Source organism: Vibrio sp. 1151_11, from assembly GCF_029478525.1.
Taxonomy (GTDB): Bacteria; Pseudomonadota; Gammaproteobacteria; order Enterobacterales; family Vibrionaceae; genus Vibrio; species Vibrio anguillarum.
In genome coordinates this window covers 1-51,907 of the sequence record NZ_SHMN01000026.1, presented here as the reverse complement: position 1 = coordinate 51,907, position 51,907 = coordinate 1, and the positions used below count along the sequence as shown (strand labels likewise).

General features: G+C 45.7%; 39 protein-coding genes. 20 read left to right on the top strand and 19 right to left on the bottom strand.

Features of this window, described 5'->3' with window-relative positions:
- The 7 genes from EXZ60_RS16050 to purF form a co-directional block, all read left to right on the top strand.
- The coding region (locus EXZ60_RS16050; protein ID WP_277435953.1) for a FimV/HubP family polar landmark protein at positions 1 to 856 on the top strand (856 nt) is incomplete at its 5' end.
- A 170-nt stretch (positions 857 to 1,026) separates the two neighbouring features.
- Positions 1,027 to 1,821 (top strand): tRNA pseudouridine(38-40) synthase TruA, encoded by a 795-nt coding sequence (gene truA, locus EXZ60_RS16045; protein WP_277435955.1) that lies wholly within the window; start codon positions 1,027 to 1,029, stop codon positions 1,819 to 1,821.
- A 175-nt stretch (positions 1,822 to 1,996) separates the two neighbouring features.
- Entirely contained in the window at positions 1,997 to 2,923 is a 927-nt protein-coding gene (accD, locus tag EXZ60_RS16040) for an acetyl-CoA carboxylase, carboxyltransferase subunit beta (protein WP_017043471.1), read from the top strand.
- Positions 2,924 to 2,967: 44 nt separating this feature from the next.
- Positions 2,968 to 4,233 carry a bifunctional tetrahydrofolate synthase/dihydrofolate synthase gene (gene folC, locus EXZ60_RS16035; protein ID WP_019282276.1) on the top strand — a complete coding sequence of 422 codons (1,266 nt, stop codon included), beginning with the start codon at positions 2,968 to 2,970 and terminating at the stop codon, positions 4,231 to 4,233.
- A complete protein-coding gene (locus tag EXZ60_RS16030) occupies positions 4,234 to 4,779 on the top strand; it encodes an SPOR domain-containing protein (RefSeq protein WP_013857291.1) in 546 nt (181 codons plus the stop codon). It abuts the gene before it with no gap.
- Positions 4,780 to 4,840: 61 nt separating this feature from the next.
- Positions 4,841 to 5,332, top strand: a complete 492-nt coding sequence (locus EXZ60_RS16025; RefSeq protein WP_019282275.1) for a CvpA family protein — start codon at positions 4,841 to 4,843, stop codon at positions 5,330 to 5,332.
- Between the two features lie 33 nt (positions 5,333 to 5,365).
- On the top strand, positions 5,366 to 6,880 hold the full coding sequence (gene purF / locus EXZ60_RS16020; RefSeq protein ID WP_013857289.1) for an amidophosphoribosyltransferase: 1,515 nt from the start codon (positions 5,366 to 5,368) through the stop codon (positions 6,878 to 6,880).
- 82 nt (positions 6,881 to 6,962) lie between these two features.
- Here the strand turns inward: purF and EXZ60_RS16015 are convergent, their stop codons facing one another.
- Complete coding sequence (locus EXZ60_RS16015) at positions 6,963 to 8,288, bottom strand: Na+/H+ antiporter family protein (RefSeq protein ID WP_194567596.1); 1,326 nt, start codon at positions 8,286 to 8,288, stop codon at positions 6,963 to 6,965.
- Positions 8,289 to 8,309: 21 nt separating this feature from the next.
- Positions 8,310 to 8,969: a ribonuclease T gene (rnt, locus tag EXZ60_RS16010; RefSeq protein ID WP_088732095.1), complete on the bottom strand. Its 660-nt coding sequence runs from the start codon at positions 8,967 to 8,969 to the stop codon at positions 8,310 to 8,312.
- Positions 8,970 to 9,171: 202 nt separating this feature from the next.
- Here rnt and EXZ60_RS16005 point away from each other — a divergent pair, with 202 nt between their 5' ends.
- Positions 9,172 to 10,053, top strand: coding sequence for an OmpA family protein (locus tag EXZ60_RS16005; protein ID WP_013857286.1), 882 nt, complete (start codon positions 9,172 to 9,174; stop codon positions 10,051 to 10,053).
- A 107-nt stretch (positions 10,054 to 10,160) separates the two neighbouring features.
- Here EXZ60_RS16005 and gloA read toward each other — a convergent pair whose 3' ends face one another.
- From gloA to fvtA, 10 genes are all read right to left on the bottom strand, one after another.
- The gene (gloA, locus tag EXZ60_RS16000) at positions 10,161 to 10,577 is read right to left on the bottom strand and encodes a lactoylglutathione lyase (protein ID WP_194575347.1); all 417 of its coding nucleotides are present in this window, start codon (positions 10,575 to 10,577) and stop codon (positions 10,161 to 10,163) included.
- A 168-nt stretch (positions 10,578 to 10,745) separates the two neighbouring features.
- Positions 10,746 to 11,381 carry an endonuclease III gene (nth, locus tag EXZ60_RS15995; protein ID WP_010318469.1) on the bottom strand — a complete coding sequence of 212 codons (636 nt, stop codon included), beginning with the start codon at positions 11,379 to 11,381 and terminating at the stop codon, positions 10,746 to 10,748.
- A 27-nt stretch (positions 11,382 to 11,408) separates the two neighbouring features.
- Positions 11,409 to 12,101: an electron transport complex subunit E gene (locus tag EXZ60_RS15990; RefSeq protein ID WP_277435952.1), complete on the bottom strand. Its 693-nt coding sequence runs from the start codon at positions 12,099 to 12,101 to the stop codon at positions 11,409 to 11,411.
- Entirely contained in the window at positions 12,094 to 12,732 is a 639-nt protein-coding gene (gene rsxG / locus EXZ60_RS15985; RefSeq protein WP_013857283.1) for an electron transport complex subunit RsxG, read from the bottom strand. Before rsxG ends, EXZ60_RS15990 begins: the two co-directional genes overlap by 8 nt.
- 8 nt (positions 12,733 to 12,740) lie before the next feature.
- A complete protein-coding gene (rsxD, locus tag EXZ60_RS15980; RefSeq protein ID WP_013857282.1) occupies positions 12,741 to 13,787 on the bottom strand; it encodes an electron transport complex subunit RsxD in 1,047 nt (348 codons plus the stop codon).
- Complete coding sequence (gene rsxC, locus EXZ60_RS15975; RefSeq protein ID WP_277435951.1) at positions 13,787 to 15,997, bottom strand: electron transport complex subunit RsxC; 2,211 nt, start codon at positions 15,995 to 15,997, stop codon at positions 13,787 to 13,789. The genes rsxD and rsxC overlap by 1 nt, the downstream gene beginning before the upstream one ends.
- Before the next feature lie 8 nt (positions 15,998 to 16,005).
- Entirely contained in the window at positions 16,006 to 16,593 is a 588-nt protein-coding gene (gene rsxB, locus EXZ60_RS15970) for an electron transport complex subunit RsxB (RefSeq protein WP_013857280.1), read from the bottom strand.
- 1 nt (position 16,594) lies between these two features.
- Positions 16,595 to 17,176, bottom strand: coding sequence for an electron transport complex subunit RsxA (gene rsxA, locus EXZ60_RS15965; protein ID WP_010318463.1), 582 nt, complete (start codon positions 17,174 to 17,176; stop codon positions 16,595 to 16,597).
- Between the two features lie 157 nt (positions 17,177 to 17,333).
- Positions 17,334 to 18,125, bottom strand: coding sequence for a 4'-phosphopantetheinyl transferase superfamily protein (locus EXZ60_RS15960; protein ID WP_241809098.1), 792 nt, complete (start codon positions 18,123 to 18,125; stop codon positions 17,334 to 17,336).
- Positions 18,126 to 18,180: 55 nt separating this feature from the next.
- Complete coding sequence (fvtA, locus tag EXZ60_RS15955; protein ID WP_277435950.1) at positions 18,181 to 20,262, bottom strand: TonB-dependent siderophore vanchrobactin receptor FvtA; 2,082 nt, start codon at positions 20,260 to 20,262, stop codon at positions 18,181 to 18,183.
- A gap of 164 nt (positions 20,263 to 20,426) precedes the next feature.
- Between fvtA and vabH the strand changes: the two genes are divergently transcribed.
- The 5 genes from vabH (at position 20,427) to EXZ60_RS15930 (ending at position 33,162) form a co-directional block, all read left to right on the top strand.
- On the top strand, positions 20,427 to 21,767 hold the full coding sequence (gene vabH / locus EXZ60_RS15950) for a vanchrobactin esterase VabH (RefSeq protein WP_277435949.1): 1,341 nt from the start codon (positions 20,427 to 20,429) through the stop codon (positions 21,765 to 21,767).
- Between the two features lie 21 nt (positions 21,768 to 21,788).
- Complete coding sequence (locus tag EXZ60_RS15945; protein WP_013857274.1) at positions 21,789 to 21,983, top strand: MbtH family protein; 195 nt, start codon at positions 21,789 to 21,791, stop codon at positions 21,981 to 21,983.
- A 105-nt stretch (positions 21,984 to 22,088) separates the two neighbouring features.
- The gene (gene vabF, locus EXZ60_RS15940; protein WP_277435954.1) at positions 22,089 to 30,575 is read left to right on the top strand and encodes a vanchrobactin non-ribosomal peptide synthetase VabF; all 8,487 of its coding nucleotides are present in this window, start codon (positions 22,089 to 22,091) and stop codon (positions 30,573 to 30,575) included.
- Positions 30,576 to 30,677: 102 nt separating this feature from the next.
- Positions 30,678 to 31,991, top strand: a complete 1,314-nt coding sequence (gene vabS, locus EXZ60_RS15935) for a vanchrobactin export MFS transporter VabS (protein WP_277435948.1) — start codon at positions 30,678 to 30,680, stop codon at positions 31,989 to 31,991.
- Positions 31,992 to 32,238: 247 nt separating this feature from the next.
- The gene (locus EXZ60_RS15930; RefSeq protein WP_277435947.1) at positions 32,239 to 33,162 is read left to right on the top strand and encodes an isochorismatase; all 924 of its coding nucleotides are present in this window, start codon (positions 32,239 to 32,241) and stop codon (positions 33,160 to 33,162) included.
- Between the two features lie 112 nt (positions 33,163 to 33,274).
- Here the strand turns inward: EXZ60_RS15930 and vabE are convergent, their stop codons facing one another.
- Both vabE and EXZ60_RS15920 read right to left on the bottom strand, forming a co-directional pair.
- Positions 33,275 to 34,906: a 2,3-dihydroxybenzoate-AMP ligase VabE gene (gene vabE / locus EXZ60_RS15925; RefSeq protein WP_277435946.1), complete on the bottom strand. Its 1,632-nt coding sequence runs from the start codon at positions 34,904 to 34,906 to the stop codon at positions 33,275 to 33,277.
- Between the two features lie 3 nt (positions 34,907 to 34,909).
- Entirely contained in the window at positions 34,910 to 36,097 is a 1,188-nt protein-coding gene (locus tag EXZ60_RS15920; RefSeq protein ID WP_019281787.1) for an isochorismate synthase, read from the bottom strand.
- 176 nt (positions 36,098 to 36,273) lie between these two features.
- On the opposite strand from EXZ60_RS15920, the gene EXZ60_RS15915 reads away from it, so the two are divergent.
- Positions 36,274 to 37,050: a 2,3-dihydro-2,3-dihydroxybenzoate dehydrogenase gene (locus EXZ60_RS15915; RefSeq protein WP_069212073.1), complete on the top strand. Its 777-nt coding sequence runs from the start codon at positions 36,274 to 36,276 to the stop codon at positions 37,048 to 37,050.
- A gap of 59 nt (positions 37,051 to 37,109) precedes the next feature.
- On the opposite strand, the gene EXZ60_RS15910 is transcribed toward EXZ60_RS15915, so the two are convergent.
- Positions 37,110 to 38,186 (bottom strand): 3-deoxy-7-phosphoheptulonate synthase, encoded by a 1,077-nt coding sequence (locus EXZ60_RS15910; RefSeq protein WP_019281786.1) that lies wholly within the window; start codon positions 38,184 to 38,186, stop codon positions 37,110 to 37,112.
- Positions 38,187 to 38,427: 241 nt separating this feature from the next.
- On the opposite strand from EXZ60_RS15910, the gene EXZ60_RS15905 reads away from it, so the two are divergent.
- The 4 genes from EXZ60_RS15905 (at position 38,428) to EXZ60_RS15890 (ending at position 43,279) form a co-directional block, all read left to right on the top strand.
- Positions 38,428 to 39,378 (top strand): LysR family transcriptional regulator, encoded by a 951-nt coding sequence (locus EXZ60_RS15905; protein ID WP_064626121.1) that lies wholly within the window; start codon positions 38,428 to 38,430, stop codon positions 39,376 to 39,378.
- 74 nt (positions 39,379 to 39,452) lie between these two features.
- On the top strand, positions 39,453 to 41,315 hold the full coding sequence (locus EXZ60_RS15900; protein WP_064626122.1) for a TonB-dependent receptor: 1,863 nt from the start codon (positions 39,453 to 39,455) through the stop codon (positions 41,313 to 41,315).
- A gap of 62 nt (positions 41,316 to 41,377) precedes the next feature.
- Positions 41,378 to 42,259, top strand: a complete 882-nt coding sequence (locus EXZ60_RS15895) for an alpha/beta hydrolase (protein ID WP_019281783.1) — start codon at positions 41,378 to 41,380, stop codon at positions 42,257 to 42,259.
- A 117-nt stretch (positions 42,260 to 42,376) separates the two neighbouring features.
- Positions 42,377 to 43,279 (top strand): alpha/beta hydrolase, encoded by a 903-nt coding sequence (locus EXZ60_RS15890; protein WP_019281782.1) that lies wholly within the window; start codon positions 42,377 to 42,379, stop codon positions 43,277 to 43,279.
- 124 nt (positions 43,280 to 43,403) lie between these two features.
- Here EXZ60_RS15890 and EXZ60_RS15885 read toward each other — a convergent pair whose 3' ends face one another.
- On the bottom strand, positions 43,404 to 44,297 hold the full coding sequence (locus tag EXZ60_RS15885; protein WP_064624841.1) for a LysR family transcriptional regulator: 894 nt from the start codon (positions 44,295 to 44,297) through the stop codon (positions 43,404 to 43,406).
- A 116-nt stretch (positions 44,298 to 44,413) separates the two neighbouring features.
- Here EXZ60_RS15885 and EXZ60_RS15880 point away from each other — a divergent pair, with 116 nt between their 5' ends.
- Both EXZ60_RS15880 and EXZ60_RS15875 read left to right on the top strand, forming a co-directional pair.
- On the top strand, positions 44,414 to 45,532 hold the full coding sequence (locus tag EXZ60_RS15880; protein WP_019282884.1) for an efflux RND transporter periplasmic adaptor subunit: 1,119 nt from the start codon (positions 44,414 to 44,416) through the stop codon (positions 45,530 to 45,532).
- A 2-nt stretch (positions 45,533 to 45,534) separates the two neighbouring features.
- The gene (locus EXZ60_RS15875; RefSeq protein ID WP_277435945.1) at positions 45,535 to 48,606 is read left to right on the top strand and encodes an efflux RND transporter permease subunit; all 3,072 of its coding nucleotides are present in this window, start codon (positions 45,535 to 45,537) and stop codon (positions 48,604 to 48,606) included.
- Positions 48,607 to 48,886: 280 nt separating this feature from the next.
- On the opposite strand, the gene EXZ60_RS15870 is transcribed toward EXZ60_RS15875, so the two are convergent.
- From EXZ60_RS15870 to EXZ60_RS15860, 3 genes are all read right to left on the bottom strand, one after another.
- Positions 48,887 to 49,978 (bottom strand): alkene reductase, encoded by a 1,092-nt coding sequence (locus EXZ60_RS15870; RefSeq protein ID WP_017044376.1) that lies wholly within the window; start codon positions 49,976 to 49,978, stop codon positions 48,887 to 48,889.
- A 10-nt stretch (positions 49,979 to 49,988) separates the two neighbouring features.
- Entirely contained in the window at positions 49,989 to 50,618 is a 630-nt protein-coding gene (locus EXZ60_RS15865) for a GrxB family glutaredoxin (protein ID WP_277435944.1), read from the bottom strand.
- A gap of 81 nt (positions 50,619 to 50,699) precedes the next feature.
- A complete protein-coding gene (locus EXZ60_RS15860) occupies positions 50,700 to 51,887 on the bottom strand; it encodes an MFS transporter (protein WP_019282886.1) in 1,188 nt (395 codons plus the stop codon).
- Between the last annotated feature and the right edge of the window lie 20 nt (positions 51,888 to 51,907).

Genomic DNA, 51,907 nt, shown 5'->3' with positions numbered 1-51,907 from the left:
TGAGCTGCCAGAGTACACAGAAGAAGACGCGCTAGCGGATGCGATAGCCGAGCCTCAAGAAGCGGCGTCAGAGCCTGTTGCTCAAGAAAGTTTTGAAGCGATTGACGAGCAATCCTTACCTGAATTCGGTGAAGAAGATGCACTTGCTTCAATTAACGAACCAGCACTAGAAACAGATCAACAGCCGCTTTTAGAAGATGATGACGCAGACCAATTGCAGAGTGTTTCAAAACAGGAGTTTGATGAGAAAGCCTTAAAAGATTGGCTAGATGAGGAAAGTGTATCTTCTGCGCCATTCTCTTTTGATCGACCATTAGATGCTCGTACCATTGATAGTGCTGGTATGAATATTGATGCAATGTTAGAGGTAGGCGGTGAAGATTGGAACGGTTTTAATTTAACGCCAGATCAACAAGCTTCCATCCCAGATGACGTGCCTGAAGAAGAGCTTGCCGTTTGGAACGATGAGATCCAAACCGACGAGCCTCAAATTCTTGATGAAAACTGGGGAATTCAAGATGAACTCGATGATTTTGAAGCCCAAAAGAGCCAGTACATGACCATCGATGAGCTAATGGCTCAAGTTGAGGGTGAAGAGGGGATCAGCCCTGAAGATGAAGAACTCAAGTTAGATGTTGGTTTAAGTGAATTTCCGGATGTGATTGGTGACATTGGTGATATCGATGTAGACAATAACTCTGAGGCGGCGGGTAAGCTTGACCTCGCCAAAATTTACATCGAGATGAACGATGATAAAGGGGCGATAAAACTGTTAGAGGAAGCCATTGTTGATGGTAGTGATGATATTCGACGAGAAGCGAAATCCTTGATTGACAGCATTAATCGCCGAGCTTAAAAACAAACGAGGCCGTGAATATACGGCCTCGTTGTTATTGAATAGCCTTTTCTGACTTGCAGATGACCTGAACTTCACATTGAAAGTTGTCGGGGTAGATGGCTTGTCGATTAGAATTTTTTTTTGATTGCGATTATACTGCCCGACCCATTTTCAAAGAGAATCAGATGATGAGAATCGCTTTAGGTATTGAGTACAATGGTTCTCAATACTATGGTTGGCAGCGACAACGTGACGTTAAAAGTGTCCAAGAAGAATTAGAAAAAGCACTCACAGTTGTGGCGAACCATCCGGTTGAAGTATTGTGTGCGGGGCGCACCGATGCAGGGGTTCACGGCACAGGGCAGGTGATACATTTTGATACTACGGCTTGCCGAAAAATGGTCGCTTGGACAATGGGTGTCAATGCTCATTTACCAAAAGATATCGCTGTTCGTTGGGCAACTGAGGTTTCAAGCGATTTTCACGCTCGCTTTTCGGCTACAGCACGCCGTTATCGCTACATCATTTATAATCATGCTTATCGCCCTGGCATATTATCTTCAGGTGTCAGTCATTATCATGGCGATTTAGACGTTGAGAAAATGCAGCAAGCAGGGCAGCTTTTATTGGGCGAAAATGATTTCACCTCTTTTCGCGCTGTGCATTGTCAATCTAATAGTCCTTGGCGAAACGTCATGCATTTGAATGTGACTCGCCATGGCCACTATGTCGTCATCGACATTAAAGCCAACGCCTTTGTCCATCATATGGTGAGAAATATCACTGGTAGCCTCATTGTCGTCGGCCGGGGTGAGCAGCCTCCCGAATGGATAAAATGGCTGCTTGAAGCCAAAGATAGAAAACTGGCGGGTGCAACAGCCAAAGCGGAAGGATTATATTTAGTTGCTGTTGATTATCCAGAAGAATTTTCTTTACCAAAAGAGTCGCTTGGGCCGCTATTTTTAGCTGATAATTTGAACTAATAACGCGTAAAGTGTCCAAAACAGAGTCGTGACGTGTGTGGAAATGACAGCCAGAAAATAGGTACAACCAGTTTTTTGTCTACACTAAGCATTTTATATGTTTTAATCCTCACGCATAAATCCCAAATTTGTATCTCTCGCAATCACGCGAGAGAGTTAAGAGTAAAGGTCTTCCATGAGTTGGCTTGAAAAGATTTTAGAAAAAAGCAATATCGTAACTTCGCGTAAAGCATCCATCCCTGAAGGGGTTTGGACTAAATGTACTTCTTGTGAGCAAGTGTTATATCACGCTGAGCTTGAGCGTAACTTGGAAGTGTGTCCTAAATGTGATCATCACATGCGCATGAAAGCACGTCGCCGCTTAGAGACTTTTCTTGATGAACAGAATCGTGTCGAGATTGGTGACGAGTTAGAGCCGCAAGATAAACTCAAGTTTAAAGACTCAAAACGTTATAAAGAACGCCTTTCAGCCGCTCAAAAAAGCAGTGGTGAGAAAGACGCTCTTGTGGTGATGCAAGGCGAACTATTGGGTATGCCTTTGGTTGCTTGTGCTTTTGAGTTTTCTTTCATGGGTGGTTCAATGGGGTCTGTAGTTGGTGCGCGTTTCGTACGAGCTGTTGATGCCGCTATAGAAAACAACTGTGGTTTGGTTTGCTTTTCTGCCAGCGGCGGCGCGCGTATGCAAGAAGCGTTAATGTCATTGATGCAGATGGCAAAAACCAGTGCGGCGCTTGAACGTTTATCAAGCAAAGGCTTACCTTATATCTCAGTGATGACGGACCCTACCATGGGTGGCGTATCGGCAAGTTTAGCGATGCTTGGTGACATCAATATTGGTGAACCTAAAGCACTGATTGGTTTTGCAGGTCGTCGAGTTATCGAACAAACGGTACGTGAAGATCTACCTGAAGGTTTCCAACGCAGCGAATTCCTAATTGAGCATGGTGCGATTGATATGATTGTCGATCGCCGTGAAATGCGTCAACGCGTAGGTGGATTGATCGCTAAATTGACCAATCACAGCTCACCATTGGTCGTTTCTGTTGACGATTCACCGACTGAACCTGATTACGCTGTACCAGAAGCGCACGAAAAAGGGTAAAGTAGGCACTAACACACTAACTGCTTAATGGTTATAAACGTTAGATGACTCAAAACCTTATCCCACAAGCCACATCCTCTCTTGCGATGTGGCTTGATTATTTAGCGAATATTCATACCTCCGCTATCGACCTTGGCTTGGATCGTGTTCAAGCTGTGGCTCAAAAAGCGAATCTTATTAAACCTGCACCTACCGTAATTACCGTGGCTGGAACGAATGGCAAAGGCTCGACCTGTGCATTAATGGAAGCCATTTTATTGGATGCAGGTTATCGCGTGGGCGTTTATAGCTCACCTCATCTTATCCGTTATAACGAACGCGTGCGTATTAATGCGCTTGAGCTCAGCGATGAGCTGCATACGCAAGCCTTCGCTTTTGTTGAAGCGCAACGGGGTGACATCAGTTTAAGCCTATTTGAGTTCGGTACATTGGCGGCGCTGCGTTTATTTCAAACGCAAGCGGTGGATGTCATTTTATTGGAAGTTGGGCTAGGTGGCCGACTTGATGCGACCAATATCGTGGATCACGATGTTTCTGTGATCACCAGCTTGGCGATTGATCACGTGGATTGGCTCGGCGATGACATCAATGTTATTGGCTATGAGAAAGCGGGGATTTATCGCGCAGGTAAACCCGCCATTTGCGGCCAGCCTAAGCCACCACCAACGGTTGCAGCGCATGCCGATGATATTGGTGCGGAGATGTACCAAGTCGGTATTCAGTTTTCCTATGAACTGACCTCTGAAACAACGTGGAATTGGCGAAGTGGTCCATTTGAGTTATCTGATTTACCGCTCCCTCGCTTGCCTTTGCCTAATGCGGCTACGGCATTAATGGCACTCGGCTGCTCCGGTTTGGCTGTGAGTGATGTCAATATCGTCAATGGGCTGAGCAACGCAACACTTGCTGGGCGGATGCAAAAAATCAGTGATAGCCCAGAAATCATTCTTGATGTTGCACATAATCCCCATTCGGCTGAATATTTGGTGGCGCAGCTCAAACAGCGTTACGCACACAAAAAGGTCCATGTAGTGATTGGCATGCTGCATGATAAAGATGTGAAGGCCACGCTTCATCAACTGAAATCAATCGCTAACCTTTGGTATCCTGCTTCATTAAGTGGCCCTAGAGCCGCGCAAGCGAGTGAACTGTGTCAGTACCTTGAGCCTGGCGTTAAACCTTTTGCTAACCCAGTCAGCGCTTTTGAAGCCGCGATGACACAAGCCGATAGCAATGATGTCATTATCGTGGTTGGGTCGTTTCATACTGTGGGTGAAGTATTAGAGCACTGGCAGAACAAAGGAGTATAAATGGCAAGTAAGTTTCAGAGCCGCTTGGTAGGAACAATTATATTGGTGGCGATAGGGGTGATAGTGTTGCCTGATGTATTAGATGGCAAAAAGACTCACTACAAAGAAGATATTGCCAGCATCCCAATTAAGCCTGAATTAGACAGCGACGTAGAGAAGTTTGAAATTCTCGACCCCGTTGAAGATCAAGTCGCGTTGCCCGATTCGCCTGTTGAAGTGATCGCACAAACTAACCAGAGCGACGCAGCAACGCAGAGCAAGCCACTCACTGTGAAAGTGAAAGAAACGGCGGAAAGAAATGATTACCAAGATAGTGCTTGGCTCATTCAGTTGATGGCATTAAAGAATGCCGAAAACGCAAAAACCGTGGTTAAAGATCTGCAAAAACGGGGTTATCAAGCTCATACTAAGCAAGAAAATGGCTTCACTCGGATCATTATTGGCCCAGATGTTTCCAAAACCAAGCTTGAGCGTCAACTCTTAGAACTGGAAAAAATTACCGGTGCAAAAGGTCAATTGCTCAAATTTAAACCACTAAACCCATAAGAAAACGTTTGCGTCGCGTTTTTTTCTGTTAAAATGCGCGCCAACTTAAGATGTAGAACTCATGAATTGGTTAGATATTGTCATTTTAAGTGTGATCGGCCTATCGGCATTGATCAGTTTAGTCCGTGGCTTTGCTAAAGAAGCGTTGTCATTAGTGATATGGTTCGGTGCATTTTTTATTGCCAGCCAATACTACGCAAAACTTGCGGTGTATTTTTCAAATATCAAAGATGACATGTTTCGTAATGGCGCGGCCATCGCAGTACTGTTTGTTGCAACACTCATTGTCGGAGCGATCATTAACTATGTGATTGCTCAATTGGTACAAAAAACGGGCCTATCTGGAACTGATCGGGTACTGGGCATTGTTTTTGGAGCATTGCGTGGTGTGTTGATTGTTTCAGCTGCCTTGTTTTTTATGGATGCGTTTACCGCATTTCCAAATTCAGAGTGGTGGAAGAGCTCGCAATTGGTACCGGAATTTAGCCGTATCATTGCGCCGTTCTTTGAGCACTTACAAGCAACATCAAGTTTTCTCTCTGGCGCGATTTAGCGCCAGTTACTGTCGCAAATCGAGGATCAGGACATGTGTGGTATTGTTGGAATCGTGGGTACAACGCTGGTAAACCAGTCAATTTATGACGCGTTAACGGTATTGCAGCATCGTGGCCAAGATGCCGCTGGTATTTGTACCATAGAAAGCAATCGTTTCCGTCTGCGTAAGGCGAACGGTTTAGTGAAAGATGTCTTTGAAGCAAAACACATGCAGCGTCTTCAAGGAACGGTGGGTATTGGACATGTGCGTTATCCTACTGCGGGTAGTTCGAGTGCCTCAGAAGCTCAACCTTTCTACGTTAACTCCCCGTTCGGTATCACGCTTGCTCATAACGGCAACCTCACCAATGCCAACGAAGTACGCCAGAAGTTGTTTGAAAAAGATCGTCGCCATATCAATACCACTTCAGATTCCGAAGTGCTGCTTAACGTCTTGGCGCATGAAATTGATACAGTCAGAGGCAATGTAACCGCAGAAGATGTGTTTCGTGCTGTCGCCAATGTACATCGCACCATTCGCGGTGCTTATGCTGTTGTCGCGATGATCATTGGGCATGGGATGATCGCGTTTCGTGACCCGCATGGTATTCGTCCTATCTGCTTAGGTAAACGTGAAGTCGATGGCCGTACTGAATATATGGCCGCTTCTGAGTCGGTGGCGCTAGATGCTGTCGGCTTTGATTTTGTGCGTGACCTTGCCCCCGGGGAAGCGGTGTATGCGACCTTTGATGGCCAGCTATTTACTAAACAATGTGCCGATAACCCAACACTTAACCCATGCATTTTTGAATTTGTCTACTTCGCCCGACCAGATTCGTTTATCGACAAAATTTCGGTTTACAGCGCGCGCGTAGAAATGGGTAAAAAGTTGGGTGAGCGCATCAAGAACGAATTTGCTGACTTAGATATTGATGTTGTGATCCCCATTCCTGAGACTTCGTGCGATATCGCATTGCAAATTGCACAAGCGATTGATATTCCATATCGCCAAGGTTTTGTCAAAAACCGCTACGTTGGCCGCACATTTATTATGCCGGGCCAGCAACAGCGTAAAAAGTCGGTGCGCCGTAAACTCAATGCGATTCGTTCTGAATTTAAGGGCAAAAACGTGTTGCTAGTGGATGACTCGATAGTGCGTGGAACTACGTCAGAGCAAATTATTGAGATGGCTCGTGATTCTGGTGCAAACAAGGTGTACATGGTGTCAGCCGCGCCTGAGATCCGTTTCCCTAACGTCTATGGCATTGATATGCCAAGTGCTAACGAGTTGATTGCTCATGGTCGAGATGCCGATGAAATTGCGCAGCGAATTGGCGCAGATGCTCTGATTTTCCAAAATCTGGAAGATTTAGTCGATGCCGTTGGTATGGGTAACCGCGATATTGCAAAATTTGAAGCGTCGGTATTTAACGGCGAATATGTCACGGGCGATATTGATCAGCAGTATCTTGATTTTCTTGAATCGATGCGTAGCGACGATGCAAAAACGGTTCGAGAAATCCAGCAAGATCTCGCCAACCTAGAGATTCATAACGAAGGCGCGTAATCGAGCGCATCTCCCCAAATAGGCTGCAAAGAAAAAGGCTTCTATCTAGGAAGCCTTTTTTGTGCTCGTTAACAGGGTTCGACTAAAGGATCATTGCTGCAATCCAGCCAAACACAATCAGTGGAATATTATAATGGATGAAGGTTGGAACCACCGTTTCCCAAATATGTTCGTGCTGGCCATCCGCATTTAGGCCTGACGTTGGCCCCAAGGTGGAATCTGACGCTGGAGAGCCAGCATCGCCTAACGCAGCAGCGGTACCCACTAGCGCAATGGTCGCCATAGGCGAAAAGCCAAAGGCGAGGGCAAGGGGCACGTAAATGGTTGCGATGATTGGAATCGTTGAGAAGGATGAACCAATGCCCATAGTGACCAACAAACCGACGATCAGCATTAATAAAGCCGATAACGCTTTGTTGTCGCCAATGCTTACTGATAAGGCTTCGACGAGCGACTCAACGCCACCGGTGGCTTTCATCACGGCGGCAAATCCGGCCGCTGAAATCATAATAAAGCCAATCATTGCCATCATATGTACACCTTTGGTGAACACATCGTGTGTCTCTTTCCACGCAATCACACCACCAAAAGTGAAGACCATAAAACCAGCCAGTGCGCCGATGATCATTGAACCTGTGGACAGTTGCACGGCAAGTGCCGTGATAATACCGAGCGCGGCAATCAAAATATGTTTTTTGTTGATCGCTTTTGGTTCGGTATTAATGACAGTATGTTCCGTCTCTTTATACTGGCGAGGTTTACGATAGGTAAAGAAAATGGCGACCAGTAAGCCAAAAATCATCCCAGCGGCTGGTAGCAGCATTGCTATTGGCACTTGGCTTGCCGTTACGTTTTCAAGGCCATTATCGCGTAAATTCTTGAGCAAGATGTTATTGAGGAAAATCCCACCAAAGCCGACAGGCAAGACCATATAGGGCGTGATAAGGCCAAAAGTGAGCACGCAAGCAATCAGGCGACGGTCAAGCTTCAGCTTGGCAAAGACGCCCAATAGCGGTGGAATTAAAATCGGAATAAAGGCGATATGGACAGGAATGATATTTTGCGATGACATGGTAACTAGAACCAGCGCGACCAGAACTGCATACTTCAAACCTGTGGTGGCCGCGCCATGCTCTTTGCCATGGATACGCTTAATCACGTTTTGCGCCAGTAAGTCAGTAATACCAGATTTAGAAATCGCGACGGCAAAGGTGCCTAGCATCGCATAACTTAGTGCGATGGTTGCACCACCGCCTAAGCCACTTTCAAATGCAGAAACAGCGTCATTTAAACTCATCCCTGCAACTAAACCACCGACGATCGCACTGAATGTCAGTGCGACGACGACATTGACCCGCATCAGCGCAAGAAGCAGCATGATGCATACAGAAATTACTACAGGATTCATATATTTCTCGGTTAGTTGTGTTTACTTGTTATTGTTTTCTGAAGGTTCAACAAGTGGCCATCCGCCAAGGGCCTTCCATTTGTTGACGATACCGCAAAAAAGTTCGGCTGTTTTTTGCGTATCGTATAGCGCTGAATGCGCTTCTCTATTATCAAATTCCATCCCAGCGGATTTGCACGCTTTGGCTAAAACGGTTTGGCCATAAGCTAAACCACTTAGCGCGGCGGTATCAAAAGTCGCAAAAGGGTGGAAAGGGACTCGTTTTAGCTTGCAGCGTTCACTGGCTGCCATCACGAAATTCAAGTCAAAGGTAGCATTGTGCGCCACCATGATCGCGCGGCTACAGTCATTGTCGCGTTGCTCTTTTCGGACTAGCTTATAAATTTCTTTGAGTGCTTCGGCTTCGCTGACGGCACCGCGTAATGGGCTAAATGGGTCACGAATGCCATTAAACTCAAGCGCCTCTTTTTCAAGGTTGGCACCTTCAAAAGGCTCAACATGAAAGTGAATCGTCGATGCTGGGTGCAGATCACCTTGTTCATCCATACGCAACGTAATCGCGCAGATTTCTAATAGTGCATCGGTCTTTGCATTGAAACCGGCTGTTTCGACGTCGATGACGACGGGAAAATAACCGCGGAAACGCTTTTTCAGTGTCAATGCTTCATTTACTTCAGTCATGCTAGCTCTTGGTTGTGTGACAGGGCTGGCATTATTACAGATTCTTTCTACGATAAAAACCAAACACGTTAATAAATGCAGGTTTCACTATGCGTTGGATAGTGCGGTGATGTGGCTAGATTTTTGCATTAACTTAGTCAATAGAAAGCGAAGCGGCAATTTTCCGCCATCGTTGTAGTATCGCTCGGAGAATAAAATCGTTATGAATAAATGGGTTACTGCCACTATTGTGATGACCAGCATACTGACATCCTTTGCCCCTATGGCGATGGATAAGCGTTATGTGGCAACACCACAGCAGTCTACGTGGCAGATGGTGACGAATACCCCTTTAGAGTGCCGTTTGGTCCATCCGATCCCCAATTACGGTGACGCTGAATTCTCTTCACGTGCGAATAAGAAGATTAACCTCGATTTCGAACTCAAAATGCGTCGTCCAATGGGCGAAACTCGCAATGTAAGTTTAGTGTCATTACCACCGAGTTGGCGTCCGGGTGAGAGTGCAGACCGTATTACCAATTTGCAATTCTTCAAACAGTTCGATGGTTACATCGGTGGCCAAACCGCTTGGAGCCTACTCAGTGAATTGGAAAAAGGACGCTATCCAACCTTTAGCTACCAAGATTGGCAAAGCCGAGATCAGCGCATTGAAGTGGCTCTCTCGTCGGTTCTTTTTCAAGAGAAGTACAACGTGTTTAGCGATTGTGTAAGCAATTTGCTGACGTACAGTTTTGAAGATATCTCATTTACGATTCTGCATTACGACCGCGATAATGTGCAACTCAATAAAGCTTCGCAAAAACGGCTTGCGCAAATTGCCGACTATATTCGCTATAACCAAGATATTGATTTGGTGCTGGTTTCTACCTATACCGACTCTGTTGATAGTCGAGGAGTGAGTCAGGATCTTTCTGAGCGTAGGGCTGAGGTATTAAGAGATTACTTTAAATCACTGGGGTTACCTGAGGATCGCATTCAAGTGCAAGGCTATGGTAAACGCAGGCCGATTGCCGACAACGCATCACCCATCGGCAAAGATAAAAACCGTCGTGTGGTTATTTCACTGGGTCGAACAATTATCTAATAACGTTAGAGTAAAAAAGCAGCCCATTTCAAAGGCTGCTTTTTGTGATGTTATCCGGGAAACCTTACGCATCTAGTTTATATAACTAGCCGATGCCGCAAAGAGGCTTATCCTTCTAAACCTGCTGATGCTTGTTTGTTTTGGATAAGTTCAATCATGTAACCATCAGGATCTTTCACAAAAGCGATATGCGTGGTGCCACCTTTTACTGGGCCAGCTTCACGGGTCACATTACCTCCAGCCGCTTTAATCGCGTCACAGGTGGTATACACATCTTCAACACCAATGGCGATGTGGCCAAAAGCATTGCCTAGGTCATAGCTTGTGGTGTCCCAGTTATAGGTCAGTTCGATCACCGCACCCTGAGATTCATCGCCATAACCCAGAAATGCCAATGTGTATTTGTATTCTGTATTTTCATTAGTACGAAGCAGTTGCATACCCATGACCTTGGTGTAAAACGCGATCGATTTTTCTAAATCGCCTACGCGTAGCATGGTGTGCAAAATACGACTATTTGACATGTTGAGCTCCTAACTTTCTGATGAAATATCTATCCCCACCCGACCACTGTGGCGATGATGTTGGCTTACGTTCACCCACTCCAATCACAGAGTTTATCTATGTTCAAAGGAATTCGTTTACTTACTGCCTACTTGCAGAGTTGAGTCTTTTGGGGATCTGGTTAAATTTTATAGGTCAGTTTTATCAGAGAATTCGCAAAGATCTTCAATGATACAACTGCCACAACGCGGCTTTCTTGCGACACAGGTGTAGCGACCATGTAAGATCAACCAGTGATGAACATCAACTTTGAATTCTTTAGGGACGACTTTGAGCAGCTTTTGTTCCACTTCATCAACGTTTTTACCCACCGCAAACTTGGTTCGATTTGAAACACGGAAAATATGCGTGTCAACGGCGATGGTTGGCCACCCGAAAGCGGTGTTCAATACCACATTGGCCGTTTTTCTGCCAACGCCGGGCAGCGATTCTAATGCTTCACGGCTCTCTGGCACTTCTCCTGCGTATTGATCCAATAAGATACGGCAAGTTTTGATGACGTTTTCTGCTTTGGAATTGAATAAACCAATGGTTTTGATGTATTGCTTTAGCCCATCAACGCCAAGCTCAAAGATGGCTTGTGGCGTATTAGCAATAGGGTAAAGCTTGTCAGTGGCCTTATTAACGCTGACGTCAGTCGCTTGAGCGGAAAGCAGTACTGAGATCAGTAACTCAAACGGTGTGCTCCATTTAAGCTCGGTTTCTGGCTTCGGGTTATTGGCCCGTAAACGCTCGAGGATTTCGACTCGTTTGACATTATTCATCGTTTGGAAAACTTCCTTATGATTTCGCTAAGCGTTAGTGACGCGTGCTCGTTCTATGACGGGCTTTTGTTCTTTAGGTTGGCGAGCAGCCAGATTTTTATCGATGATATTTTTAGCTGCAATCAAAAAGCCAACACCAATAAACGCTCCAGGCGGCAAGAGCACAAGCAAGAAGCTGTTGTCAAAATGGAAGACCTCAATGCGTAAAATGGTTGCCCAATGACCCAGTAATAAATCAGCACCATCAAACAGTGTACCATTGCCAATTACTTCACGCAGTGCGCCCAAAATGACCAGAATAGTGGTCATTCCCATGCCCATCCAAAATCCATCTTGTGCTGAAGGCAACACCGCATTTTTTGAGGCAAATGCTTCGGCGCGACCGATGATGATACAGTTGGTCACAATCAGAGGAATGAAGATCCCTAGCGATAGGTACAGGCCGTAAGCGTAGGCATTCATTAACAGTTGTACGCAAGTTACTAGTGCGGCGATGATCATCACAAACACAGGAATACGAACTTCTTTGGGGACATAATCTCGTACTAATGAGATGGTGACATTTGAACAGACGAGAACCAGCAATGTCGCAACGCCTAAACCTAGCGCATTCGTGACAGTGGAAGAAACCGCTAGTAAAGGGCACAGTCCAAGTTGTTGAACGAGCGCAGGGTTGTTGCTCCACATCCCGTTTTTAATCAGTGTTTTATGATCACTCATTGCTGGCTCCTTTACAGTCAAAAGGTTGTGCTAATAGTGCTTCTCGATGTTGATTCACAAACTGAGCGGTATTTTTCACCGCTTTGACGACGGCTCGCGGCGTAATCGTCGCTCCAGTAAACTGATCAAATTGTCCCCCATCTTTGCGCACTTTCCAAGTCTCGATATTTTGCTCAGTGACTTGCTTGCCAGTAAAGCTCAATATCCAATCAGTGACGCGTAAATCTATTTTGTCACCTAACCCCGGTGTTTCTTGATGAGACAGAACGCGAGTCCCTGTGATGGTGCCATCGTGCTTGATGCCAATAATTACCTTGATCGCGCCGTTATAGCCATCAGGTGCGATGGCTTCAATAGCCAGTCCACTCGGTTCACCGTTTTGTGTGGCAATATAAGCGTGCATAGGTTGGTCTGTACCAAGTGCAGGATCAGTCACCAGTGTACAGGATTTGTACAGTTCGTTGTCGTGCAAACTGTGCGGGATCACTTGGTTTAAAATCGATTGCAGTTGAATCTGCTCTTGCTTGGTTATTTGATCTTTTGTTAGGTATTGGGTTAACGCTACAACACCTGTTGAAGCACAGGCAAAGATAGCGAGAATCAAACCGTTATTGCGAATGGCGGTTAACATAGCGCTCCTTAATGCCCGTAGGTTCGAGGTTTAGTGTAGTAATCAATCAGTGGGACACACATGTTGGCAAGTAATACAGCGAAGGCTACCCCGTCAGGGAAGCCCCCCCAACTGCGGATAATGAAAATCATCATGCCAATAAATGCGCCGTAAATTAAGCGACCTTTGACGGTTGTGGAAGCGGTGACTGGATCGGTTGCGATGAAAAAAGCGCCGAGCATAGTCGCGCCCGAGAGCAAATGAAACAAGGGTGAGGCGGTTGCTCCCGGTTCAATAAGCGCAGTGAAAGCACTTGCCATTACTAAACCACACAGCACCGCAATCGGGATATGCCAGTTGATCACACGTAGTTTGATCAATAATAAGCCGCCAGCTAAATAGGCAAGGTTAACCCATTCCCAGCCAAGCCCAGCTAACCCACTAAATTGAGGCTGGCTCATCGCTTCATGCAGAGTCTCACCGTTATGTAATCCGGTTTTTACAGCGTCCAATGGGGTGGCCATGGTGACACCATCGATACCCGTTCGGATTTGTTGTAGTGATAAACCTTCTACGTTGAAGCCACTGAAAATAAGTGAAAATGCATCACTAAACGAGATTGGATCCGGGGCTAATTCCGTTGGAGCAATCCAACTGGTCATCTGCACAGGGAAAGAGATAAGCAAAACCACATAAGCAATCATGGCGGGGTTGAATGGGTTTTGTCCTAGTCCGCCGTATAAGTGTTTTGCAATAATGATGGCAAAAATAAGGCCAATAAAGATAACCCACCAAGGGGACATCGGAGGAATGGCAATGGCCAGAAGCCAAGCGGTGACCACGGCGCTGTAATCTTTGATTGCCAACAGTGGTGAGCGCTTACGCAGTAGCATAACGGCAGATTCAAAAGCCAAAGCGATGATGATAGCGAGCATCAGTTGAATGAGAGTACCCCAACCAAAGAAGTAGCTTTGCGCGATAAGCCCCGGTAAGGCGCACAAGGCGACCCACTTCATCAGTTCTGATGTGCTGCGTTTGCTGTGTGCATGGGGGGAGCTGGCAATAAAAAAGGCCACTAATTATTCTCCTCAGAATTATGATTGTTTTTCGCTTGTGCCGTTTGCTGCTCTGCCTTGCGCGCTTTGGCGCGGGCAATGGCGGCAGCGACTGCCGCTTTTTTGGCATCCTCAGATTGAGTAGGCGCAGGTTCCAGCGTTGGCTGAGGTTCACTTGGCGCCGTTTGCTGCTCTGCCTTGCGCGCTTTTGCGCGAGCAATGGCGGCAGCGACTGCCGCTTTTTTGGCATCCTCAGGTTGAGTAGGTGCAGGTTCAAGCGTTGGCTGAGGCTCACTCGGCGCCGTTTGCTGTTCTGCTTTGCGCGCTTTGGCGCGAGCAATGGCAGCAGCGACTGCCGCTTTTTTTGCATCCTCAGGTTGAGTAGGTGCAGGTTCAAGCGTTGGCTGGGGTTCACTTGGCGCCGTTTGCTGCTCTGCCTTGCGTGCTTTCGCTCGGGCAATGGCAGCCGCGACTGCCGCTTTTTTATCATCACCAGTTTCTGCTGGTGGCGCATCAGCACTGGTTTGCTGCGCTTTTTTCTCGCGAGCTTGACGTTTGCGCTCTTCGCGCAATTTAACCATTTCAGCGTTATCTGGCTCGACTTGACCTGCTTGCAGTGCTTCGGCTTGCTTGGCTTTAGCGCGAGCAATAGCCGCAGCAACGGCGGGTTTTACGGTGCTTGGGTTGTTTTCTGTTTGTGCTTTTTGCGCTTGAACGCGAGCAATGGCCGCTGCAATCGCATCGTCGCCGCCTGTGTGTTTTATCTCTTGACGACGTTCATCGGCTGCTTTTTTGAAACGATTCTCGCGATCGGCTTTATCGCGTTCTAAACGTGCTTTTTTCTCTTCGAAACGTACTCTGGCACGTTCAGCGGCTTCTGATTCTTGCTGGCGAGTTTTTATCTCAGCCTTGGCTTGACGATAGTATTGCACCAATGGAATTTCACTGGGGCAAACATAAGCACAAGCCCCGCACTCAATGCAATCTTTGAGGTTTAGTTCTTCACACTTATCATATTCTTCCGCTTTCGCGTGCCAGAACAGTTGCTGAGGTAATAAGGAGGCCGGGCAGGCTTCCGCGCACTGACCACAGCGAATGCAGGCCATTTCATGTTGTGAAGAGGCAATCTCTTTACGAGTGGGTGCCAGAATGCAGTTGGTGGTTTTGGTGATCGGAACTTGTGAATGAGGCAGGGTGAACCCCATCATCGGGCCGCCCATGATAAGACGCGGTAATTTTTTATCTGCCTTATAGCCAAATTGTTCGAGTAAATATTGTACGGGTGTGCCTAATAAAACCCAGACATTCCGGGGCTGTTTAAACGTATTGCCCGTTAAGGTGACTACGCGGTTAATCAGGGGTTCGCCATCCATGACGGCGCGTTTAATCGCGTAGATAGAGCCAACATTTTGTACCATCAAGCCAATATCGGCTGGAATTTTACCCGCAGGCACTTCTTGGTTGGTCAGCAATTTAATTAACTGCTTTTCACCACCTGAAGGGTATTTGGTTGGGATCACGCGGATCACGATGTCTTTATGTATTGCGGCGGCTTCTAACGCTTGAATTGCTTCTGGTTTGTTATCTTCAATACCGATGATGGTTAATTTGGGCTTAAGAATGTGCTCTACAATACTGATCCCATCGATGACCTCTGCTGCATGGTGCTGCATGAGTACATCATCGGCTGTGATGTAAGGTTCACATTCGGCGGCGTTGATGATCAAAATATCAGTGCGAGCGAGGCCTGATTGCATTTTTTTTGCAGTAGGAAAACCGGCGCCGCCCAACCCAGAGATGCCAGCTTGACGAATGATTTCAATCAATTGCTCTGGGGAGTGTTGTCGATAATCAGCCAGTGGTGCGCGCACTGCCCACTCATCTTGTTGATCTGGCGTGATGACAATACACATTTCACTTAACCCAGAAGGGTGCGCCGTGGTGCGCGGTTCAATGGCGGTAATGATGCCAGAGGTTGAAGCGTGTACAGGCAACATGAAGGTTGAGGTGTATTGTGTTAGTGGTTGGCCTTTGAGTACTTTATCGCCAACGCTGACCAATAAATCACCGGCTCGGCCAATATGCTGTTTGAGTGGCAATACAATTTCTTGCGGTATACCTGCATGAGTCAGTGCCGTTTGATTTGACTGCTGTTTATTTTCTGGCGGGTGAATGCCTCCCGGGAAGTTCCAGAGAGTGCCAGCTTTGATTTGTTCTATTAATGACAACATACCAATCCTTAATTCACGCTTTTCTGCGCACGTGAGGCAGAGTCGGTAACATCAACAACAGGAATCGCGTTCATTTGCCACTTCCAAGTATCGGTCGTAGTTTCTACCGGGATCATTTCAATACAGTCCGTTGGGCAGGGGGCAACACATAGATCACAGCCAGTACATTCTGACTTGATCACGGTATGCAGAGCCTTAGTTCCACCAACAATGGCATCTACGGGACAAGCTTGAATGCATTTTGTACAACCGATGCACATATCTTCATGAATGAAGGCAACGGTTTTGACCTTATTATCAAGATCATGCGCAGACTCTTCGGCTTCAACGCCCATTAAGTCAGCCAATTTTTCAATGGTTGCTTGGCCGCCGGGCGGGCATTTATTGATTTTATCGCCATTGGCAATGGCTTGTGCATAAGGGCGACAGCCCGGATAGCCACATTGACCGCATTGTGTCTGCGGTAAAATCGCATCAATCTGATCGACGATAGGATCGGCTTCTACTTTAAAGCGGATAGAGGCAAAACCTAAGATAGCGCCAAACACAGCGGCCAATGCGACAAGTGCAAGAATAGCGATGAGTATTGTGCTCATATTACAACTTCACCAATCCTGTAAAACCCATGAAGGCGAGTGACATAAGACCTGCGGTTATCATAGCAATTGATGCGCCTTTGAAGGGCGTTGGTACGTCGGCTACGCCGATGCGTTCGCGCATGGAAGCAAACAGAATCAATACCAATGAGAACCCAACCGCGGCACCAAAACCATAAATAATGGATTGAATGAAGTTATGATTTTCGTTGATGTTGAGAAGCGCAACCCCAAGTACCGCACAGTTGGTGGTGATAAGAGGAAGGAAAATCCCGAGCAGGCGATATAACGTTGGGCTGGTTTTGTGTACCACCATTTCGGTGAACTGCACCACCACGGCGATCACTAAAATAAAGCTCATGGTGCGTAAGTACTCAATACCTAATGGTTTAAGAACATAGCTTTCTACTAAATACGCACACACTGACGCTAGAGTTAGCACGAAAGTCGTCGCTAACCCCATCCCTATTGCGGTTTCTAATTTTTTTGATACGCCCATGAAAGGACATAGCCCTAGAAACTTTACCAGTACAAAGTTATTGACCAGTACAGTGCCGATTAATAACAAAAAATATTCGGTCATAGTTATATAAGTCTTAAGTTCCGATCTGGTGATTATCGTGCTTTGCCAAGCGAATAACAACCAAGGAAAGATAAGGTTTTATACCTTTGACGGAATTTTGTACGCTGCTACGCCAGTATTAGGTTGATATGGGGCGTTATAAAGCAGTGTCAGCAGGCTATTTTTTATGTGTCGAAAAATGGGCTTGACTTAAATAACACCAAGTCAGTACATACTCACTGTCAGGCCAGTGGTAACCAACGCTGATTGTGTATGATGGATTTAAAAAAGGATGAAGATCAGTGTGAATCTGAAAAATGAGTCGTTTGGCGTGTTTGTCAACGTGGATCAGTTCTACCACGTGAAAATCAAGAACCTGTTCAACCCATGGATAAATGGCTTTATAAATCGATTCCTTCGCGGAAAAAATCAGCGTAATAAAGCTCGCTAATTGGGCAAAGTGATGAGCAAAAATGTGCTCTGCGGGTGTCATTACTTGCTGGCGAATATCACAGAGCCATTCATCTCGTATGAGTTGTTCAATATCAATACCAAGAGCGGCACACGCTTGAGTCTGGTGAGTGGCGGCTGCGATAGCGTAGCCATGGCAATGAGATATTGAGCCTACGATATTTTGCGGCCAAACCGCTTGATTCCCCTTGCCAATCTCCAACGTTAGCGACTGTGATTGATCCAGTTTGGTTAGGCAGTGTTTTGCACACATCCTGCCAGCTAAAAATTCACAATGGCGTTTTAGCACGGCTTGGTTTAAAGAAGAGGGCAGGGAGATCCCTTGCTCTTCAAGTTTATTTTTGTATTCAGGTAGATACTTCACTTCAAGCTGGTGGTATTGGATGAAAGACGACCAGTTTGGAATGATGAGCATGCCTATTTTACCTATCGAGTGAGTGAACTTGTTCGATGCGTCGCCTGCGTGGCGACGTTTATCTAAGATTGAGTGAAAAATCACTCCCCCAGTCAAAAACAAAGTGTTGATGTCTAGGAGAGTGAGTCAGAGTTACTAACTAGAACTGGTAATCAGCAACTATGCCAAAGGTGCGTGGACCGCCGACTTCGTAGAGATCACTTTTCTGGCGAATCACGTACTCTTCATCAGTGACGTTTTTCACGTAAGCGCGAATCGTCAAATCGTTGAGAGTGTAACCTGCATTCAGATTCAACACGGTGTAATCGCCAGCCGTTTTACTCTCTGTGTTGGCTAAATCGGTATAGTAATCGGAAACGTGGTTAACACGAGCACCAAAAAATAGACCAGAATCTAAGTGTTGAGTAAAGCCCGCACCTGCAGACAGTTTAGGAGCGTAACTGAACTCATTGCCTGAGAGATTGGTAGAGGTACCGGTTGGTCCTTCGCTGATGTCTGTTTTAAGAAGACCGACAAACGCAAACAGGTCGAGCCCAGAATCAAACCAGTAAGAGGCTTCAACTTCCGTACCGTAAGTTTTCCCTTTCGGTATATTGGTGATATAGGTGTCGAAGCGTTTGCCGCTCTCACCAGAGACCGAAGTTTGATAATTTTTGTAGTCGTTGTAGAACAGGTTAGCAGTCAGATCCAGCTTGTCATCCAGGAAGCTTGAACGAGAACTTAGCTCGTAGCTCCAGACTTTTTCTTGTTCAAAAACAAAAACTTCTTCTTTGTACTCGTTATAGCCTAATCCACCGGCATTGTAGCCTTTACGGGCCGTAAGACCGAGGGTGGAGTGATCTGAGACATCAAGTAATAGACCAATCTTAGGCAATAGGATGCCGTCATCTTCATCGGCTTTAAAATCGAGTGGTAGGGTAGCGTGATCGAAATCTCGCTTCAGTTCATCTCTTTCATAACGTGCACCTAATAATAGCTGCCAGCGATTATCCAAACGAATTCTTGAATCAAAGTAGATTGAGTTGGTTAAAACTTCATCTTTACGTTTTAATGAATCTGTTTCGGTGTATTGATCTTTGAAGAAGCTGGCTAGGCCTAGAATCGCATTGTACTTTCCATCAACTGATTGATATGTAAGCTTTGCTTCTGCGGTGTAGTTATCTTCATCCACATCACCATACCAATTAGTTTGAGGGTAAGCTTTGAACTTGGTGGTGTAGTTACGATGGGCGACTAAAATATCCGTTGTCAGTTCATCATTAATCACATAATTGACGTCTAGGTTGATATTCCAGCTTTTGGTTTCTTGGCGACGCGTGCCACTTTTGCTATGTAGTTCAAGTGTGCCCGGCTTGGTAACGAAGTTGGTGTATTGCCCCTCTTCATTACGGCTACCAACCGTTAGCTTGGCTGTTAGCTTGTCATTTCCTTGAGGTTTCCACAATAATTTACCACGGACATTATAGGATTCGAGCTCGGAAGGATCCCAAGGGTACTGATCGCCGTTAGGCAGAGAGTAATCGATAGGGGTATTGCCTTTGGTACCTTCGGCGGCAAGACGAAACGCTAAAGTATCTTCAACCAGAGGTGCCGACACGACCCCTGCGAGATGATATTTACTGTCTTCATTTTCATAACCAGCGCGAACTTTACCCTCACGGTGGAACGTTGGATCCTTAGTTTTGATCACAACCGCACCGGCAATACTATTGCGGCCTTGGTTGGTGGATTGTGGCCCTTTATAGACTTCCACTTGTTCTGTATCCCACAGTCCAGCTTTGCCAAACGCTTCTCCAGACCAAGATTCAGACACGCCGTCTACCGTTGTATTGACGCGAGGTGTTGCGCCTGTCATGAAGGTAAGAAAACCTTCGCCAGGGCCACGTCCATCGACCCCACGAATGTGTGGAATGCCCGACGGTGCATTGAGTACGTTTGGTACGCGGTCGAGCAGATCGTAGTAATCTCGGCTTTCACCATCATCCACTTCATCGGTGAATAGGGTGAGCGAACTGGTGTTTTCGGCCAGTGTTCCTCCCAATTTCTCACCCACCACAACCACAGTATCTTGCTTTCTCTGCGGCTCTTTTTTTTCGAGCTGTTCCGCGACAACATTTGCGCTAGTACTCACGCAGAGGATGCCAATCAATGTGGCGAGTTGAGTCTTATTGATATTTCTGACTGCCTTACTACTACCGTTATTCATATCCATGGGCTTCATGACCTAAAAGTTCCTTAATAGAAAAAATGATGTTACTGCAACCATTATCAAATCAACTGTTGCTGGTTGTAATGTTAATGATAATTGTTATTATTTGCAATATCATCAATGCGGTTTTATGCTACTTGGTTTCTATGTTTCAAAAATACTAGGCTTGATATGGGGTGGTTTTAGTAATGATTGTTAATCAGGAGAGCTCACAAGAGAGGGCTGAGCTCAATGGGGTATTGGCCCGTTTTATTCAAGAGGGCGGCTCTATTGGTGACGAGCTTTGGTGGGCACATGTGCAATCGATCGGCATGCCTTATGTAATTGAAATAAATGGCGAATATGCAAAAGTGCTTTTTTTATGGCGTGGGTCGAAGCCGAGTGTGGCCGCAAATCAAGCGATCTACGTTGATATTAATGGTGTCACCGATCATCACAGTTTTTCGATGGCGAAGTTTACTCATGTCGATAATACCGATGTGTGGTTTTATATCGGTAGCGTCAAACAGAGTTGGCGAGGAGGGTACTCTTTTATTCCTGTCCCAGAAGCGTTAGTGCAGCCGAGTTACCAAGGTTCATACGATGCAATGCGCCACCAACATCGGCAATGGCTACGCTCCATTTTTCCACTGAGTTGCGCTGATCCACTGGCTCAAAATGATTTGTCAAAATGCGAGTGGGGGCGCGCGAAAACACCTTGTCATATGCCTAAAGCGCTTACGCAAACAGAGTGGCTCGGTTTCGATTCAGCGCAAGGTCAGTGCTTCAAAAGTGCTGATTCGACCTTTACTTGGCGCAGCACTTTGCTCGGTACATCGCGCGAGATTTGGCTTTATTCTACCGCGCAAAGACCCACCACTGAGCCGTTACCTTTGGTATTGATGCTCGATGGCCGTTTTTGGTCTCAATCGATGCCAGTTTATGAGGCTCTTTCACAGGCGACCCACAGTGGAAAGCTTCCAGCGGCGCTCTATGTGTTGATTGATGAAATTAGCGCTCAACAACGCAGTGATGATCTCAGTTGTAATCCGCTGTTTTGGCAAGCCGTGATGGAGGAGTTACTCCCCTCGATTAACGAGCGCGTCAGAGTAACCCGCGATGCAGACCAAACGGTGATCGTAGGCCAGAGTTTAGGAGGCTTAGCGGCAATGTACGCAGCATTACACTGGCCGCAGCGATTCGGTTCTGTGGTTTGTCAATCGGGTTCATTTTGGTGGCCCGATTTCTCGATCGTTAAACCCCCCAGTGAATATTGTCCACCGAAAAGCGACTCGCGATTAAGCAAAATGAGCCAAGAGGTACATCAAGGTTTAGGTGCCAATTCACGTCTTGCGCTTTTCCTCGAAGTGGGTAGCGGCGAAGACATCATGATCGATTTAAGTCGAGATCTATACCAACAATTGGCTTCACAACAGCATCGGATTCAATTTCGTCTGTTTGACGGCGGTCACGATCGACTCTGTTGGCGCGGCGGGATCATCGATGGCTTGTCATATGTTTTAGAACCTTATCTTTAATTTTCAGCGGTAGAGAGAAATATGTCAGAAAAATACACCAACCCTTTTGATGAATCTAAGCATCAATTTTTAGTGCTGATCAATTCGCATAATCAATACAGTTTATGGCCAGAATTCAAAGCTATTCCCGCTGGTTGGCAAGCCATCCTTGGACCGAGGTCAAAACAAGAGTGTTGCAACTACATTGAAGCTCAGTGGTTAGATATTCGAGCTTAAACCAAACGAGTTTTGACTCCTGCAATAGCGGCGCTGTTCATTCATGCTTGTTAAGCGGGGTAACAAAAAGGGACATAGACAATGACTTTTGTTAGGAATAAAGAGATGCACAACTCATCAGTGCAAGAGGATCAGTGGCCTCTTATCGGCACACAGCAAGGTATTTGGTTTGCCGAGCAGATGATGCCCAATCCAGAGCAATTTAATGTTGCCCACTACGTGGTGATTCAAGGTCAAATCGATATTGAGTTATTTTCAAACGCGGTAGCCATCGGCTTGCAAGGCGTTGATTCCCTCCACTGCCATTATCTAGAGAGCGATGGCAGCGTGAGGCAGCAGTTTTATCCAGCGGATGAAGAAGGGCAGTGGCTTGAAATTCTCGACTTTTCACAAGCCGCCTTGCCAGAAGAGTCGGCTCGGGAGTGGATGAAGCACGATCTTGCGCAGCGGTTGGACATTTCAGCAAGAAAGAGGCGTTTCCGACACTGTTTAATTGATGTTGGTTCAAGCAATGCACCGCAATGGTTTTGGTATCAACGTTACCATCATATTGACGTGGATGGGTTCAGCGTGAATGCCATCAGTCAATACATCTGCCAACTTTATAACCATTGGCGGATTGGCGCTGCGAAACCTCAAGAGTTCAGCGCTTTTAGTGATGTAATTCAAGAATATCAGCAATTTTTAGACTCGGCAGCGCGCCAGCAGGCGTATGACTTTTGGCAAACGCAAGCGGCTCATTTACCCAATGTTATTTCGCTCACCACAGGTAGCGCAGCCAATACATCATCGAGCACCATCACTCACACCGTGCCATTAATCGGTGGAGAGTGGTTAACTCGCTATAGTCCACAGTTGTTACCCGCCGAGCTTGCGATGGCGATGGTATTTGCTTATCTCCATTTACATTCTGGGCAAGAGCAAGTGTGTGTCGGTGTCCCCTTTATGCGCCGAATGGGCAATGCCGCCACTTGTGCCGCTGGTGCGGTAGTGAATGTACTGCCGGTGGCGCTGTCACTTCATCCACAAATGAGCATTATTGATGTGGCGCGAGAGATGAATAAAACCATCCGCCAAGTTCGTCGCCACCAGATGTATGACGCTGAGCAGATCCAACGCGATCTGGGATTAGTAGGCCAGCCGCTCTATGGCCCGATACTCAACTTTAAACCCTTTGAAGCTGCACTGAGTTTATCTGGCGTAGAGACTGAGACACATATCCTCTCGGCAGGTCCGATTGATGAGATTGAATTTTCGCCAGTGCTCGATGGTCAGACATTGAGTGTTAATATCACGGCCAACAGCACCAAATATAGCCAAGAGTCATTAGAACTTCATGCCGCTCGTTTGGTTGCGATGGTAGAGCAGATTGCCAACCATCCAACACAGCCACTTGATTTGGTAGAGTTAATCCCGCCGAGCGAGAAGCAGCAGATTACTTTGTGGTCGGTGGGGCCACAACATGAACATGAAACAGAGCAAACTGTGCTGGATGTATGGCAGCAGACGGTTGAGAGCAAGCCAAACGAAGATGCCTTGGTGTTTAAACAGCAGCGTTGGACATTTGATGCCTTCAATCACCTCATTGAAACTCGAGCGGATCAACTGATTACCGCGGGCTTGCGCCAAGGTGATATTGCCGGTGTCGCGTTACGACGTGGGCCTGAAAGCGTCGTGACTATGCTAGCGATTTTGCGAGCGGGTGCGATTTACCTGCCTATCGATCTTGATTATCCCATAGAACGTATTGAATCGATTGTTGAACAAGCACGCCCTTGGTGCTTAGTTGTGGAGGAGGATGAGCAAAACATGGCTTATTCATCGATAAGCTACGTCCCTAGGTTTATTGCTCTTCCTGAATTGGCTCGCATTCACACAGCGCCACAACTCAAACCGACGCTCAGTCACAGCGACGTGGCTTATATCATCTTTACTTCAGGTTCGACTGGCCACCCCAAAGGAGTCATGAACACACATGGAGCGCTGTTGAATTTACTGCGCTCTCATCAAGGTTCGATTTTTTCTGCGGCCATCAGAAAACTGGCGACACGTCGTCAGTTACCAGAACAAGCTATTACTGTTCGTGCGGCGCATACGACGTCATTCTCCTTCGATGCTTCTTGGGAGCAAGTACTCTGGATGCTGTCTGGCCATACTATGTATTTGTATGACGATGAACAACGGAAAGACGCCTACGAACTGGTTCAGTGTGTTGCTGAAGATAATATCGATGCTCTTGATTTACCGCCTTTACTGTTTGATCAAATGCTCGATAGTGGATTAATGACGAACGCTCACGTGCCGACGTTAGTTTTGATTGGTAGTGAAGCCATACCACAAAAGCTTTGGTCCCGTGTGAGTGAGTTTCCCGAACTGCTGGTGGAAAATTTTTATGGACCAACCGAATTTACGGTTGATGCGATCAGCGCTTCGCTTGATGCAGATGCATCGCCTGTCATTGGTCGACCGATTGCCGGTGCTTGTGTTTACGTGCTTGATGAAAATTTAGAGCCTGTCGCTATTGGTGAGGTGGGTGAGCTTTATTTATCGGGTGCGGGGTTAGCAAAGGGCTACCTCAACCAGCCAAGTATGACAGCAGAACGTTTTGTGGCGAACCCCTTTGCGTATGGCAAGATAATGTACCGCACTGGTGATTTGGTGAAGTGGCGAGACAATGGGCTACTGGATTTTGTTGGCAGGTGTGATCACCAAATCAAAATTCGCGGTTTTCGTATTGAATTGGGCGATGTAGAAAGTGCTATTAATGCGATTGATGGTGTTAATACGACGGTAGTCGTGGCAGAGCATGTTGGCGATACTCATCGTTTATTGGCTTACTGTACTTTGGAAAAAGGGGCTCAGAGTGAGTCAGTTCAACCCGCGTTCACAGAGCAAAGACTGCAAAGTCTTATCGCACAGGCGCTGCCTGACTATATGCAGCCAGCCAATGTGATGATCTTGGATGCTTTCTCTTTGAATGTGAATGGGAAAATCGATAGAAAAGCGCTCCCTAAGTACTCGGCAGGCACGCGTAGCGAACGCGTGGCCCCAATAAGCCAACCAGAGCAGCTGTTATGTGATGCGATCACCGAGCTACTCGGTGTCAGTGACGTAGGAATGTCAGATGACTTCTTTAACCTAGGCGGGGACAGTATTTCGGCAATGAGCCTTGGGACGCGATTGCGCACGGCGGGCTATGATCTACGACCCAAAGCTATTTTTGCAGCCCGTCAACTGGGTATGATGGCGAGCCAAATGGCGCCACTACAGCAACAACAGCGCGAGAAACAAGAAGGCATTATTCGGCCTCTGCCTATGTGGCAATGGTTTGAGGAGACATTTTCTAATACAACCAGTTATGTGCAAAGTGTGCTTGTTGAGGTGGAAAGCGAAACCCAATTAGCGCACTTGCAAGCCAGTTTAGTGCAACTGGTCGCCAACCATTCCGTATGTCGCTTGGTCCAAAAAGAGCAGCAATACCATATTGAGGCGCTGCAAAATCTTGATGTAAAAAACTGGGTAGAATCGGTTTCGGTTGAGAGGCTAGATGGCAACGTGTTGGACGGTCTGTTTAGCCAGCGCAGTCAGTCGATGTCAATATCATCGGGTCAGCTATTACGCTTGGTGATGATAACGGAGCGCAGTGGGCATAAAAGTCTCATGATCCTTGCTCACCATTTCCTTATCGATGGTGTCTCTTGGCGAATATTGCTTCCGCAGTTGCAGGCATTAACTCAAGCGCAAGTCGCAGGTGAAGTGGCGGTGATTTCTGAGGAGGTTACCGGTATCCATTGTTGGTCAAAAGCGCTGTATCAACATTTAGCGGTCGCTGCTGCGCAAATGCCATTTTGGCGAGCGCAGGCACAGCGTGCTGTTGCTCCCATCAAGGATCCTGTCGATAAAATACGCATGACGCATTGGCGTACGCCACTCTCTCATGCCGTTACGCAGCCGTTATTTGAATTACCCACACACCAGATGAATCTCGATATTGAAGAGATGCTATTAGCCGCGGTTACGGGGGCGATCGCAAGACTTTATGGGTGTGAAGAGATTAAAGTGAACGTCGAATCTCATGGCCGTGAAGAGTGTAAAGAGGGGATCGATCTCAATCAAACCCTAGGGTGGTTTACCACCGAATATCCGTTGATCATTAGCGTGCCAAAGCAGGGTGATTACCGCGAGCGGTTACGTGAAGTGAAGCAAAGTAAGCGCAGTGTGAAAGATAAAGGGCTAGGTTATATGGTGCTGCGCTATCTTGATAATCCGTATCGAGATGAGTTACGCACGTTGGCGAATACACGCCAACCGTCACTGCTGTTTAATTACCTTGGTCGTTTCCAAAGCAGCGATGGTCAGTGGTCACCACAGCAATATAGTGGGCAGTTTGCCGATACATTTGCTGTCACCTTAAACAGTGAACGGGCATTGCAGCATCCCTTAGAGCTAAATATTTTCGTCGAAGAATCGGTAACGCCGCGATTGGTGCTCAACTGGTCTTGGAATGCTCATCTGTTCAGCCAACAGGAAATGGTGTCGCTGAGCCAACAGATTGAAAGTGAGCTGCTCAAAATACAGCAAGCGCTACAAGTTGGCGATAGTGCTGAGTTGGACCTCTCTGTACCTGCTGACTATACCGAGCCGGGAATCACACTGCGACAAGCGAGCCTATTGCAACACCACTATGGCAAGTTAGCGGATGTACTGCCAGCATTGCCTTTGCAAGAAGGATTGCTGTTCCAATCTCAATTAGGGGATAAAAATAGCAGTTATAACTCCACCACGCGTCTTACTTTCCAAGGTCAACTGTCTGAGCATCGCGTGAGCGAAGCGCTTAATGCGGTGATTAGGCGTCATCCGCAGTTGCTCGCTCGATTTGATAGTTCGATATTGGGGCGCACCGTACAGGTGATGACGCAGGTTAACCCAAGCTGGCCACTGACACGTTATGACATAACAAATATGAGTGGTGATGAGCAAAGCGCGTTGATTGATCAGTTAGAGAAGCAAGAGCTAAGCCGCCAGTTTGACCTTAACGATCCTACCCACAGCTTATTGCAGGCCCAGTTGATTTTTCATGGTGATCAGCAAAGCACACTGCTCCTTTCGGCACATCATCTGGTGGTAGATGGCTGGTCAACGCCGATTTTATTGAATGACTTTCTCAGTGCATACGCCCAAGGGGTCTCGAATTTACCTCCGGTAACCGTCGGCTATGCTCATGTTGTGAGCCAGCTAACGCAGCGTGATAAAACCGTTGCGACCGAGCTTTGGCGCAAAGTATTAGCTGATGTCCAGCCGAGTATGGCTTTTGATGATATTCCGCTTAGCGAGGAAGTTAACGAGCATCAGTTATGGCTATCAAAGCATAAAACGGATCAGTTAAATCAGTGTTTACGACATCATGGCTTAACCATGAGCACCTTAATGCAAGGCCTTTGGGCGAGTATTCTCGCCAGCATGACGGGCCGCGAAGAGGTGGTTTTTGGTACGCCAATCTCTGGTCGGTTCAGCCGTATTGCCGGTATTGATGAACAGATAGGGTTATTCAGTAATACTGTGCCGGTGCGTGTGACACTGCAACCTCACCTTAGTTTGAGTGAACAATTAAAAGCGCACCAAGCGATCCAGATCCAATTACTGGAGCACGATGAACTTGGCTTGGGTGAGATCCAGCAACTGGTGGGCGGAAAAACACTCTTTGATACTTTGTTGGTGGTCGAAAACTATCCAGATCATAGCCGTTGGTACCAGCAAGACTTTAGCGGCGCGAAATTAATGGCTATCCACAATCGTGGCTATACCCATTATCCATTAACCATTCTCATCTTACCGGGGGAGCAACTGCATATCCTGTTTGAATATCGAGACCGAGTCGGCGTAGCAAAACAGATCGTACAACGATTTGAGCAAATGCTGGATGAGTTTATGGTTTCGAGTGATAAGCCTTTCGCTGAATGGGATCTGCGGTTAAGTGGCGAAATTGAATTGCAGCAACGCGTCAACCAGACCAAAACCGCCGTTGAACGCACGACACTGCGTGATTTGATGATCACGCAGCAACAACGTTCTCCACATCAGTTGGCTTTAATTGATAGTGAGCACCGTTTTACCTATCAAGCACTGGCTGAGCAGGTGGCCGCTATTGCCGATTTGCTGCTTCAGCAAGGTGTTAAGGCCGGGGATATTGTTGCTGTTGCCTTGCCACGCAGCGCAACCTTGAGCTTGGCGATCTACAGTATTATCGAATGTGGTGCGGCTTATTTACCGTTGGATGTTGGCTACCCGGATGAGCGCTTGGCCTACATGATCAATGATGCTAAGCCTGCACTGATCATCACTTGCTCTTCATTTACCTCACGTTTTGAAGGTTTAGCGGCGCTATTGTTGCTGGATAAGTTACCAGCCCCCGTGCGCGCAGAGCGGCAGAACCGCGCAGATGGGCTTACCCCCTCAAATGCGGCCTACTTGCTTTACACTTCGGGTTCAACGGGTAACCCCAAAGGGGTGTTGGTTTCTCATCAAGCGATTGTCAACCGATTGAAGTGGATGCAGCACCAATATCCTTTGAGCTCTGATGATGTGGTATTGCAAAAAACGCCGTGCAGTTTTGATGTCTCCGTGTGGGAGTTTTTCTGGCCCTTGCTGGAAGGGGCGAGTTTAGTGATGGCTCCGGCTGAAGCGCATAAAGACCCTGAATGGTTATTGCAAATAATTGACGATTATCACGTGACCACGATGCACTTTGTACCTTCAATGCTGGCTGCTTTCATGGCCTCAATTGAAGCAACTCACCCAACGGGTTTCACCGTAGCACCAAGCCTCAAGCAAGTATTTTGCTCAGGAGAAGCGCTTGCGAAAGAGCTCTGCCATCAGTACGCACGTAGAATTAATGCACCGCTGCATAACTTGTACGGCCCGACGGAAGCGGCGGTTGACGTGACTTACTATCCAGCTTACGGCGAGGCATTAAACGCAAGCGTTGGCCGTAGTGCACCGATTGGTTTACCGGTATGGAACACCCAAGTTTATGTGCTCGATAGCTTTTTAAGAGCGGTACCAATCGGTGTACCGGGCGAGCTCTATCTTGCTGGCGAGCAATTAGCCATCGGTTACTTTAATCGCAGTGCGTTAACGGCGGATCGGTTTATCGCCAATCCGTTTACTTGTGGCGAGCGAATGTACCGCACTGGTGATGTCGTACGTTGGTTAGCGTGTGGCTCGATTGAGTATTTAGGACGCAGTGATGATCAGATAAAAATTCGCGGGCAGCGTGTGGAACTGGGTGAAATTGAAAGCGCATTACAGGCACTTCCTGCGGTAAAACAAGCGGTGGTCTGTGCTCAGACGCTCTCTACCCATTCAAGTATGTTGGGCGCTGATGAACGGCAAATTATCGGTTACGTCATCGCGCATGATATGAGCGTAACGAATGGCGAGAAGCTACGCGCTGAACTTTCCGAACATTTACCAGCCCATATGGTTCCCGCGGCTATCGTGTTACTGGATCACTATCCGCTTAGCGCCAACGGCAAGCTAGATAAAAAAGCATTGCCGCGGCCAAATGACGTCGCAGCACGGGTAGGGCGCAAGGCTCATCCGGGCCTTGAAACACAATTGGTGACGCTATTTGCTCAAGTATTGGCTGTCGAAACACTGTTTGCTGATGATGACTTCTTTACGCTCGGCGGGCATTCACTGCTGGCGATGAAATTAGCGGCAGATATTCGAAGAGCGCTAAACCTACCTGTCACAGTTGGTCAAATCATGGTCAATCCTACGGTGGAGAAACTGGCGAGTTTGTTGCTGGATGAAGATGCTTTTAACGACCCCACCTTAGCTGGTTTTGGTGAAGTGCTGCCTATCCGTGCCGGAAGTGGCCCAGCACTTTTTTGCGTCAACTCTGCTTCTGGCTTTGCTTGGCAATACACAGGGCTACCTAAATATCTGACAGGACATTATCCCATTTATGGTTTGCAATCACCTCGGCCCGGCGGAGCGATGGCGACCAGTGAAACGATGGAAGAAGTGTGTGATCGTTTATTACCCGTCTTAAGAGAGGTACAGCCATTTGGACCTTACCATCTATTAGGCTATTCATTTGGCGGAATTGTGGCACAAAAATTGGCCGCGAAGCTTCAACAGCAGGGTGAAGAGGTGCACTTTTTAGGGTTATTGGATACCTATCCACCGGAAGGTCAGAGCTGGGATGGCCCGATGGATGAAGAAGAGCAGTACGAAATTGAGCGTGAAAAAGAGCAGTTTCTGGCCATCAATGAGCTAACCGATATTGAATTAGATGAGCAACGTTTGGCGATGTTCAATGAGATTACCGCTAACTATGAAGATGCGGTACGTCTACTTGCACAGGCACAAACGTCTGATTATCAAGGTCCGGCCCACCTTTTCGTGGCGCAACGTACGGTGCCAGATGGTTATGATATTGATGCTCATTGGCAATCTTTTGTCGGCCAGTTGATTAAACATCAGTTTGATTGTTCACATGAAGATATTTTGGCCCCAGAAAATGTACGCCAGATTGGCGAATGTTTAAATACGCTGCTGGAGTCGAAGGCTGCACTGAAAAAATAACAAAAACCACCATCGACGAAACCAGTGCGTATCAAGGCTGGTTTCGTCTTAATCTTCGCGATGTTTTGAAAGCATTACATTCTGGTTTGAATAGATAATAGTATGAATATAAAGAATATATTTTTAGATTTTAGCCTACTGAAAAACAACCCACATTTCCGAATGGTCTTTATGGCCCGCATGATGTCAGTGCTTGCTCTTGGCATGATGACGGTCGCAGTGCCGATACAGATACATCAAATGACCGGTTCGACCTTGCAGGTAGGTCTTATCATGGCATTGGATGGTATCGGGATGTTTGTTGGCCTGCTGCTAGGAGGCGTATTGGCCGATAAGTACGATCGCCGTCGATTGATTTTGTTCGCACGCGCGACCTGTGGTATTGGGTTTGCTGCATTAGCATTCAATAGCATAGTCGCGCAATCCTCCTTAGCGGCTCTCTATATCCTCTCGGTGTGGGATGGTTTTTTTGGCGCTATGGGTATGACGGCCTTGATGGCTGCTTTACCGACCATTGTTGGGCGACAAAAATTACCTGAAGCTGCCGCATTGAGCATGTTAACGGTTCGATTAGGTATGGTTCTCTCACCAGCGATTGGCGGCTTACTGATCACTGTCGGTGATGTCAGTTGGAACTATATTGCGGCTTCTGTTGGAACGCTTTGTACGCTGATCCCACTGTTTAGATTACCTTCGATGAAACCGCAACATCATTCGCCAGAGAATCCATTTCAATCACTGTATGAAGGTGTTCAATTTCTATTTTCAAACAAAGTGGTTGGCTGTGTGGTGCTGTTTGGCACACTCGAAACATTAGCAACTGCGATTAGAGTGATGTTCCCTGCGTTAGCTTTAGTCTCATTTCAGGGCACCGCCGCTAACGCAGGTGTGATGTATTCGGCCATTCCGTTGGGGGCGATGTGTGGCGCACTGACTTCAGGTTGGGTAAAACAGTCGCAAAAGCCAGGAATGGTCTTAATCTACGCGACGTTAGGTTCATTTTTAGCGATTGTGGCTATGGGGCTTGTGAATAATTTTTGGTGGTTTGCTCTCATCTTAGTTGGCTATGGTTATTTGGGTTCGGTCGCTTCTCTGATTCAATATTCGATCGTACAAGGACACACTCCAGATCACCTGTTAGGCCGCGTAAGTAGCTTATGGACGGCGCAAGATGTATCGGGAGACTCGATTGGAGCACTCGGTTTAGGGGCGTTGGGTAAAGTGCTAGCACCAACGATGTCGATCCTCACTTTTGGTTTAGGTGCAACGGGAATTGGTGCGTTGATGGTGATGGCATTTCGCTCATTACGCCAAGCGACTCTGTTTGATCCAGCGCTTATCGTTAACACAAGCTCAGAACCTAACGTCTCCTCAGATGAGGTCACTTCCCAACCTGCGGCGCAAACGATGAATTAGCTATTCGTTTTGCGGTGGGCTCTTGTTGCGTTGCCGTGAGTCGAGAGCGACATGTTACGCACATAATTGAGAATTAATCTCATTAACAATTGATTTTTATGCGTAGACTGCTTTAGTATTAATGAAATGATAATTGTTACCATTTAGGTGGCAGTTGTCGACGAATACGAGCCTCTTATTTCTGAAGTCGTTATTGGCTTTAAGGCATCACGAACGAGAAAAGCCTCTTTTAACAAGGATTACATTTATGGCGATTCCCAAAATAGCCAGCTACTCCATTCCGTTGGCTGAAACATTTCCGAAAAACAAAGTTCATTGGCATGTCCAAGCGGATAGAGCGGTACTGCTCATTCACGATATGCAAAAGTACTTTATCAACTTTTTTGATCATTCTCAGGCACCCGTTCCTGAGTTATTAGCGAATATTTCAGAGCTGAAATCACTGGCTCGTCAGGCAAATATCCCCGTGGTGTACACAGCACAACCTCCTAACCAAGACCCAGTAGAGAGAGCGCTGCTGACTGATTTTTGGGGAACAGGGCTGACAAAAGATACTGAGATTGTGTCTGAGCTTTCACCTGAAGACGGGGATATCCAATACACCAAATGGCGTTATAGCGCGTTTAAGAAAACGCCGCTGTTGGAGTGGATGAAAGAGACACAGCGTGACCAGTTGATCATTGTGGGTGTCTATGCACATATAGGTATCTTATCTACGGCGTTAGATGCCTTTATGTTGGATATACAGCCTTTTGTGGTCGGTGATGCTGTGGCTGACTTCTCTTTGGAAGATCATCATCATACGTTGAAATACATCACAGAGCGTGTTGGCTGCGTGACTTCGCTTGAGGCACTAAAACCACAAATGATCCACAGACAAGAAACCAGATTATTGAGCCTTGAACAGATGCGTCAGCAAGTGGCTGAGCTATTGGATCTCGATTTAGATGAAGTGGATTTGGATGAGAAGCTCACTTTTCTTGGCTTAGATTCTATCCGCGCGGTTACCTTATTTGAATCATGGCGCAAGATGGGCATAGAGTGCGCCTTTTCAGAGATGATTAAATATTCAACTTTAAGAGAGTGGTGGCATGTGATGGAGCCTAGTGTTGTTGCTCAGTCGTCACATCAAGTCACGGACACGCGTTCCACTGAAGAGCAACCGGTTTGAGTATACTGGGCGACTAGACTAGCGAAAGAGAACGCATCGCCTAGTAAAAGCCGATATCGACGATATCGGCTTTTCCATCTTCACGTTATTTTGAGCGCCTGTATTGCCATGATTAGTGAGAGTATTGCGTTCTTAACCATTTTTTGTTGACTTTGCCCACAGGGGTTTTGGGTAATTCATCGACGAAATGAATGTGATCAGGGATCTTAAATTCTGCTAATCCTTGAGCGTGTAAAAATCGTTTCAGAGTAATGGATTTGAGCGTTTTACCGTTATCTGGAACGACAATGGCGCAACTGCGTTCACCAAGAAACTCATCAGCAATAGCAACCAAAGCCACATCATGAACATCCTGATGTTGAAGTAGCAGGTTTTCAACCTCTTCGGCTGCGATTTTTTCACCACCACGATTAATCTGATCTTTCTCTCGTCCCGTGACGATAATATTGCCCTCAGCCGTCCTACGCACTCTGTCACCTGTGATATAGAAGCCTTGGTCGGTGAATGAGCACTGGTTATGTTCTGGAGCTCGGTAATAACCTCGAATCGTATAAGGGCCTCTGGTCATGAGTAAGCCTTCCTCACCCATAGCGGCGGGCTCACCCTCATCGTTGATTATCATCACTTCATCATCAGCTGAAATTGGACGTCCTTGAGTAGTAACAATCACGCTGAGTGGGTCATCAAGTCGTGTGTAATTAACCAACCCTTCAGCCATTCCAAACACTTGCTGTAATTGACAGTGGAGAATCGTCGGTAAGCGCATTGCTGCGGCCTCACTAAACTTCGCCCCGCCGACTTGTACCAGAGTGAGGCTCGCGATGTTTTCTGTAGCGGACTCGGCGTATTTCATCCACAGTAGCGCTAACGGCGGCACTAGTGCTGCGACAGTAATGTGGTGCTTCTCAATTAAACGGAAAGCGGTGTGCGGTGTGGTATCGGAAGCGAGCACGACACAACCGCCGGCGTAAAAGACGCCCAGTGCACCGGGCGAGCTGAGTGGAAAGTTATGCGCAACGGGAAGAACACACAAATACCTCGTTTGTGGGCCAAACTGACAAATTTGAATGCTACCAAGTACGCTATAAGCGTAGTCATTGTGCGTACGAGGGATCAATTTGGGAGTACCGGTCGTTCCGCCGGAAAGCTGAAAAAAAGCCACTTGATCAGCAAAGACCGAATCAGTAATAGGATCGTCTTCCCCGCAGTGGTAAAGCGTATCTAATTCCTGAATTTGCTCGTGTGAGGATTGACCGCAAACAATGGTATGCAAGAGAGAAGGGCAACTACTTCGTAGTTTCTGAGCGGTTTGCTGCGCGTCAAAGCCCACGATATCGTCTGAAAAAATATAGGCTTTGGCCTGAGTATGTTGGCAAAAATAGCTCAGCTCTAGATAGCGGTGCGCTGGCAGAGCAAGGACAGGTTTAATGCCTCGCATGGTCAAGGCAAAAAAGCAGAGATAGAATTCAGCACGATTGGCCATTTGTAGTACGACATTATCACCCCGCTGCAAACCTAGGGAGCTCAAGCCAGCCGCAAGGCTTATCATTTTCTGATATAAATTTTGATAGCTGTATTGGCCGAACTCATCAATCAGTGCGATGGCGTCAGGGCTTTTTTTGACGGAATCACTGAAATAATCAAATAAGGTTCTTTGTTGCCAGTAGCCTTGTTCACGATAGCGCTGGCTGAATTGCTCAGGCCAAGGGGTAAAATCGGTCGGGTTAAGATTATTCATGACCACTCCTTAGGCGGTAAGTAATTCATCAATTTCAATACCAGCGGCTTTCAAAATGGTGCTCATTTTTGCCCCTGTTTCATCGAGTTCACTCTGCGGTGAGGATTCATTCACAATGCCAGCTCCAGCGAACACACTCATCTCATTTTGGCTCACTTCAGCGCAGCGTATCGTGACAACCCACTCGCCATTCCCCCTAGCATCGCACCAACCGATCATGCCAGTGAAGTAGCCGCGGTCGAAGGTTTCGATCTGCTTAATCGCTTGATAAGCCGATAATCTTGGATAACCACACACCGCGGGTGTTGGGTGTAACTCTGCTGCAATGCGCAGCGAGTTAATCATCGGATCATCGGCTTGCCCTTCAAGCACTGTTGATAAATGCAGCATCGTTTCGGTTTCAATCACTGATGGAACCATAGGGGTAAATAAGTTATGGCAGTAGCGGCTGAGTACTTTCTCGACTTCCTCGACGACGAAGGCATGTTCATTCAGATCTTTTTGCGTATCAAGTAATGAAGCGGAGCGCTGTTGGTTTTGCACCGCATTGTTTGATTTAGGCCGCGAGCCCGCTAGGGGGTTAGAAACGATAAACCCGCCTTTCTTCGCCAACAACAACTCGGGACTGGCGCCCATTAACTTGGCGTTAGGGCCAATTTCAGTAGAAAAAGTGTAGCCATTGCGATTGATGGACAACAGATTACGCAATAAACGAGTTTGATCGATGTGTTGCGGAGTCGAGAGTTTCACTAAACGTGATAGCACCACTTTTGATAGTTCGGTGGTATTAAACAGCTCAAGTAAGGTTGTGACTCCTTGTTTGTAGTCGTTGCCTGTTGGCGGTGAAACAATGGTCGCTTTGTGGCTCTGCTGCTCCTCTTTTTCACTGGCCCGCGGGCTACCAGAAACATAGAGCTTTTCTGGAATAAAGAAACGCGTCGCCGTCTCTTCATTAAAAGGAATCGTCGCAAATAAAATAGGATTATCGTACTCATCTGTTTTTGCTGCTTCTAGCATCTTTGTTGCTTGATCCGCCAGCTCGCAGAATGGGATCGCCTGATTGAACTGATGAGCAATTCCCACGCCAAGCATGGTGTTGTGAGGCGAAGCAAAAAAGAAGGGAGATTCTTTTAAGTGCTCATCCAATAGCTGATTAGCCATTTTTGAAAACCCAATAACTTCACGTTTCATCACCAAAACTCCATTAATAACGTGTTACGCCTAATTGCTTATTATTTTACAAACCACTAAAGTACGCAGATTATATATGATAATAATTATCAATAACAAATGATAATTAATGTTATTAACTGAGGGTGAGATTCGGTTATGGCTATGGTTTAGTGTGGATTTAACGGAGTAAAGTTAGGAAAATGATGAAATTAGACGAAACGGTTTTATTGACTGGAGCCGGACAGGGGATTGGTTATGCGGTATTGGAATCTTTACTGGCGAGCGGTTATCGAGTTGTAGCGACGGATAGAAATCACCACCAATTAACTCAGCAATTAGCGAGTTTGAACGCGCGCTATACTGAGCAGCTTCATTGCTATGAGCTTGATTTACAGCATCATGACGACGTAAAAAAAAGGGTACAAGAACTGAATGAGCGCTATCAGTTTGATCATTTCATCAGCTGCGCTGGCATATTGCACCTTGGTTCAATAACCGAATTATCGATGTCAGAGATCAAAGCGATGTTTGATGTCAATACGTTTGGCACCTTAGCCGCTTTGCAAGGGGTTACGATAGGAATGAAAGTGCGCCAGCGTGGCAATGTTATTGTGATTGGCTCTAATTCAGCGAATACGCCTCGGCTCAATATTGGAGCATATGCGGCATCTAAATCGGCTTTGCATATGTTGGTCAAGTGCGCAGCTCTTGAGCTTGCAAACGATGGAATTCGATGCAATATCGTTAGCCCAGGCTCAACACGCACCGAAATGCAAACGCAGTTATGGAACAGCGAATATGGTGAAAGAGAAGTGATAAAAGGTAATCTTGAACAGTACCGTTTGGGGATACCCCTTGGCAAAATGGCGGAGCCCGAAGACATTGCTGGGGTTGTTATGTTTTTGATGTCCAATGCAGCAAGTCAAATCACCATGCATGATTTGAGAGTGGATGGCGGCGCTACGCTCGATAATTAGGTGAAGGCCGCTGACGGTAGGCAAGGTGAAGCAAGTAGGAGCTTCACCTTAGTGGTCGTTTACACTGGAGCGGGCTGACAATATTGCTGCTGTTGAAGTGTTGCGACCGCATCATCGAGCGTATTTAAAAAGCACATTGTATCCTCCCAACTTAAGCACTCATCAGTGATGGATTGGCCGTAGCAGAGCGGGCCTTTATCCAAAGCTTGGCTACCGCCTTGCAAAAAGCTTTCGCACATTACCCCCGCAATGTAGCGCTCTCCAGACAGCAGTTGCTGGGCTATGTTGTTTATTACATCCAATTGATTCTTAGCGATTTTTCCACTATTGCCGTGGCTGCAGTCAACCACTAGCCTACTACTGAGTTGGCTATGGTGTAATTGATAAGCCGCACTTTTAACACTGTGACTTGCATAGTTTGGCGTGACACCACCACGTAAAATAATATGGCAATATGGATTACCTTGAGTTTGCACCGCTACCGGTTGTCCATTCTCACCCGCCATAATCAACAGATGTGAATCGTTAGCGGCATGAATCGCATCGATTGCAATGGTCGTATTGCCGTCAGTACCATTTTTAAAACCAATAGGGCAGTGCAATGCTGACGCGAGTTGGCGATGCGGTTGTGATTCAGTGGTTCTTGCGCCAACCGCACCCCAACAAATAAGGTCCGCGATATACGGAGCGATATGCGTATCTAAAAACTCAGTCGCTGTTGGTACACCTAGTGCTAAGACTGACTTGAGTAATTCACGGCTAGAGCTGAGCCCTTTGAGTAAGTTAAATTGACCGTTGAGATCAGGGTCAACCATGTATCCTTTCCAGCCAGTCCGCGTTCTCGGTTTTTCAAAATAGGTTCGCATCACCAACTTGAGAGTGCTGCTGAACTGTTTTTGTGCCTTTGCGAGTCTGTGTGCATAGTCAATTGCAGCCTCAGGGTCGTGGATTGAACATGGCCCAATAATCACCAACATCCTTGAGTCACGACCCGCCAAGATATTTTGAATATCTTGGCGGTGTTGGTGAACGGCCATTGATCGTTGATTATTGGTTTCTGATGATTGGTCTAGAAGGTAGAGATTGGGTAAAGGAGTGATTGATGAAGCGTTCATCACATTATGTAGAGATTTCATGAGCACTATCCGCATAAACATTACGACGTAATGATAATTATTATCATTAATTATTTCCGATAGTGTGAAACATTTGTACAATTGTCAATATGTAAACAGATTTAAATCAAAATGGAGGAACGCGTTTAAAATGAAGTAGTAGCAATGATCAATGACTATTATGTTTATGATGATTGTGCTTTTTTATGCCCATTTGGCTGGTATTCTTGTATATACATATTTTTATCAAAGAGCTTTCACTATGGACATATCTCAGGTTGATATCAATTCTCTACTGATTCTTAAGAGTTTACTCGAAGAAAAGCATGTCTCGAATACAGCACTGAGAATGAATGTTAGCCAATCGTCAGTCAGTCGTGCACTGCAAAAGATGCGCACGCTATTTTCCGATGAACTTTTGGTCCGAACCCATTCAGGCTATGAGTTAACGCCGAAAGCCTCGAATATTAAGCAAGACATCAATTTGGTGATCAATAGTTTAGAAGTATTGGTTAACAAACAGTCCTTTACTCCCCAAACGACGACAAGTACTGTACGATTTTTTGGACTCCAGCCGCAGATCAATACCTTAATGCCCACGGTGATTAGTGAGATTCGCCGTCAAGCACCGAAAATGACCATTAGTATTGATACTACAGCTAAACGGCACTTCGAAGCCTTGATTGCGGGTGATGTGCATTTTGTTCTATCCGCTCACCAGCCCCCCAGTTCCGATCAAAATTTATACCGAATGACAGTAGCCAAACGTGAGTTTAAACTGCTCATGAGTCGGGAGCATCTGCTTGCCGAGCAAACTCTCTCGGCGGACAAATTACTCCATTGCTGCTTCGGACAAATTTCTTTGCAGGGAGAAAAAACCCTCTCGTTTGAACATAAATTTATTGAGCTTGGCTTAGTCGATAAAAAGAATCGCCTATCGGTCCCTGTCTTGCTCAGTCATTTCAGTTCTGCTGCGAATATCGCAGCGACAAGCGATATCATCTTCCACCTGCCAGCCGCTTACGCCGACGAGGCATGTCTAGATAGTCGCTTAATCACAAGAGAAGTCCCGAGCGAACTCCGCTTAGAATTTACCTCGGTATATCTCTATTGGCACAAGCGATTTCATGATGATGCGATGTGTGAATGGGTGCGTTCGATTTTCAAACAATACTATGTAGAAGATCATACGGAAAATCTGATAATTGCATAACTTGCAGTAGCGTTATGCAATATGCCCTCTTTACTCGTCATTCTTTATCTACGATTGCAGTTAAACTCAGTATCATGGGGTTAAGCGTCGGTGTGCAGGCCCCAGTTCAGGCAGAAGAGATTGCCAAACAAACAATGGAGACCTTGGTTGTTACCGCCTCGGGTTATGACAAGGTCGTCACGGAGGCACCTGCATCGATCAGTGTGATTGACCGTGAGCGACTTGACAGCCGTTCCTACAAAGACTTAACTGATGCCCTGAAAGATCTACCGGGTGTGGTGATCACGGGGGGTGGATCGCGTCAGGAAATTTCGTTACGAGGGATGCCTTCTGAATATACCGTTATTCTTGTCGATGGACGCAAACAGTCAGGTCGTGAAACACAAGTAAGTAGTGGGGGCGGTTTTGAGCAGGACTGGTTGCCACCACTCAATGCCATTGAGCGTATCGAAGTGGTCCGTGGCCCGATGTCGACATTATATGGTTCTGATGCGATCGGTGGTGTTATCAACATCATTACCCGCAAAGATTATCAGCAGTGGCACGGTAGCCTTCGCGCTGAAGCGACACTACAAGAAAATACGCAATCAGGTGACTTCTATCAAGGAGAGCTCTATGCTGCCGGTCCGCTTGTGGATAATTTACTCAGCGCTTCACTGTCAGGTTTGTATCAAGAGCGTAAAGAAGATGAGATCTTGTATGCCAATGGTGGTAAAGAGCTGCAAAGTTATCGCGCATCGCTTTATCTCACGCCAACGGATGACGATACCCTGACCTTCGATTATACCTATCATGATCAGCAACGCATCAATACTGAAAATAAGTCTCGAAAGGCAAATGCAGAAACCAATAACCACCGTCGCTCTTTCGGTCTGGCTCATTCTGGTACTTATAAGTGGGGACAGGGCCAATCGTATTGGACCCATGAAAAGGTAGAAAATGTGGGTCGTCAACTGGAAGTAGAAAATACCAGCGTCAATACACAATGGTCGATACCTGTTGGCGAGCATTATCTGACGGTGGGGGCCGCTTACGAAAAACAGCAACTGGATAATCGCCAGTTTTTGTTTAAAAACACCCAGTGGTCTTTGTATGCAGAAGATGAATGGTATTTAACGGACTTGTTAGCACTAACGGCAGGGCTTCGTTTGGATGATAATGACCAATTTAATACTCAACTGAGTCCACGTTTGTACGGCGTTTATACCTTAAATCACCATTGGACGGTAAAAGGTGGGCTCTCGACAGGGTATCGCGCACCCAGTTTGACGGAGATGGAAGGCGATTGGGTACAAGAAAGCTGCAATGGTCGCTGCGAGGTCTTTGGCAACCCAGACCTGAAAGCTGAAACATCCGTCAATACGGAAGTTGGGCTCTATTTTGTTGGCGATGACACGCTCACGTCGAACGTCACGCTCTTTTACAACCGCTTCGAGAATAAAATAGATACGGTCAATCTTGATGCCAACTGTACTGGCCGAGCTTGTGATGCAACCTACATCAATATCGAAGATGCTAAGACGTATGGAGCGGAAGTCTCTATCTCGAAAAATATTACGCAGACGCTGAATGCGGCGGCAACCTATACCTATACCGAGAGTGAGAAACAGTCCGGTGAGGACAAAGGATTACCACTCACTCAGATGCCTAATCATCTAGTGACCATTAATACCGATTGGTCTGTGGCAGATGATCTCAATTTATGGGCTCGGATCTCTTATCGAGGTGAAGAAAAACAAGCTATCACCAAAGATTCGAGTAACGTTTTAGCCCCTTCTATCACCTATTTTGATCTTGGTAGCAATTGGCAACTGAACGCCAATGTCAAGCTCATGGCGGGCATCTACAATCTGTTTGCTCAAGAAACTACTTACCAAGAATACGGATACGTGGAAGATGGGCGTCGTTACTGGTTTGCCATCAACACGTCATTCTAATATCCCTTTTAAACAACACTCTTCTGGTGATAAATGATCGCCAGAAGAGTTGAGAATTGATCATGAGAAAAGTTATTTATTTCCTGCTGCTGTGTTTCTTTACATCACCAAGTTTAAGTGCAGACGTTAATGCGAGAGTGAGCAAAGATATTGTCTATAAAACCATTGATGGACAAGATCTTAAGCTCAATGTCTATTTTCCTAAGGCGTCCAGCGCTGAGCGTCCACCGTTACTGATTTGGATTCATGGCGGAGCATGGAAGAGAGGCAGTAAAGAGGCGATCGAAACGGATAATCGGCGACTGCTTGATTCGGTACTTGATCAAGGCTATGCCCTTGCAGCTGTTGATTATCGGTTAAGCGGGCAAGCGAGCTTTCCTCAACCGGTGATCGATATTAATGACGCGATCAATTTTTTGCATCAAAGGTCAGATGAGTACCATTTTGATGCTAAACAAGTAGTGTTGATGGGCCGCTCTGCTGGTGGACATCTCGCTGGGCTAATAGGGACGCTCAACGCTCATCGCGAGTTGGGCTTTCCGTTTGAGCCAAAATACCAAGTCGCGGCAGTGGTGAGTTTCTTTGGGCCGATGGATTTATTAGCTCTAGGCAATGCGAAAGGCGACAAAACTACTCAAAATTCATCGGTTTCTAAATTTCTCGGCGCTATTCCAGCTCAAGCTCCGGAGTTGGCGAAACAAGCCTCTCCGATCAGCTATGTTTCAGCCCAAACTCCACCGTTTCTTTTGCTGCATGGCAACAAGGATAAACAAGTACCGATAGTGCAAAGTATTGAGTTTCAAAAACAGCTTGATCAACATGGAATTGAGAACCAACTTTTGATTGAACCAGATGTGGGCCACAGTGCGAAAGTCTTTGATACGGAGAAATATGTGCCTGCCGTTATTACTTTTATCCAACACTATTTACCGGTAAATAATTGAAGTCAATTGTCAATTATTATTGGTGACAGAGTGAAATGTAAATAAATGCAAAATGAATGGAGAAGTAGTTTCATTACTTTAACATTAGCTCGTGTACTATATTAAGAGGTCATTGTAATGAAAATAGCAACAGTGGCGCTAACAACCCTTATCAGTATTGTCATACTAGTTGGTTGTAGCGCGAGAAATAGGAATGAGACCACACAACTCCCTGTTCAAAAACAAACGATAGTTTATAAGACCGTGAACGGAAAAGAGTTGGCGTTGGATCTTTATCTGCCCAATCAGAAACAAGCTACACCTTTACTCGTATGGGTTCATGGTGGGGCATGGATGCGCGGATCGAAAGATGAATTTGTCACTAAAAATGGGCAATTAGCGAACTCGTTATTAAACCATGGCTACGCTGTCGCGGCGGTGAATTATCGCTTAAGCAGCGAAGCTACGTTTCCTGCACCTGTAGCGGATATTAACGATGCGATCAATTATCTGATCGATCACCATCAGGAATACTCTTTAAAGAGCGATAGCGTTGTGATGATGGGCCGCTCTGCGGGTGCGCATTTAGCGATGTTAGTGGCGACGTCTAATGCCCATGACAGTGGTTTTTACCTAGCAGGGCATGAGCCGCGTTATAAAGTATCCGCGGTCGTGGATTTTTTTGGACCGAGTGATCTTGTTGAGTTGAAAGGAAACAGTGGGGAAATCGATCATGATGCGCCAGACTCATCACAAGCCAAAATGCTGGGTAAATTCGCAAGAGAAGATGCTGATTTTGCTAAATGGGCTTCTCCAACAACTTATATTGATGACACAACGCCACCTTTTATTCTCTTTCATGGCCTCAATGATACGACGGTACCGTATAGCCAAAGTGAGTATTTAAAAAGTGTGCTTGATAATTATAACGTAGAGAATCATCTTTATTTGGTTGAGGGGGCTCACCATGGTGACCCTATCTTTGATACCGAGCCCTATGTAGCTAAAGTGCTGGACTTTATTCAAGCGAAGGTTGAGTAAAGCAATATTTTTATTTGGTTAATAGTCTGTTTGGAGTTGTGGTTACTTGGGCGACAACTCCAATTTATATTGAGGATATAATGTTTATGAACCTAAAATCTATTCTTTTTTTATTATGTAATGGTTATTCAATAACCAGCGGTTCAACTTCTTTATAGATAAAGTCTATTAGCGCTTTTGCTGCTCGAGATAAGCTACTGCGATTGGGATAAACTAACCACCCTGTATATTTAATCGAATCGGTTTTTGTTAATAAGTGTACTAATTTTCCTTTTTCTACTTCAGGCTTAGCTAGATGATTAGGGTGATAGATTATTCCTTGGTGTTTAATACAGGCACTAGTTATTAGTGCGATATCATTGACGACAAGTTTTCCTTTTGCCTGAAACGTTTGTCCGTTAGATAAAGGAAACTGTCTTGCTAATTTTCCATCAGGCATTCTCTGAATAATAAAATTATGCTGTTTTAATTCATCTTCAGTATGCGGATGTCCATATTTCTCTAAATAGTTAGGACTAGCATAATAGCCCATAGTAATAGTTTTTAATGGGCGTGCAATTAAACTTGAATTTTCTAATTGTTTTCCAATTCGAATGGCAATATCTATATTATCTTTAATTAAATTTCGATCATCTGCACTGATGATTATCTCAATATGTACTTTAGGGTGCTTCTCCATAAATTTAAATACTGATTTTTCAAAAACATCTACTCCCGGTAATGGGAGTAACTGTAATCGTAGGTGTCCATTTAGCTCAAGTGAGTCATGCGTCATATCTTCAATTACGGAATCGAAATCTGCGAGGAGGGGTTGAGTGCGTTGATAAAAGAGCCGCCCATTCTCCGATAAGGTGATTGCCCGTTGATGACGATGAAATAAGCTTACTTTAAGCTCTATTTCTAGATTTTTAATCCGTCGACTTAAGTTAGATTTAGGCAAATCTAGTAATTCTGAGGCTTTCGTTAAATTACCTGCATCCACAATTAAGTGAAATAACTTAATATCTTCTAGTTTCATACTGTAAGTGTCTTTGTTTCATTTTTCGGAACTCAATGTTTCACATTGTTGTGTTTTTTGCAATCAGATTGCTCCCTATAATGAACTTTTATCAATAGATAGATCTCAAGGATACTATGTTGAAATTTATGCTTTATCCGATTACCAGCGCATTTGCACTATCAACTTTGCTTGCTGGTTGTAACTTTGCCAGCCAAGAGGATGTCCCTAACTCCAGCACACCTCGCTCGGTGAAACTGATTCATGTTGATCAATTATCTTCGTCACAACAACGGCGTTTTCCTGGCAAGCTGTATGCGAGCCAGCAGGCAGACCTTGCTTTTAGAATTAGCGGTGAACTGATTCAACTTGATTTAGTGGAAGGGCAATATGTTGCTCAAGGTGACATTCTTGCCGAGTTAGATAAACGTGATGCTATCAACGCCCTGCTTAATGCAAAAGCAAACTTTGAACTTGCTCAAGTTGACTTTAAACGGAAACAAACGCTACTCAACCGGAGACTGATTTCAGCGTCCGATGTAGATAGTGCTCGTGCGGTCTTAAAATCAGCAGAAGCTAGCTTGAGAGCGAATCAAGATCAATTAGCCTATACCACGTTATATGCTCCATTTTCAGGCGTTATAGGAAAGGTACATACTGATAACTACCAAATGATTCCATCGAATCAGACGATTATCACCTTGCAAAATATTGATACCTTTGATCTGAAAATTCAATTGCCTGAATCTGTGCTTCTTGATTTAAAAAATTCCATGAACCTTGAAGATATAAATGCCTTTGCGCAGTTCGATAGCTTTGTTAAAGGGCAACGTTTTTTGTTGAATTATAAAGAGCACAGTTATCTTGCGGCGGAAGGAACACAAACCTATGAAATGACCTTTACTTTAACTGCACCAGAACTCACGCATCTATTACCTGGAATGAGTACGACGGTTTCGATTGATATGATAGCAGCGACTTCCCATCGTACTTCGATTTCACTTTTACCGTTGAGTGCGTTAGTGAGAACGAGTCAGGATTTTTCTGATAAAGGTGAGCATGCTGCATCGGTTTGGGTATATCAACCAGAGACTCAGACGTTGAAATTAACCCCTGTTTTATTAGGTAATTTGCATGCTGAGGGTATTGAAGTTTTGTCTGGTCTTGAGGTAGGTGACCAAGTGGTTGCTAATGGAGTCAACTCGCTAACGGATAAAGAGCTAATTAAACCTCTTATCTGGGCGAGAGGGGTATAACTATGAACGCTGCACTCTATAGCATTAATCATAAAGTGATCAGCTGGATGGTTGTACTGTTGATGCTGGTTGGAGGGGCAATATCCTTCACGAATTTAGGTCAACTTGAGCAGCCTGAATTTACGATCAAGACAGCCTTAGTGATTACTAACTATCCGGGAGGGAGTCCCGAACAAGTTGAAGAAGAAGTGACGCTTCCATTAGAAGATGCAATTCAGCAGATGTCACAGATAAAGCATATTACGTCAATCAATAGTGCTGGCCTATCTCAAATCGAAGTAGAAATCAGCGATCAATATGATAAACATAGCTTGCCACAAGTATGGGATGAACTACGCCGAAAAGTAAACGATGCTCAAGGAATTATGCCTACTGGCGTCAGCACATCAGTGATTGTTGATGATTTTTCCGATGTTTATGGTTATATGCTCAATCTTACTGGGGAAGGTTATAGTTATAGAGAGCTACACAATTTCAGTAATTTGTTACGCCGTGAGCTCGTGTTAATACCTGGTGTAAAAAAAGTCTCAGTAACGGGCATTCCACAAGAGATCGTTGTGGTTGAAATGAGCCAGCAAAAGTTAGCTGCATTGGGATTAGAGCCTGATTACATCTATGGCTTATTGCAAACCCAAAATGTGGTTTCCAATGCAGGGAAAATGCTAGTCGGTGATTATCGAATACGAATTCATCCAACAGGTGAACTGGCAGATATTACCGAAATGAAGCACATCTTAGTTAGTCCAGCGGGTAGTGATAAATTAATTTATCTGGGGGATATTGCTAAGATATATCGAACGACCACAGAAGCACCAAGCGAGATTTATCACAGTAATGGAGAAAAGGCTCTATCTGTCGGTATTTCCTATTCTTCAGGCGTTAATGTTGTCGATATTTCTCGTGCAATCAGCCAGCATATAGGATCGCTGTCGGCGGAAATTCCCGTAGGAATGCAACTTAATGTGATTTATGATCAAGGAGCGATCGTGGATAAAGCCGTTAGCGGATTTATCATCAACCTTGCTCAGTCAGTTGCGATTGTAATTCTCGTTTTACTGGTGTTTATGGGGTTAAAATCCGGAGTTCTGATGGGCGCCGTTTTAACAATTACCATACTTGGCACGTTTATTGTGATGAATGTATTTGGAATTCAGTTACAGAACGTTTCGCTTGGCGCTTTGATCATTGCTTTGGGAATGTTAGTTGATAATGCGATCGTTGTCACTGAAGGTATTATTATTGGCATTAGAAAAGGATTAAGTCGTAAGGAGGCTGCTAGTCGTATTGTCAAACAAAGCCAAGGACCGCTATTAGGTGCGACCATCATTGCGATTATGGCTTTTGCACCGATTGGTCTTTCATCGGATGCTACTGGTGAGTTTTGTGCATCCTTGTTCCAAGTGTTGCTTATCTCATTATCAATTAGTTGGGTTACGGCAATTACCATTACACCGTTCTTTTGTTATTTGCTTTTTAAGGATGGGGATAAAAGTAATGCTGAAACAAATCCTTATAACGGAGTGATTTTTACTCTATACGATAAGATATTATCGTCTGCAATGCGTTATCGACTTTTGAGTTTAATCATCGTAGTCATCATGCTCATTGCTACTGTAATCGGTATGACGAAGGTAAAAAATGTATTTTTCCCAGCCTCAACTACACCTATTTTTATGGTTGATATCTGGATGCCAGAAGGTACAGATATCTTAGGTACAGAGACGTTAGTAAACCGTATTGAACATGATTTATTAAATACTTACGATGAACACGGTATTGTGAATATTACCTCGGTAATAGGACAGGGTGCTCAACGATTTGCATTAACATATCAACCGGAGAAAACGTATGCCGCTTATGCTCAATTAATGATTGAGATGAGAGATTTAGAAAATCTAGCGCAGTTTCTACCTTGGCTAGAACAACATCTAAGACAAGCTTATCCCGAAGCTGAATACCGTGTAAAAAAAATGGAAAATGGCCCATCTCCAGCTGCCAAAATAGAGGCGAGATTGTATGGTGATAATCCTATAATACTTCGGCAATTATCAGAACAAGTTAAGGATATCTTTAATCAAGAACCTGACGCAGATAATATTCGTAGCACTTGGCGAAATAAGCAATTAATTATTCGTCCGCAAATTGATTTAGCTCGTTCACGTGAAATTGGCATTAGTAAGCAAGATCTAGATACGGCTTTACTACGTAACTTTAATGGTCAACAGATTGGTATTTATCGTGATGGTTCACACCTATTACCTATCATCGCTCGTTCCCCAGCGAATGAACGTAAAAATGCTAATAGTTTAAATGAGCTACAAGTGTGGAGTTCTAAATATCAGGACTTCGCCCCGATAACTCAGCTAGTTAGCAGTTTTGCAAGTGAATGGGAGAACCCAATCATAATGCGTCGTGATAGAAAGAGAGTTATTACTGTATTAGCAGATCCAGCAACCCACAGCCATGAAACCGCAGATTCACTACTGAAAAAAGTGCGCTATAAGGTAGAGGCTTTGGAGTTACCTGTTGGGTATACATTGGAGTGGGGAGGCGAGTTTGAAACCTCATCTGAAGCCCAGCAAGGGTTAGCTAGCTCTATCCCTATGGGTTATTTAGCGATGTTTTTAATTACCGTTTTGCTTTTTAATTCGCTTCGACAGCCGATCATTATTTGGTTGACCGTACCTCTTGCGGTGATAGGCGTTGCTTTTGGTCTGTTAGCACTCGATGCGCCTTTGAGTTTTATGGCAGTCTTAGGAATGCTGAGCTTAAGCGGGATGATTATCAAAAACAGCATTGTATTGGTTGATCAAATCAATTTGGAACTAAAAGAAGGTAAACCGCCTTATCATGCTGTTTACCAATCGGCCGTGAGTCGTGTTAGGCCTGTCGGGATGGCGGCATTAACGACGATGTTGGGGATGGTTCCTTTACTCTCTGATCCTTTCTTTCAGTCGATGGCGGTGACGATAGTGTTTGGTTTAGGTTTTGCCACTGTGCTAACTTTGGTTATCTTACCTGTGATTTATACGCTTATATATCGAATAAAAGTTGAACCTTTTGTAGCAGATTGATGTTGTAACCTCAGGTTAAGGGGATATGGCTCCCAGCGGGGGCCGAATCCAAACCGATAGAGGCTTGTCTGTAGTGGTACAGTACTCCAAGTTAGCGAGATGACCTTATCCAAGATCTTGATAAAATTGGTCTATAGACATATGGCCATCATTTAGTGATGAATGACTGAGCGCCTAAATGTGACAATGTTATACAAGAAAAAGTGCAGCTTATAAGCTCTTTGATTCAAAGAAACACTGCACGTTGTAAATACTTATTTTTGTCTAGGTCGTTGTGTTTTTAAGGGAGTGTTGGGTAGTCGATGTATCCATGCTCATTACCACCAAATAATGTCGAACCATCCAGCTCAGCCAGAGGTTGTTGGTGCTTTAAGCGTGCTACCAAATCTGGGTTAGAAACAAACGGGCGTCCAAACGCCACTAAATCCGCATAACCTTTTTCGAGTACATCATCGGCACGATCTTGGGTGTAACTGCCTGCAACGATAATTGTGTTTGTGAAGTATTTGCGTAGTTCGATTCGGAAATTTTCTGGAATCACTGGCGCGTCGTCCCAATCCGCTTCAGACAGGTGCAAGTACGCAATATCACGAGCTTGAAGTTGTTTCGATGCTTCGAGGATGGTTGGCACAATGTCTGGGCAGTTCATGTCCTTAAAAGTGATGAAAGGCGCGAGTCTAACTCCCACTTTGTTGGCACCAATGGCTTCGCTCACCGCATCGACCACTTCTAATAAAAAGCGAAGTCGGTTTTCGCGAGTACCGCCATAGTTATCGGTTCTGTGGTTTGAATTTGTACGTAGGAACTGATCAATCAGGTAACCATTACCTCCGTGGATTTCGACGCCATCGAAGCCAGCTTCAATCGCACGTTTAGCTGCATGGGCAAAATCACTCACAACACGGTCAATATCGGCTTGAGTCATAGCTCGTGGCTCTACACAATCGACCATGTTGCCATTGCCTTGTTCGTCGGCAATCCACACTTGGGTTTCTACCGGTTTGAGTGCCGATGGAGCAATAGGCTGTTCACCTTTTTGGAATGTCGGGTGCGAGACACGACCAACATGCCATAACTGGCAAAACATGGCTGCGCCTTGTTCTTTTGCTGCTTGAGTGACTGCTTTCCAGCCTGCCACTTGCTCGTCGGTGTAGACGCCTGGCGTGAAAGAGTAACCTTGTGAGTCATCAGAAATCTGGGTGGCTTCTGAAATAATTAAGCCCGCAGTCGCACGTTGCTTGTAGTAAGTCGCCATCATCTGGTTTGGAATATTACCCGGCTGGCTGGTGCGTGCTCGAGTCATTGGTGCCATGACTACACGGTTTTGTAAATCCAGTTGTTTTAGCTGTGTTGGTTCAAAAAGTTTGCTCATGATCGGTTCCTTACTTAAGTAGTGGTACTTGGGTTTTGTTACTCACAGATTCCATCCAATTTTTCACAGTGTTGTCCCATTGGATTTCTGCGGCACTGAAAAAGCCACGTAAAATAGAAAATAAGATGGCTTCGTCTACCAAAGTCACATGTTGGTAGGAGTCGAGATTCAACACGGTTTTCGCACGTTCGATGAGCGCTTCTACCTCTTTGGCAATGTTTGGTGTGTCTTGCAGAAGGGCATCGAAATTGAGTGCGTCAGTTTCCTTCTTAGCGCGCCAAGCTTGTTGTGCAGACTGAGTGGCAAACTCTGGCAAATCCATATTTGACCAACGTGGGTAACCCACTTTTTGCAGTGGAAGAAACGCGATTTTTTGCCAGTCCAGCACTTGTTGCGACGGTTGGCTTGTCTCTGTCGATCTTGCCAGCTCAAGGAAGTAAGCGATGATGTCTAGGCTTTCTGCTAGCACTTCATCGTTATCTTTGATAAGAAGCGGTACTTGCTTGGTTCCAATCAGGTCGGTGGTGGTTTTGTCGTCATCATACGCAATGTTGATGACGTCGAGTGGGATATTTAGCATGCCAGCAACATAGCGGACGCGAGCACTAAATGGGCAATGTTCGTAAATGTAGAGTTTCATAGCGTTTTTCTCGTGGTTCGTATTAAATAGCCCCGATTTAACTCAGTAGGCGTTAGATAAGGGCTACCGATAGGGATGAAGTTAGTTGTTGAAACTTGGTGCTAACTCAGCTTGTTTGCTTTCTTTGCGGTTTGCTTTGGCGATGAAGAGTAAACCAATCAGTGGAACAAGGATGGCTGCGTAAGGGATCATACCTGCGCCCATTTGGCTATCGAGCACCATGCCACCTAAGAAACCACCAAAGGCATTGGCTAAATTGAATGCTGAGATGTTTGCCGTCGCCGCTAACTCTTGACCTTCACCGCCATGGTTCATTACACGAAGCTGCATCGCTGGTACGTTAGCGAACGAAGCAATACCAAATACAAAGGCGGTAGCGATGAACAGTACTTTGCTGTCTACGGTTAGGCCGACCAGTACGAGTGAAACAATCATCGCGATAGCCCAAAACATGGACGCTTTTTGTAGGTTTTTATCTGATGAACGACCACCTATGGTGTTGCCAACAATTAGACCGATGCCAACGATAACTAAAATCCAAGTCACGGCACTTTCACCAAAGCCAGTGATGTGCATGGCAATAGGGGCGATGTAGCCATACAAAGTCATGAACCCCGACCAAGCAAATACGGTGATCGCTAGGCCGATAAGTAGCATTGGGTTTTTGAACGCGGCCAATTGCGCTTTGACGTCTTTTGCTTCGCCGTGTCCGGTCGATTTGATCACTGACGTGATGAAGAACAGAGCCACTAAGCCAAAAGCGGCAACGGTCAAGAAAGTGGTGTGCCAGCCGAATTGCAAGCCAATCCAAGTACCGCTAGGCACACCTAAAACGTTAGCCAGTGTTAAGCCCGCGAACATCTGTCCGACCGCGCGACCTGCCATTTTTTCTGAAACCAAACTGGTCGCTACCACGGCACCGATGCCGTAGAACGGACCTTGAACCAAACCAGTGATCACTCGACTCACCATCAGCACAAAGTAGTTTGGTGCGAAAGCAGACAATATGTTGCCGAGGATAAACAACACCATTAGCCCAGCCAGTACGGCTTTCTTATTAAAGCGTGCTAAGTAAATTGTGAGTAGAGGACCGCCAAATACAATGGCAAGCGCGTAGGCACTGATTAAGTAACCCGCTTGTCCTTCAGTGATGGAGAATGAATTGGCGACTTGAGGAAGAATTCCTGCAATAACAAATTCCGCGGTACCGATAGCAAAAGCTGCAAGCGTTAAGATCCATACCTGCAGCGGCATTTTTTCTTTATTCATGGGGGAGTCTCTTTTTTTAT

Coding starts and splice junctions, on each gene's coding strand:
- EXZ60_RS15910 (WP_019281786.1), bottom strand. CDS start 38,186: ATGAAATCTCTACATAATGTGATGAACGCTTCATCAATCACTCCTTTA.
- rnt (WP_088732095.1), bottom strand. CDS start 8,969: ATGACTGAAGTAAATGAAGCATTGACACTGAAAAAGCGTTTCCGCGGT.
- EXZ60_RS15880 (WP_019282884.1), top strand. CDS start 44,414: ATGTTGAAATTTATGCTTTATCCGATTACCAGCGCATTTGCACTATCA.
- EXZ60_RS16030 (WP_013857291.1), top strand. CDS start 4,234: ATGGCAAGTAAGTTTCAGAGCCGCTTGGTAGGAACAATTATATTGGTG.
- EXZ60_RS16025 (WP_019282275.1), top strand. CDS start 4,841: ATGAATTGGTTAGATATTGTCATTTTAAGTGTGATCGGCCTATCGGCA.
- nth (WP_010318469.1), bottom strand. CDS start 11,381: ATGAATAATGTCAAACGAGTCGAAATCCTCGAGCGTTTACGGGCCAAT.
- rsxA (WP_010318463.1), bottom strand. CDS start 17,176: ATGACCGAATATTTTTTGTTATTAATCGGCACTGTACTGGTCAATAAC.
- accD (WP_017043471.1), top strand. CDS start 1,997: ATGAGTTGGCTTGAAAAGATTTTAGAAAAAAGCAATATCGTAACTTCG.
- EXZ60_RS15890 (WP_019281782.1), top strand. CDS start 42,377: ATGAAAATAGCAACAGTGGCGCTAACAACCCTTATCAGTATTGTCATA.
- EXZ60_RS15930 (WP_277435947.1), top strand. CDS start 32,239: ATGGCGATTCCCAAAATAGCCAGCTACTCCATTCCGTTGGCTGAAACA.
- rsxG (WP_013857283.1), bottom strand. CDS start 12,732: ATGTTAACCGCCATTCGCAATAACGGTTTGATTCTCGCTATCTTTGCC.
- vabS (WP_277435948.1), top strand. CDS start 30,678: ATGAATATAAAGAATATATTTTTAGATTTTAGCCTACTGAAAAACAAC.
- truA (WP_277435955.1), top strand. CDS start 1,027: ATGAGAATCGCTTTAGGTATTGAGTACAATGGTTCTCAATACTATGGT.
- EXZ60_RS15885 (WP_064624841.1), bottom strand. CDS start 44,297: ATGAAACTAGAAGATATTAAGTTATTTCACTTAATTGTGGATGCAGGT.
- rsxC (WP_277435951.1), bottom strand. CDS start 15,997: ATGTTGTCATTAATAGAACAAATCAAAGCTGGCACTCTCTGGAACTTC.
- vabF (WP_277435954.1), top strand. CDS start 22,089: ATGCACAACTCATCAGTGCAAGAGGATCAGTGGCCTCTTATCGGCACA.
- EXZ60_RS15990 (WP_277435952.1), bottom strand. CDS start 12,101: ATGAGTGATCATAAAACACTGATTAAAAACGGGATGTGGAGCAACAAC.
- EXZ60_RS15860 (WP_019282886.1), bottom strand. CDS start 51,887: ATGAATAAAGAAAAAATGCCGCTGCAGGTATGGATCTTAACGCTTGCA.
- EXZ60_RS15905 (WP_064626121.1), top strand. CDS start 38,428: ATGGACATATCTCAGGTTGATATCAATTCTCTACTGATTCTTAAGAGT.
- EXZ60_RS15945 (WP_013857274.1), top strand. CDS start 21,789: ATGTCAGAAAAATACACCAACCCTTTTGATGAATCTAAGCATCAATTT.
- EXZ60_RS15870 (WP_017044376.1), bottom strand. CDS start 49,978: ATGAGCAAACTTTTTGAACCAACACAGCTAAAACAACTGGATTTACAA.
- purF (WP_013857289.1), top strand. CDS start 5,366: ATGTGTGGTATTGTTGGAATCGTGGGTACAACGCTGGTAAACCAGTCA.
- EXZ60_RS16015 (WP_194567596.1), bottom strand. CDS start 8,288: ATGAATCCTGTAGTAATTTCTGTATGCATCATGCTGCTTCTTGCGCTG.
- EXZ60_RS16005 (WP_013857286.1), top strand. CDS start 9,172: ATGAATAAATGGGTTACTGCCACTATTGTGATGACCAGCATACTGACA.
- fvtA (WP_277435950.1), bottom strand. CDS start 20,262: ATGAAGCCCATGGATATGAATAACGGTAGTAGTAAGGCAGTCAGAAAT.
- EXZ60_RS15900 (WP_064626122.1), top strand. CDS start 39,453: ATGGGGTTAAGCGTCGGTGTGCAGGCCCCAGTTCAGGCAGAAGAGATT.
- gloA (WP_194575347.1), bottom strand. CDS start 10,577: ATGTCAAATAGTCGTATTTTGCACACCATGCTACGCGTAGGCGATTTA.
- EXZ60_RS15865 (WP_277435944.1), bottom strand. CDS start 50,618: ATGAAACTCTACATTTACGAACATTGCCCATTTAGTGCTCGCGTCCGC.
- rsxB (WP_013857280.1), bottom strand. CDS start 16,593: ATGAGCACAATACTCATCGCTATTCTTGCACTTGTCGCATTGGCCGCT.
- EXZ60_RS15895 (WP_019281783.1), top strand. CDS start 41,378: ATGAGAAAAGTTATTTATTTCCTGCTGCTGTGTTTCTTTACATCACCA.
- EXZ60_RS15915 (WP_069212073.1), top strand. CDS start 36,274: ATGATGAAATTAGACGAAACGGTTTTATTGACTGGAGCCGGACAGGGG.
- EXZ60_RS15875 (WP_277435945.1), top strand. CDS start 45,535: ATGAACGCTGCACTCTATAGCATTAATCATAAAGTGATCAGCTGGATG.
- folC (WP_019282276.1), top strand. CDS start 2,968: ATGACTCAAAACCTTATCCCACAAGCCACATCCTCTCTTGCGATGTGG.